Here is a 55,829-nt window from a genome sequence, read left to right on the forward strand (position 1 = left end):
CGCATCCGTACGCCCACCTGATCCACAACATTCCGGGCACCCCTCCGGGATGACCCCGGGATCAGGCACCCGATCTCCACCCAGGGGAGTACATCGACTACCCGGGGCTCATCCTCCGGGAGGCCCGGAACTCGGTACGCGGGCATGACGTCGTACGCCTTCCGCGTCCCTAATGTTGAAGTCAAGCGGCGGGCGCAGCACTCGTCCCCCGAGGTCACACGCCCGCCGCTCCAGATCCAGTCAGGAGAGGAACCATGGCGGACACGGCAGCGCGGACCATGATCCGCACGCGAGGACGCAGGGTTCATGCCGCGTTCGGCAGCCGCCCGTCGTCCGGTACGCGCCACCCGCTGGTGGCGACGGCGATGGTTCTTCCTCTGGCGGCCCTGCTCGTAGTCGTCTTCGGCGGCTGGGACGCAGTGGTCACACAGGCGTCGTCCGTGGGCGTGATGCTGGGGCGCTGAGCGGCGCCCCGGGTCCGGAAGAGCGGTCCGGACCGGGACATCCGGCCAACAACCCCGTGGGGACGGGGGTGCGGCGGACGGCAGCGTTTGTCCGGTCAGCTGGGGAGCTGACCGGACATCGCGCTGTCCGGGGTCTTTTCGCGACGCGCGTACGCTCATCGGCGGGCCCGGCGCGTATCGGGCCGCCCGCATCTGTCCGCCCGCATCTGTCCGCCACCGGGGGAGACCGTGACCACCGCAGTCGTACGCGCGCTGGGCGCCCTCGCCCACCGGGCCGCCCACGCCCAACCCGAGGACATCTGTGCCTGCCCGCCACCAGCAGTGCTCGCCGACCGTGCGGACGGCACGGTGGTCCGCAGCGGGCCCGTCGTCGCCAAGGCACACGCCCCCGGCACGGACACCCCCGACCTGCTGACCCGGCTGACCCTCGCGAACGACCCCCGCCTGGCCGGCGTCCTCCTAGCCCCCCTGCAGCCCCGGCCCCCCGTGCCGTCCACCACCATCCAGGGCCGCCCGGTCACCCTGTGGCCCCACGGCGAGCCCGTCGACCCCGGCGACCCCGACGCCGCCCCCTGGGAAGAGGCCGCCGTCCTGCTGGCCGGGCTGCACCTGACCCCGCCCCCGCCCTCCCTCGCGCTCCCGCCCATGCGGGGCCCCGCCAAGGCCTCGCTCGCCGTCGCCCGGATGCACGCCGCCCGGCCCGGCGACCCGGCCACCACCCCCGTACGCGAAGCGTGGCACCGCCTGCCCGCCTGGGCCCGCGACGAAGCCGCCGCGCCCCCGCACCGCTCCCGCTTCCTGTGCCACGGCGATCTGCACCTCGGGCAACTGGTCCGCCACCCCGCCCCGCACGGCCCCTGGCTGCTCATCGATGTCGACGACGCCGGCCTCGGCGACCCCGCATGGGACCTCGCCCGCCCCGCCGCCTGGTACGCGGCCGGGCTGCTGCCGCCCGAGGTCTGGCTCCGGTTCCTGGACGCCTACCGGGCAGCCGGCGGACCTGCCGTACGCGCCGAGGGCGACCCCTGGCCCGAACTGGACGTCCCGGCCCGGGCCCTGACCGTTCAGACCGCGGCCCTGGCATTCGCCAAGTCTGCGGCGGAGGGCCGAACTCCGGATGAGGTGGAACAGACGATGATCGACGCCTGTGCCCGAATTGCCTCCCTCCCGCCCGAGTTGGCCGCCGAGCCCTCGTCGTAGGCTGAACCGACCGTCGGCGGGCATGTATTCCGGCGACGGCGACCCGACGGCGAGGAGAGAGCCGAACCATGCAGTGTCCCAAGTGCCACGCACAGATGCAGACGTACAACCGCAATGGCATACAGATCGAGCAGTGCAGCGGCTGCCGGGGGATCTTCCTCGACTACGGCGAGCTGGAGTCCCTGACCCGCATCGAGGCGCAGTGGACGCAGCAGGCCCCGCCGGCGCCGCCCGCCCCGCAGGCCTACCCGGCCGCCCCGGCGCCCGCCTGGGGCGCCCCGCAGCACCACGGCGGCCACCACGGCGGTCACTACCGGCACAAGAGCTTCGGCCACATGCTCTTCTCGTCCTGAGCGGGCCGACACCGGTGAGCGCCTGACCGCGGGCCCGGACGCCATCCGTCCGGGCCCGCGGTGCGTTCCGGCGTCCAGCCGCACACCGGTACCCACCGCTGCTGATCGCGGAAACGACAAAGCCCCGGTCGCCGAGACGACCGGGGCTCTTGCTGGTGCGCGATACTGGGATTGAACCAGTGACCTCTTCCGTGTCAGGGAAGCGCTCTCCCGCTGAGCTAATCGCGCAGGGTGAACCTGCGTGTACTGCGTGCGCGATACTGGGATTGAACCAGTGACCTCTTCCGTGTCAGGGAAGCGCTCTCCCGCTGAGCTAATCGCGCGGGGATCCTTGCGGACCAGTGGACGATACTGGGATTGAACCAGTGACCTCTTCCGTGTCAGGGAAGCGCTCTCCCGCTGAGCTAATCGTCCTTGGAGGTGGAGACGGGATTTGAACCCGTGTAGACGGCTTTGCAGGCCGTTGCCTCGCCTCTCGGCCACTCCACCAGGAGTGAGGGTTCGGGAAGATCCCCCACTTTCTGCGAGCGGACGACCAGGTTCGAACTGGCGACCTCAACCTTGGCAAGGTTGCGCTCTACCAACTGAGCTACGTCCGCTTGTCTTTCCCGGTCCGCTTGCGCGTCCCGGCGACGTGTTGAACTCTAGCGGATTCCCCGGCCAGTACAAAAACGCGTTTGTGCAGCGTGCTGAGGTGCGTTCGCCCCGGCGCAGGTCATCGCGCGCCGTCCTAGACTCAACGGCGTGCACGACCTCGCCCCAATGGCCCGCTTCGGCGGCTTCGTCGCGTCCGATCTGCAGGACGTGACCAGTGATCCCGCAGCCCTCGACTCGTCCGGCTTCTGGGCCGTATCCGCCGATTTCGAGGGCCGCCTCGTCTGCGCGCGCTTTGCCGCCGTACGTACCGAGGCGGTGCCTGCCCCGGTACGCGGCGCCTGGCGTGGCCCCGCGGCCGGTGACTGGAACTCGTCCCTGGACCGTGCCGCGTACACCGCGGGTGTACGGCGGATCCGCGAGTACATCGCGGCGGGCGAGGTCTACCAGGCCAACCTCTGCCGGGTGATGACCGCGCCACTGCCCGACCCGGCCGCCGCGGACGTGGACGCGCTGACCGCGCTGCTGGCACGCGGCAACCCCGCCCCGTACGCAGGAACGATTCGGCTGCCCGAGCACGGCGTGGAGATCGCCACAGCCTCCCCCGAACTCTTCCTGAGGCGTGACGGCCGGATCGTCGAGTCGGGACCGATCAAGGGCACCGGACGGACCGAGGACGATCTGCTGGAGAAGGACCACGCCGAGAACGTGATGATCGTCGACCTGGTCCGCAACGACCTCGGCCGGGTCTGCGCCACCGGATCGGTCACGGTCCCCGACCTCTGCGTGGTGGAGAAGCACCCGGGCCTGGTCCACCTCGTCTCCACCGTGCGCGGAGAGCTCGCCGAGGGCACCGGCTGGCCCGAACTCCTCGGCGCGGCGTTTCCGCCCGGCTCCGTCACCGGGGCACCCAAGTCCAGCGCCCTCAGGATCATCGAGGAACTGGAGACCGCACCGCGCGGGCCCTACTGCGGCGGCATCGGTTGGGTCGACGCCGACCGCCGCACCGCCTCCCTGGCTGTCGGCATACGGACCTTCTGGATCGACCGGGCCCGGACCGCACCGGTACTGCGCTTCGGCACCGGGGCCGGCATCACCTGGGGCTCCGACCCGGAGCGCGAATGGGACGAGACCGAACTCAAGGCCTCCCGGCTGCTCGCTGTAGCGTCGGGCGCTTACGAAGCGACTGGAAGGACCGCGTAATGAGGATTTGGGTCAACGGCGAACTGCGGGACGCCGGCGACGCCCGGGTGTCCGTGCTCGATCACGGACTCACCGTGGGGGACGGCATCTTCGAGACGGTCAAGACCGTCGACGGCAGGCCCTTTGCCCTCACCCGCCACCTCGACCGGCTGACCCGCTCCGCCCGTGGCCTCGGCCTTCCCGACCCCGACCTCGACGAGGTGCGCCGCGCCTGCACCGCCGTCATCGACGCCAACCCGATGGCGCTCGGCCGGCTGCGCATCACCTACACCGGGGGACTCTCCCCGCTCGGCTCCGACCGTGGCAACGCCGGCCCCGGCCTCGTCGTCGCCCTGGGGGAGGCGGGGCGCCGCCCGGACACCACCGCCGTGATCACCGTCCCCTGGACGCGCAACGAACGCAGTGCGCTCGCCGGGCTCAAGACCACCTCGTACGCCGAAAACGTTGTCGCCCTCGCCCGCGCCCATGAGCACGGCGCGTCGGAGGCGCTCTTCGCCAATACGGTCGGACAGCTCTGCGAAGGCACCGGGTCCAATGTCTTCGTCGTCCTCGACGGGCGGGCGCACACCCCGCCGGTCGCCTCCGGCTGCCTCGCCGGGATCACTCGTGCACTGGCCGTGGAGTGGACGGGGGCCGAGGAGACCGACCTGCCGTTCGATGCCCTGGAACGGGCCGAGGAGATCTTCCTGACCTCCACGCTGCGTGATGTGCAGGCCGTCCACCGGGTGGACGGCCGGGAGCTGCCCGGCGGGCCCGGACCGGTGACCGCCAAGGCCATGCGGATCTTCGACGAGCGGGCCGGGAACGACCTCGACCCGTAGAACCCGTACCTCGAACCCGTAAAACAGGGTGACGGGCCGGGGTCCAGCGGATAGAACGTCTCCGATGACCACGACCCTCCGGCCGACCGGGCCGATCCAGCAAGGCGCCGACGGCGCGAAGAGCCGTGCTTACGCCGTGTGCGACAACGGGCGGCCCGTCGGCGCCGTCGAGATCGGCACGGATCCGGGGTTCGGTGCGTCGGCCGGTGTGCTGCGTTCCCTGAGCGTCGACGAGCCGAGCCGGCGGCGGGGCCGTGGCACCATTGCCGCGCTCGCCGCCGAGGAGGTGCTGCGAGGGTGGGGATGCAACCAGGTGTTCCTCACAGCACCCGCGGACAACGAGGGGGCCCAGCGGCTGGCGGCCGCACTCGGTTACACCGAACGCAGCCGGAACATGCTCAAGGACCTCGACCGGACGGCTCCGGCGCCCCTGGACGGTGCCGTCGCCCGGCCGATGAGTGCCGAGGAGTTCGCGCACTGGCAGCGCACCAGCGTCGACACGTATGCGCAGTCCTGGATCGACCAGGGCGTCCCGGTCGAGCAGGCCATGCAGAAGTCGCGGTCCGACCATGCCCGGAACCTGCCGAACGGCATCGACACCGCAGGCATGCATTTCCACGTCCTCGTTCACGAGGGCGCGGTCGTCGGCCATGTATGGGTGTCGGTGCGCGAAGACCGCCCGGGTGAAATAACCGGATTCGTCTTCGATGTCGAGGTGAGCGAGGAACACCGGGGCCGTGGCTACGGACGTGCCCTCATGCGGCAGGCCGAGCGCATCACCTTGGACGCGGGCGCCCACCGCCTCGGGCTGCACGTCTTCGCCGCCAACACGCCGGCGCTGCGGCTGTACGAGTCGCTCGGTTACCGAACGACTCAGTACAACCTGGCCAAGACGCTCTAGCGGCCGCGTCGGCTCAGCCCTGCTCGGCGAGCAGCCGGTCGGCGATCTCCTCGATCCGTTCGCGCAGCCCGTCCTGGCTCTTGCCGCCGTCCAGCCGCTCGTCGCCGATCACATACGTCGGCGTGCCGGTGATCCCGATCGCCTTGCCCTCGGCCTGGTCGGCGTCGACGATCAGCATGTGGCGTCCGTCGATCAGAGCGGTGTCCATCTCCTCGGCGTCCAGGCCGAGTTCCCGCGCCACCTCGATCAGCAGCGGCTCGCCGGTGCGGCCGAGGTCGTCGGTACGGGCGAGAACCGCCTCGATGTACGGCCAGTCCTTGCCCTGGGCCGCTGCCTCCTCGGCGGCCTGCGCGGCGGCGTGGGCGTACTTGTGCTTCTCCAGCGGGAAGTGCCGCAGCCGCACCTCGATGCGGTCGCCGTACTTGGCCCGCAGGGCGTGCACATCGGTGAGGGCCTGGTGACAGTCGGGGCACTGGAGCTCGCACCAGACGTCGAGGACGACGGGCGCTGCGGGGGTGGAATCGCTCATGCGCCCAGTCTCCCAGGGCCCGCGCGAGCGTCCCAATCGGCAACCGATCCGCTCCGCCTCCATAGGGCCGGATCGCTTCCGATCGGCACCTGGGGAGGATCCCGGCCCTGAAATGTCCCTGATGTGGTCCCGGATCGTGGCCGCTCGGGCGCTGACCGGTGCAGGATGGAAGGGACGTTTCCCCTTGCGCCTGGAGGCCCCGATGCTTGCCGAGACCATCTGCTCCGCGGCGTCCGCGGCGGGCCTGGGCATCGCCGCCGTCACCGCGTACCGGAAGCGCTTCCTCGCCGCCGCCCGGATCGCCGCCTACTCCCTGGTGCCGATCGGCCTGGTGCTGACCGGAGTCGTGGACTGGGTCGCCGGAATCGCCTTCAGGCCGAGCGTCTGGATCGGCTTCGGGCTGCTCGCCGTGGCCTGGCTGCTGTTCATGACCACTCGTGCGATCGAGCGCCGCGGCGTCGGTAGTCGTAAGGAGCGCAAGGCCGCCGCCCGGGCAGCGCAGAGCGAGGCCATCGCTCCTGCGGCTTCGGGGCCCTCCCTGGGATCCGGGCTCCCGGCGACGCAGACGCAGGCGCGTCCGAAGGCGAAGCCGAAGCAGCAGTCCGCCTCGTCGGGCGAGGACTTCAGCGACATCGAGGCCATCCTGAAGAAGCACGGAATCTGATCCGCGCCCCCGCCCTCTTCCGGCGGGGGTGTGTGCAACCCCGGATGAATGAATCGATTCATGACCCACCTTGACGGTGAACGGGGATGGAGCTAGCGTCCCGATCGGATTGAAACAATTCATTCCGCTGCGGGTGATCCCCGGGAAACCGGCCCGGGGCGACGGAGTGCCTCATGACGGCGTCCGTACGATGGGGTGACGCCGCGGACCGGTGCGGCCGAGGGCATCAGTGGGGCAGGGCAAGTGGCGCGTGTGGCAGGGATCAAGGATGTGGCCCGGCAGGCCGGGGTCTCCGTGGGCACCGTGTCCAACGTGATCAACCGGCCCGAGGCGGTGCTGCCGGAGACCCGTGCCAGGGTGCTGGCCGCCATCGAGCAGCTCGGGTACGTGCGCAGCGAATCGGCCCGCCAGCTCAGGGCGGGCCGCAGCCGGATCATGGCACTGCTCGTCCTCGACATGGGCAATCCGTTCTTCGTCGACGTGGCCCGGGGTGCCGAGCGCGCCGCCCGTGCGGCCGGCCTCGGTGTCATGGTCTGCAACAGCGGCCAGAGCCCGGCGGAGGAGGCCGAGTACCTCGGGCTCTTCGCCGAGCAGCGGGTGTGCGGAGTCCTGGTCACCCCGGCCGACGCGACCGGCCGCAACCTGGAGGCGTTCAGCCGTCACCGGATTCCCTTCGTACTGGTGGACCGGGTGGCGTCCGGCGCGGGGACCTGCGCGGTCTCCGTCGACGACGTCCGCGGTGGCGCTCTCGCCGTCGGTCATCTGGTCTCGGCCGGGCACCGGTCGGTGGCGTATGTCAGCGGCCCCGGCGACCTGCATCAGATCAGGGACAGGCGCGAAGGCGCCCTGTCGGCCCTCGCCGACGCCGGACTGCCGCCCGAGGCACTCGTCGAGATCCCCTCCGACCGCCTGGACGTGGCGGCGGGCCGCGATGCCGGGGCCCGGCTGCTCGGTCTTGTGCCGCGGCCGACCGCGGTGTTCTGCGCCAACGACCTGCTTGCCCTCGGTGTGCTTCAGGCGCTGTACGCGGCGGGCGTGCGGGTGCCGCACGACATCGCCATCGTCGGCTACGACGACATCGAATTCGCCGCCGCCGCTGCCGTACCGCTCACCTCGGTCCGCCAGCCCGCGGTCGTCATGGGCAGGATGGCCGCGGAGCTCTTGCTGGAGGAGGCGGACGACGGGGGTGGTGCGCACGAGCACCGCAGCGTGGTGCTCCAGCCGGAACTCGTGGTGCGCGCCTCCAGCGCGACGCCGCGCTGAGGTCGAGGCCCCCACCCGCCCGGCTTCTTTCACGCCGTTCCTGGCCCAACTCGGCAACTGCCGAACGGAGTCCGGTGAGGCGTAGGACTTCGATGTCTTCTGGCGGCGCGTCCGCGACCGGCCGGCCGTTTACCCGACGGGCCTCGAATTCAAAGTGCGCAATGCGGCGTTGAGCAACGCCGACGTCCACGATGTGTCGCGTGCGATGGAGGGGCTCGCCGGCCGGCGTACCGAAAATGTGACGGCCGATCGGACGCCGGAGCGAATCGTGCCCGGCCCCGGGGTGGGTGAACTCCCTGTACAAGAAAGCGTGTTGATCGCCAACGGGGCCCGGACTGAGTCATGATCGTCCCGAGATGGTGGACACCTCCCGGGGCGATGCCCCCGCAAGCCCTGCCGAAGAGCCGCGCGGCTGCCTCTTCGCGCTTTCCCAGCCCCCTCTGATGATCTTCCTCGCGGTGATCGGCAGCCTGCTGCTGATGGCCGCGCTGCATGATCTCTTCATGCTGTGAGTGGTCAGCCGGCCGCTTCCTTGCGGCGTGCCCGGTACGCGGCCACATGCAGACGGTTACCGCAGGTCCGGCTGGAACAGTAGCGGCGGGAGCGGTTGCGGGAGAGATCGACGAAGGCGTGCCGGCAGTCCGGAGCCTCGCAGCGCCGCAGCCGCTCCTGCTCGCCCGCGACCACGATGAAGGCCAGCGCCATGCCGCAGTCGGCCGCGAGGTGGTCGGCGATCGAGGCGTCCGGTGCGAAGTAGTGGACATGCCAGTCGTAGCCGTCGTGATTGCTGAGCTGCGGTGTGGTGCCGGCGGCGGCGATGAGGGCGTTGACGAGCGGGGCGGCGATCTGCGCGTCGTCCGTCGCGAAGATCGCGGCGAAGCGCGTCCGTACGTCCTGTACGGCGCGCAGGTCCTTCTCGTGGAGCTCATCCACGCCGCTGATGCGATGGCGCTGCGCGAAGTCGTACAGCGCTGCGATGTCGGCGAGACCGTCGATCGGCTCGCTCTCCGGCTGTCCGCTTCCCGGGGGTTCGCTCTCCGGTGCGGTGTTCAGCAGATCGACCACCGTGTCGAGGGCGATCCGGGTGTCGTGGGGGATCAGCACGCTTTCGCTCCCTGGCCTCCGGCGGGCGGGTGCCCGCCGATGCCGGCTGACTCTACTGGCTCGGCGTCGGCGCACAGAGGCCCGAGAGGGTCCATGAGGGGCGCGGGGAGCGCTTACCGGCCGCCTGTGGGTGTCCGTGGCCGGAGACTGTCCGTCCGGGCCGTGGGCGGGCACCTCGGGGCCCCGGGCGCCCGCCCATGTGTGTGGGGCGTGCGGGCGCGGCTGCGGCGGAACGCGCCGACGCCGTCACCACGGTGGATTCCGTGATGACGGCGCCGGTGTCAGCCCTATGAGGTTTTCCGCGCGGCGCCGCCTCCCCGAGTCGGACGGCGCCGTGCAGCTCTCGGCCTGGCTCAGCTCTCGGCCAGGATGTGTGAGAGCTCCGTATCGAGGTCGAAGTGACGATGCTCGGTGCCTGGCGGAACCGCGGCGTCGGTCCTTTTCAGGAACGACTCCAGGGCCCTCGCCGGGGCCTCGAGCAGGGCTTCGCCCTCTGGGGAGCTCAGCGCGATGCAGACGACGCCCTGGCCGTGGCTACGGGATGGCCAGACGCGGACGTCTCCGGTGCCGGTGGGCCGATGAAGCCCCTCGGCAAGGAGGTCGCGGGCGAAAACCCACTCGACCGTTTCCTCCGCTCCGGTGTGGAAGGTGGCGTGCACGGCATAAGGATCGGCCGTGTCATACCGCAGGCCCGCAGGTACAGGCAGTGAGGACTCGCTCGACACAACGAGGCGCAGGTGCAGCTCGCAGCTGACCGTGGTGTTCATAAGCGCCAGGGCCTTTCGCTCAGTGTGCGCTCGGGGATTCGCACGTCGGCGAAATCGACATGCCACCTACGGTGGCGTTGTAAACCCCTCTGACCTTTTTGTGTTCCTTCAAGTAGCTCGTACAGCGGTGTGTAACTTTGGGTTATGCGGCCATTCCGGTGATGAAGACCGTTCCGGTAGGTTGGCTCCCATGAATGCGGAGAGTGACGAGCGGGACGGGGACGCCGTACCGGCGAAACCGGTGTCCGCCGCGGGGGATGTGAGGGAAAGCGTGACGGGAGATGTCACGGAGGGTGTGACGAAGGAGGACCGAGAGCTCGGGTCCAGGGCGCCCGGGTTCATCAAGGCGTCCAGGGCGCTGCATCTGAGCTGGCAGGTCGGCGTCTTCGTGGTCGGCCTCGCGGTGGTCGTGGCGGGCATCATCATGCTGCCGCTGCCCGGCCCCGGCTGGCTGGTGATCTTCGGCGGCATGGCGGTCTGGGCGACCGAGTTCGTCTGGGCGCAGCTGGTGCTGCGCTGGACGCGGCGGAAGGTCACCGAGGCCGCTCAGCGGGCGCTCGACCCCAAGGTCCGGCGTCGCAACATCATCCTCACCGTGATCGGTCTGGTGATCATCGCGGTGCTGGTGGGGATCTACGTCTGGAAGTTCGGCATCACCATGCCGTGGAAGATCCACGAGTGACCCGGGGATGGTCATGGGGCGCCGCTGACATGGGGTAATGTTTGGCCTGCGCCCGGGCGATTAGCTCAGTGGGAGAGCGCTTCGTTCACACCGAAGAGGTCACTGGTTCGAACCCAGTATCGCCCACCCCGGACAGAGGGCCCGTGAGACCGCAGAGTCTCACGGGTCCTCTGCGTTTCCGCGCCCACTCGTTGTGACGCCTATGTGAACGATTCAATCGATCGTGGCAGTGGGTGACGCCGGGGTTCGTTCTTCGAGAAGAAGCATCCGGATATCAGGGTGGGGCGGGCTGCCGGGGTCGCCTTCCATGGCTACGAGAATTCCTGGAAAGAGTTCAACCCCCGAGCCTCCGTGGGCAAATGCATCTCCCGATGCCTTTCGGAACTCCGTCGTATTTCTGCGCAAGTACGGTGAGGAACGCGTACTGCGCGACTCCGAGGGGCAGTTCGGCTGCGACAACATCCTTGTCCGGTACGCCTCCGACGACGACGAAATGGCCACAGGCCGGCCCGAGGCCCATGGGGGCGGCCGGGTCGGCCATGCGGCCACGCCGTCAACGCATCCGGCCCAGAGCGTCCTTCAGCCGCCGGGCGTCGCGCAGCCGCTGTTCGTATGTCGCCCCGACCACCAGCAGCAGCACCCCGGCCAGCGCGGGCGGCAGCCAGCGCGGCAGGGCGCCGACGACCTGGACCACGTACGGCGCGAGTTCGTGCAGGGCGTCCAGAGCCAGCACCGCACCACCGAGCAGCAGCAGCGCCTGCAGCCGCAGCCGCGCGCCCGACAGGGTGATCACCAGTGCCGCCGCACCGAGCAGCAGAGGCCGCACCCAGTGCGGATCGGCCCATGCCGTGAAGAGGCTCGGCACCAGCGTCGCCGCGAGGCCCGCACCGTACGCCGTCCACGACGAGGCATCCGGATCACGGCGCCGGCGCAGCGCACCGACTGCCAGAGCGGGCACCGTCACCGGCAGGGTGTACGCCTCCGGGGTCGACACCCCCGAAGCCGACAGCCGTAGCCAGGCCGCCAGGATGAACAGCGTCATCGCCAGATACCCGGCCACCGGCCGCCGTTCGGCCCGTACGGCCGTACCTGCCGCCAGTACCCCGCACAGCGCCAGCACCAACGCCAGGAACGGCCGGTCCGTCACTGCCATGCCCACCGCCACCACGCCCGCCACGGCCCCGGTCAGCTCGACGGGCAGAGCCGACGGGAGACCCCGCAGCCGAGCTCCGAGCAACACCGTCACCGCAGGGACGGCCAGCATGACCGGCGCCGCCTGATGCGCGGCAAGCCCCAGCGACGCCCCGACCGCACGGGCGAGCACCATCCCGCACACCACCGCACCGCACGCCGTCACCGTCTGCACGGTCTGCAACGCCGTTACGGACCGTGCCGCTTGACCGGACGGCAGCGGCGGCAATGTCCGCGCCGCCGGCACCGCAGCGCCGCCGAGCATCATCGCGGCCCCGGCGAACACCACCAGCAGCACCGCGAACACCGCGTACGTGGCAGCCTCCGCCGCGAGCGACAGCATCCCCGTACTCACCGCGCCGGCCAGACCGCACACCAGCGCAGTCAGCCCCACACCATCCGTCCTGCGGCGCAGACCTCGTACCGCCACCCCCAACACCCCGGCGACCAGAGTCAATTGCACCGACACAGCAGCGGCGTACGGCATCCCCAGCATTGCGGGCAGCACGGTGAACCCCGCCCAGCCGAGCGCCACCGCACCCGCCCCCGCCGCACCCCGCCACGCCGCACCCGGCGACAGCACCGGCCCGGCCGTCCGCACCAGCCACGCCCACGACCGGTGCACCGCCCCCAGCAGACCGGCCACCACCAGCAGCACCACCGGCGCCGCAGCCATCTGGGACCACGCCGGACCCTCCACGCCCAGCGCGCCCCGGACACCACCGTCCGGCGTCCCCGACCACACGCGGGCCAGCTGCGACACCGCACCCATCAGCGACAGGCCGACCGGTGGCGCCGCGGCCAGCACCGCTCCGACGGTCACCGTCGACGAGGCCCATACCAGCCCCTGCCCGACCGGACGCGGCAGCGGAGCGCGCACCGCCACCAACAGCACCACACCGCACAGCAGATACACCGGCACCGACCAGCCCCAGGCCACCCCGGCACGCAGCACACCACCCACGGCGGCCACCCCGCACAACCCGGCCACCACACCACCGGCCACCGCAAGCCCCGCCGGTGCACGCCACGCCCCGGACACCGCGATCAGCGCACCCACGAGCAACAGCACACCCGGCGCCAGCGCGGCCGACGCCGCATCGGCGGACACCGATTGCGCCAGGGCCACCAGCAGCCCCAGCAGACCCGTCGCCCAGCAGCAGACGCAGGCCGTCACCCGTGCGGCAACCCCCTTGCCCCACACCGTGATCGCGCAGTCCAATGCCGCCGTCACCAGCAACGCCCAGCCGAACACCGTGGCTCCCGCACCCGCCGCCCACGCCCACAGCAGCAACGGCAGCTGTGCACTCACCACCGCCAGGTGCAGAGGCAGCCGCAGCCGGTCGAGCAGCAGCCCGTACGCGCCCCAGAGCACGGCCAGCACTGCCGCGGCGACCGCGGCGAAACCGCGTCCGTCGGCCTCCGGTACCGCCACCCGGTGCAGCGCATACGCGTCCAGCACCATCAGCACCGAAGCCAGGGCGGCGAGCGACTCGGCTGTCGCGGGCAGCCCACGGCGCAGCAGTACGGCAGGAGCGGCGAGCGCCGCGACCGTCACCATCCCGAGCACCGCCGAGCGGCCACCGATGCCCATATGCCCCCAGCTGACCAGAGTGAATGCGATCGCCGCGATCGTCAGCAGCAGACCGCCCAGGGTGAGCAGCACATTCTGCGCACCACGCGGCCCGACAGCCGCGGCAGGAGGCCCGAACGGAGCCGCGAACGGCGCCGACGGCCGGACCGGCGACGGCGGTCCGAACGGAGGGGCGAACGGTGGTGCGGGCGGCGTGAGCACGCTCAGCAGCCAGGCACGACGAACCAGCAACTGGGACCGGCGGGCATCCAGCCGGGCCAGCTCGCGATCGAGGAGCGCCAATTCCTCGGCGGGCGGCGGCACATGTTCCATGAACGGGAGTGTGGCGCGAGCCACAGGTTCGGACATGCGCTCGGGTACTCAGTTAACCGGCTGAGTACGCGCAGACTGGGACCATGGACTGGAGTCACTACCGATTTGTGAGTATCTGGGACCTGCCAGGCCCACCCGATGCCGTGTACGAGATCCTCGGACGCGCGGATGACTACCCGCGATGGTGGCCGCAGATCCGCGAGGTCACCTCGGTCGACGGCACCACCGGCACCACCCGCATCCGCTCCTTCCTCCCGTACGACCTCGTCATGACCGTCCGCGAACGCCGCCGTGACCCCCGGGCCAGGGTCCTCGAAGCGACCCTCAGCGGCGACCTCGACGGCTGGGCCCGGTGGACGGTCACCGCGCACGGCACCGGCAGCCGTGCCACCTACGAGCAGGAGGTCGAGGTGCACAGACGGCTGATGCGGTTCCTCGCGGTGCCCGGACGCGCCGTGTTCCGGGCCAACCACGCCTTGATGATGCGTGCCGGACGGCGGGGCCTCGCGGCCCGGCTGGAAGGAGTTTGAACCAGACCCGCCGGGCCCTGTATGGTTCAACCCGTTCCCGGGCGATTAGCTCAGTGGGAGAGCGCTTCGTTCACACCGAAGAGGTCACTGGTTCGAACCCAGTATCGCCCACCCGGAAGAGGCCGGTCCGTCAGCAGAATCGACGGACCGGCTTCTGCGTGTCCGGGAAGAGGTTCCGGGTCGTGACCGATCACGCCGCAGCAGGAAGCTCCGGGCGCAGCGGCCACGCAGGATCCACCGCCTCCGCCGTGCCGTTCTTCGCGAACCACGCCTGCAGGCCGCGTGCCTGTGCCGCATGCCACACGGCCTGCAAGGTGTGCAGCTCCGCCGGCGTCAGCCGCTCCAGACGGGACGAGAACCGCCGCCCCACCGCCCGTACCAGCTCCAGCGAGGCCGCCGCATCGGCCGCCGCGTCATGTGCACCGTCCAGCACCACCCCGTACAGCTCGCAGAGATCGGTGAGGGTCCGCCGGCCCTTGCGGTAACGGTCCAGATGCTTGTCGAGTACGCGCGGATCCAGCACACACAGCGGTGCGTTCTGCAGATAACCGGCGAGCGACGACGCGCGATGACGCCTCAGCTCCCGGTCCAGCAGCGTCAGATCGAACGGCGCGTTCATCACGACGAGCGGCCGGCCGGCCGCACACTGCTCGGCCAGCGCCCGGGCTATCTCCTCCACCACGGGCGCCGGCCAGCGGCCGTTGCGCTGAAGATGATCGTCGGTCAGACCATGGATCTCGGTCGCCCCGGCGGGCACCGGCACCCCTGGATTCACCAGCCAGCGAGTGACACGCACCCGCCCGCCTGTCGTGTCCTGGACGACCAGGGCGGCCGAAACGATCCGGTCCTCCTCGACGTCCACTCCCGTTGTCTCGGTGTCAAAAGCGGCCAGCGGCCCCTCGTACCAGTGAGTCATCCCCGAACTCCTCGTGCGCGAACGGCAGATGGCGTGATTCCCCTGCCCGGTTCGGTGATACCCGCACCCTTTGCCTGATACGCCGTTTGCGGGCCGCCCTTCGCGGTGACAACACAGGTGACGGGAAAGGAAGTTGTCCGTCACCCCTGCAACGAAGAACCGATCGGCACAGCCCGGAAGGCACACGCAGCCATGGCGCTCGCGCAGCCCGAACCGAGCGGGCTGCTGCCCCAGCGGATCGCACCGCTGCGCGGCACACTCGCCACCACCGCCTGCATGGAGACCCTCCAGGTGGGCTACTTGCACGCCGTCGCGGCCGCGGCGGGGTGCTCCCTGTCACAGCCCTTCCCCGACAACGGCATCGACTGGCACGTCAGCCACGGCGCCCCCGGCCACACCGTGGACGACGAAGTGACCATAAAGGTGCAGCTCAAATGCACCTACCAGATCCCGCCGCACCCGCCCGGACCGACGTTCTCCTTCACGCTCGACAACGCACACCTCGTGAAGCTCGCCCGGACCCCCGTGTCGGTGCACAAGATCCTGGTCGTGATGATCGTGCCGCGCAGCCAGGACGACTGGCTGCGCGCCGGACACGACCGGCTCGACCTGCGGCACTGCTGCTACTGGACCAATCTGGCCGGCCACGCGGTGACGGGCCGGCACAGGACCACTGTGCGGATCCCGACCTCACGCATATTCGACGACCGGGCGCTCTGCGAGATCATGACCCGCGTAGGGGCGGGAGGGAGACCCTGATGCACCGGCCGATGGACGAGTCCGTCAACGAAGCGATCCCGTCAGCGACACGCCCGCACCCCAGTGAATCCGCGGGACCGTGGCCCATCGCTGCCGAGCCGTTCGGAAATATCCCCGACCCCGCCCGTATCGACCCCGCGGTCCTCGGCGCCCTGCTCGACCGGCACGGCTGGCACCGCCGCGGCGGTGCGGCGGGACGCTACAGCCGCTGGACCCCGCCGGGACCACCGGCCCCGCCCGGCGGGGGTACGAGCCTCCTCGTCCCCGACACCACCGCCTTCCCCGACAGCGAGGACCTCCTCGGCGAGGCGCTGACCGCGCTCGCCCGCAGCGCCGCCCCCTCCGCCCGCGAAGTCCTGGTCTCGCTCGCCGTACCCAGTGACGAGATCCGCTGGTGGCGCGAGGTCCCCGAACCGGTCGCGGGAGCGGCCGGGGCCGCCAGCTGGACGGGGGCGGAGCAGTTGCACACCGCCGCCCGGCAGATCCTGCTGGCCGGGGCGCTCGCCGTACGGGGGCGCACCGGCTACCACGGCGCACGTCACCGCCGCAGGGCCCTGGCAGCCCTCGAAGGCATCCTTGTCGGGCCCGCGCCCGGAGGCCGCGATCTCACCGCCTTCGTCCCCGTCGAACCGGGCCGTGCCGTCGCCGTACGCCTCTACCACGCCCTGCACGCCACCCGCGAGGCAGTGGACTACCAGCGGGCCACAGGTGGCTTCCATGCCTTCGACACCGCTGTCGAGGCAGGTGTCAGCCGGGAACTCACCGAGGCCGTCATCGCACTGGTCCGGGGCTCGGAAGGGGCCGGGATCGCCCTGGAATGGGCGCCCGCCGCCGGGATCCCCGAGGGTTGCCCGGCCCGCCCCGAGCCGGTGGAATTCTCCCCGGGCGACCTGCCCGCCCTGCGCCGGGCGGGCGCCCGCTACCTCCAGGACGAACCCGCCGTGACGGTACGGATCACCGGCGCCGTCGTCCGGCTGCGCCGCTCGGGACCGCGTGGCGCGGGGATCGTACGGCTGCGCGTGCTGGCGGGTGCGGAGGTGCCGCACGTACGGCTGGAGCTGGACGAGGAGGCGTACCGGATCGCCGGCCATGCCCATCTGGTGGGGCTGCCGATCCGGGTGGAGGGCAGGCTGGAGAGCCGCGGCGGCTTCCGGCGGCTGACCCGGACCTCCCAGGTCGTGCCCGTGCAGGTGGACGAGGCGGAACGGGACCGGCTGATGAAGTCGCTCCAGGAGAACGTCGACTATTTCGAGGAGGCGTGCACCGGCGAATGAGGGGCGCAGAGGGCGGGCCGCGGGCGAGGGGCGGCCCTTCGCGCTCAACCGTTTCGCAGAGGGGGCCCACGGCTCGGTACGATTCGTATCGCACGTGCACCACGAATGCGTGCGTACCCCCTGAGTCAGGAGAGACCGGTGTCAGACGTCCGTGTGATCATCCAACGCGATTCCGAGCGGGAAGAGCGCGTGGTGACGACGGGCACTACGGCAGCCGAGCTCTTCCCCGGCGAGCGCACCGTTGTCGCCGCCCGGGTCGCCGGTGAGCTGAAGGACCTCGCGTATGTCGTCGCCGACGGCGAGGTCGTCGAGCCCGTGGAGATCTCCTCCGAGGACGGTCTCAACATCCTCCGGCACTCCACCGCGCACGTCATGGCGCAGGCCGTGCAGGAGCTCTTCCCCGAGGCCAAGCTCGGCATCGGTCCGCCGGTCAAGGACGGTTTCTACTACGACTTCGACGTCGAGAAGCCGTTCACTCCCGAGGACCTCAAGGCCATCGAGAAGAAGATGCAGGAGATCCAGAAGCGGGGGCAGAAGTTCTCCCGCCGGGTCGTGACGGACGAGGCAGCCCGCGAGGAGCTGGCCGGCGAGCCGTACAAGCTGGAGCTCATCGGCATCAAGGGTGCCGCCTCCACGGACGACGGCGCGGATGTCGAGGTGGGCGGCGGCGAGCTGACCATCTACGACAACCTCGACCCGAAGACCGGCGACCTGTGCTGGAAGGACCTCTGCCGTGGTCCGCACCTGCCCACCACCCGGAACATCCCGGCGTTCAAGCTGATGCGCAACGCCGCGGCGTACTGGCGGGGCAGCGAGAAGAACCCCATGCTGCAGCGCATCTACGGCACGGCGTGGCCCACCAAGGACGAGCTCAAGGCGCACCTGGAGTTCCTGGAGGAGGCCGCCAAGCGCGACCACCGCAAGCTCGGCAACGAGCTGGACCTCTTCTCCTTCCCGGACGAGATCGGCCCCGGTCTCGCGGTCTTCCACCCCAAGGGCGGCATCATCCGCCGCGCCATGGAGGACTACTCGCGCCGGCGTCACGAGGAGGAGGGCTACGAGTTCGTCTACTCGCCGCACGCCACCAAGGGCAAGCTCTTCGAGAAGTCCGGCCACCTGGACTGGTACGCCGACGGCATGTACCCGCCCATGCAGCTCGACGACGGGGTGGACTACTACCTCAAGCCGATGAACTGCCCGATGCACAACCTGATCTTCGATGCGCGTGGGCGTTCCTACCGTGAACTGCCGCTGCGCCTCTTCGAGTTCGGCACGGTGTACCGGTACGAGAAGTCCGGCGTCGTGCACGGCCTGACCCGCTCGCGCGGCTTCACGCAGGACGACGCGCACATCTACTGCACCAAGGAGCAGATGGCGGAGGAGCTCGACCGGACGCTCACCTTCGTCCTGAACCTGCTCCGCGACTACGGTCTGACCGACTTCTACCTGGAGCTCTCCACCAAGGACCCGGAGAAGTTCGTCGGCTCGGACGAGATCTGGGAAGAGGCCACCGAGACGCTGCGACAGGTCGCCGAGAAGCAGGGGCTGCCCCTGGTCCCGGACCCGGGCGGCGCCGCGTTCTACGGCCCGAAGATCTCGGTGCAGTGCAAGGACGCCATCGGCCGCACCTGGCAGATGTCGACCGTGCAGCTCGACTTCAACCTGCCGGAGCGCTTCGACCTGGAGTACACCGGCCCCGACGGCACCAAGCAGCGCCCGGTCATGATCCACCGTGCCCTGTTCGGTTCCATCGAGCGCTTCTTCGCGGTGCTCCTCGAGCACTACGCGGGTGCGTTCCCGGTGTGGCTGGCCCCTGTCCAGGCGGTCGGCATCCCGATCGGCGACGCGCACATCCCGTACCTCCAGGAGTTCGCGGCCAAGGCCAGGAAGAAGGGCCTGCGGGTCGAGGTGGATGCCTCGTCGGACCGGATGCAGAAGAAGATCCGGAACCAGCAGAAGGCCAAGGTGCCCTTCATGATCATCGCGGGCGATGAGGACATGGCCAACGGCGCCGTCTCCTTCCGCTACCGCGACGGATCGCAGGAGAACGGCATCCCCGTCGAGGACGCCATCGCCAAGATCCAGAAGGCCGTCGAGGACCGAGTCCAGGTCTGACAGGTACAAAGTGAGAGGCCCCCGGAGAGCTACCTGCCCTCCGGGGGCCTCCTCTCGTCCTCCCGTGTGAACACCTGCAACAGCCACGAGGAGAACGAACCCGTCACCGCCCCCAGCAGCGCCAGCCCGCAGGCCATCAGGCCCGACGCCACGACTCGGCCGCCTGTCGTGACCGGCACCGTATCCCCGTACCCCACCGTCGTGAGCGTCTCGCACGCCCACCACACCGCGTCGCCGAAGGTACGGATCGAAGCCCCCTTCGCCGTGTGCTCCTGGTGGTAGACGGCGAGCGCGGCGGAGAAACCGAGCAGCAGGGCGGTCGCACCGGCATACGTGATCACGCGGGCGTACAGGCTCAGACGTGGCTGCTCCCTGCGCTGCTGGACCGCGCTGTAGAGCCGGATCAGGCGCAGCGGCCGCAGCAGGGGAAGCAGCAGGACGACCGTGTCCAGCCAGTGCACACGGATGAAGCGACGGCCGAGGCCGCTGAGACGGAGCCGTACGACGTAGTCCGCGGCGAAGACCAGCCAGGTGGCGCCGACCAGGGCGAGGGCGAGGCCGCGCCAGGGATCGGCGTCATGGGGGGCGAGGACGCGGACCGCGTAACCGAGCAGGAAGAGCAGCGAGGCGCCGAAGAGCGGCACTTCTGTGCGCTGCTCCCAGCGCCTGAAGCGAAGAGGGGTGGAGTCGGCGGGCTGGTCGCTCATCGCCTCAGCATCGCCGTGCGCCGACGGGTGCGGCCCCGGCGACACGCTGCCCGGGAGCGAAGCAATATGCTGATCGGCATGACGAGTGAGCCGGAGCAGCAGATCGGAGTGGGGACGCCCGACGCGTTCCAGCGCCTGTGGACGCCCCACCGGATGGCGTATATCCAGGGCGAGAACAAGCCGACCGGTCCGGAGGCCGGCGACGGCTGTCCGTTCTGCGCGATCCCGGCGAAATCGGACGAGGACGGACTCGTCGTCGCGCGCGGCGAGAAGGTGTACGCCGTGCTGAATCTGTATCCGTACAACGGCGGGCATCTGATGGTGGTGCCGTACCGGCATGTCGCCGACTACACCGAGTTGGACGGTCCGGAGACCATGGAGCTGGCCGATTTCACCAAGCGGGCGATGGCGGCCCTGCGGGCGGCGTCGGGGGCCCACGGGTTCAATATCGGTATGAACCAGGGCTCGGTGGCGGGGGCCGGTATCGCGGCCCATCTGCATCAGCATCTGGTGCCGCGCTGGGGTGGTGACACCAACTTCATGCCGGTGGTCGGGCATACGAAGGTGCTGCCGCAGTTGCTCGCCGATACGCGCAAGATGCTCGCCGACGCCTGGCCGGCGGCCTGATCCGAGCTGTTGCCTCTGCGCGGGCGCCCCGGTTTCTGCTTTTTGCCGGGGCGCCCTGCGCATGTCTATGCGTCGTACAGGTCGGCCTTGCGCGGGGTCGGGTCCTGTACCAGTCCGCTCAGTATCATCGAGCGGTTGTCGAAGCGTTCGGTGTCGACGCCGTTCTCCTCCAGGACGCGCAGGGCGGCGTTGTGCACGGCGCGCAGGACGGGGGTGGCGGCGCGCATCGCGTCGTCGGCCATGAAGCGGTGGCGCCATGGCTTCTCGGCCCAGGCGTGGCGCAGGCCGAACGGCTCGGGCAGGGCGATCTTGCCGCCCAGGTAGTCGAGGAGCGGCGGGTACCAGGTGAAGGGGGCGCGCAGGGCGAGGCGGACGACTTCGCGGGGTTCGACCAGTGCGAGAGTGATGTCGCGGGTCTCCCAGAAGCGGACGGTCTTGTTGACCGTCTTGGTCTTGGCAGCCGGCTTGCTGGTGAAGAGCGAGTGGACCGGGCCGAGTGCGTGTCCGGTGACTTCGATGCGCAGGGTTTCGTAGAGCACCGTGACCGTAATCATCATCGTGATGACCAACTGGCCGTCCCAGAGGGTGAACTGGACGCCCAGATAGTGCCGGTCGCCTCCGCCGAACTGCTGGTGGTTGCAGATCCGCTGTATTTCGTGCGGCTTGACCTGGAAGGTGGCGACGTCCTCACCGTCGGGCCTGGAGACCGAGTCGGCGTTCTCGCCGACGGGTGACACGATCCAGTGGGTGACCGACGGGGTGGGGAATCCCCCGGTGTTCAGCGGGCCGCGCTCCAGCACCTTGAGCTGGTCGTGGATGACCCGTATCAGGTCCCAACTGCGGAACTGGTGGAATTCCTTGCCGGGTTCCTTGGAGACGAGCTGTTCGGCGAGCTGCCAGCTGCCCCAGCGGGTTCCCATGCCGAGGATTCCCTTGGGGCCCGCGTAGAAGACCGAGTTGGACTGCTGCTCGGCGGAGAGTTTCTCCAGGCCCTGGCGGAGCGCCTCGCGGGAGGTCTCGTTCGGGTTCTTGGGTACGGCCTCGGGGATCTTGGCGATGACTCCGCCGCCGGAGAGCAGCCCTTCCCAGCGGGCACGCATGTCCTTGGCGGAGGACTCGGCGATCCGTTTGGAGATGAGCCAGCCGATGACGGGAGCGACGATCATCGCCCGTACGTAGAGCGCGGGGAATCCGGTGAGCGGCAGCTTGATCAGGAAGAACAGGGCCACGATGCCGATGACCGGGAGCAGGGCGTTGCCCAGGGCGGCGAGGGCCTTGTCCTTGGTGTTGCCGAGCGAGTCGCGCAGTCGGAAGGCGATGACCCACAGGAGCATTCCGGGCAGGAAGAGAAAGCCGAACAGGGCGGTGACGGCGGTCAGCTTGGTGTCGCGTGCCTTGCGCAGGCGGGTCGCGGACAGGCAGTGCTCGACGACGGTCTGCGGGTCGGTTCCGAAGGACTGGATGAGGGCCTTCCGGGCGCCGCCCAGCATGCGTTCCTGGACGGCGCGGGAGAATGCCTCGCCGAGGTTGGGCTTGAAGTAGTCGGACTTGAAGAGCTTGGAACGGCCCGCCTTCACTTCGGACTTGTGCCACTCGCTGTTGGCTTCAAGGATCTTCTCCACCGGGCTGTCGCGGTACGCGGCGGAGGCGAGGGCGTTCGTCGCCACCGCCTGTGCGCCTGCGCCCTGGAGCGGGATCTGCGCTCCGGGAGAGAAATCGAATCCGTCGTTGGCCACTGTCGCCCCCACTCGCCGCCAAGAATCTGCTCCTGCGGCTGTTTCCCAACTGCCTTGCCCGGCACACCTTCTGAGCTGGGACCACAGCGTATCGTCCGGATCAATACGCCGCCCGCCTCTGTGGACAAGGGCGGGCGGCACAGTCGATTACGCGTCATTCGGGTTGTTCTCCTGCTGCTCGCGGATGCGTTCCGCGAGCTGTGGAGGCATCGCTTCGTGCCGGGCGTACGCCCGGTCGAAGCGACCGGCGCCATGGGACAGGGAGCGCAGGTCGATCGCGTACCGGCCGATCTCCAGCTCCGGGACCTCGGCCCGCACGAGGGTGCGTCCGGGGCCGGACTGCTCGGTACCGATCACCCTGCCGCGCCGCCCGGACAGATCGCTCATCACCGGGCCGACGTAGTCGTCGGGGACCAGGACCTGGACCTCGGCGACGGGTTCGAGGAGCTGGATACGGGTGTCCGCGGCGGCTTCGCGCAGGGCCAGTGCGCCCGCGGTCTGGAACGCGGCGTCGGAGGAGTCCACCGAGTGGGACTTCCCGTCCCGCAGGGTGATGCGTACGTCGACGAGCGGATGTCCGGCCGCGACTCCCCGGGCGGCCTGGGCGCGCACGCCCTTCTCGACGGACGGGATGAACTGGCGCGGTACCGCTCCGCCGACCACCTTGTCGACGAATTCGATGCCAGACCCCGGTGGCAGCGGCTCCACGTCGATCTCGCAGATGGCGTACTGGCCGTGGCCGCCGGATTGTTTCACATGCCTGCCGCGCCCGGTCGACGGGCCGGCGAAGGTCTCGCGCAGCGACACCTTGTGCGGTACGGCGTCGACCTGGACGCCGTAGCGGCTGCGCAGGCGGTCCAGCGCCACATCCTGATGGGCCTCGCCGAGGCACCACAGGACCACCTGGTGGGTGTCCTGGTTCTGTTCGAGGCGCATGGTCGGGTCCTCGGCGACCAGCCGGGAGAGCCCCTGGGAGAGCTTGTCCTCGTCCGCCTTGCTGTGTGCCTCGATGGCGAGCGGCAGCAGTGGGTCCGGTGTGGTCCAGGGGTCCATCAGCAGCGGCTGGTCCTTGGCGGAGAGAGTGTCCCCGGTCTCGGCGCTGCCCAGTTTGGCGACGCAGGCCAGGTCCCCGGCGATGCAGGAGGTGAGGGGGCGCTGTTGTTTGCCGAAGGGGGAGGAGAGTGCGCCGACGCGTACCTCCGCCTCGTGGAAGGGACGTGTCTCGTGGCAGGGGTCGTTGAGGCCGTGGCCGAAGACGTGGACGGTTTCGTCGGGGCGAAGCGTGCCGGAGAAGACGCGTACGAGCGAGACCCGGCCGACGTACGGGTCGGAGGCCGTCTTGACGACCTCGGCGACGAGTGGGCCGTGCGGGTCGCAGGTCAGGACCGGTCGCGGGGCCCCGTGGAGGGGGGTGACTTCGGGGAGCGGGCGCTCCAGCGGGGTGGGGAAGCCGCCGGTGATCAGGTCCAGGAGCTCGACGGTGCCGATGCCCTGGCGGGCGCCTTCGGCGGCGGGGGCCGCGGTGAGGACGGGGTGGAAGGCGCCCCGGGCCACGGCGCGCTCCAGGTCGTCGACGAGTGTCTTGATGTCGATCTCGCCGCCGCCGAGGTAGCGGTCCATCAGGGTCTCGTCCTCGCTCTCGGCGATGATCCCCTCGATGAGCCGGTTCCGGGCCTCCTGGAGCGTGGTCTGCTGGGCGTCGGCGGGCGGGTTCTCCTGCCGCTCGCCCGATGAGTAGTCGAAGATCCGCTGGGTGAGGAGTCCGGTGAGCCCGGTGAGCGGAGCGTGCCCGTCCGGTCCCTCGGGTCCGTGCACGGGCAGGTAGAGCGGGAGTACGGCGTCGGGGTCGTCGCCGCCGAAGATCTCTCCGCAGATCCGGGTCATCTCGTCGAACGAGGTGCGCGCCGTGTCGAGGTGTGTGACGACGATGGCGCGCGGCATGCCGACGGCGGCGCACTCCTCCCACACGGCGCGGGTGGCGCCCGCCACGGCGTCGGCCTCCTGTGCCGCGGACACGATGAACAGGGCCGCGTCCGCTGCCCGCAGACCGGCCCTGAGTTCCCCGACGAAATCGGCGTATCCGGGAGTGTCCAGCAGATTGATCTTGTATCCGCCCCATTCGACGGGGACGAGCGAGAGCTGTACGGAGCGTTGCTGGCGGTGTTCGATCTCGTCGTAGTCGGAGACCGTGGCACCGTCCTCGACCCGGCCGGCCCGGTTGACCGCGCCCGCCGTCAATGCGAGGGCCTCGACGAGGGTGGTCTTGCCGGAGCCGCTGTGGCCGACCAGCACCACATTCCGAACGGATGAGGGCTGGTCGGCCGTCGCTGCCCTGCCGGCGGCCCCGGTGTGTGCGTGTGCCTTGTCGCCCATGATGCGTGCCTCCCAGATAGTGGCGCGGAGCGGGAAGAAAAGCCGGCGCGGTGTGGGGAGAAGGGGTGCACGGGCACGGGGAGCCGCCGCGGCGGCTTCGGCGACGCCCGCGGTAATTCGAGCTTTCCACTCAGGTCAGGCTGCGTCCATACGTCGTGCACCGCGGTGCGATGCCGGGTGCCCGGACGGTGGAGTCCGGCGGGCGTGACTACGATGGGCCAGCCGGTGGCCGTAGGGGCCGCTCGGCCCACCGACCCTCGGGAAGGCCATGCTGAACAAGTACGCGCGTGCATTTTTTACGCGTGTCCTCACACCGTTCGCCGCACTGTTGCTCCGTCTCGGCGTGAGCCCTGACGCGGTCACTCTGATCGGTACGGCCGGGGTGATGGCAGGTGCGCTGGTCTTCTTCCCGATGGGGGAGTTCTTCTGGGGCACGATCGTCATCACGATCTTCGTCTTCTCCGACCTCGTCGACGGCAATATGGCCCGGCAGGCAGGCATCTCCAGCCGCTGGGGCGCGTTCCTGGACTCGACCCTGGACCGGGTCGCCGACGGGGCGATCTTCGGAGGGTTCGCGCTCTGGTACGCGGGCAACGGCGACGACAACGTGATGTGCGCGGTCGCGATCTTCTGCCTGGCGAGCGGCCAGGTGGTCTCGTACACGAAGGCGCGCGGTGAGTCGATCGGGCTGCCGGTCGCGGTCAACGGTCTCGTGGAGCGCGCCGAGCGGCTGGTCATCTCGCTGGTCGCGGCCGGACTCGCGGGTCTCCACAAGTTCGGTGTCCCCGGGATCCAGATCCTGCTGCCGATCGCGCTGTGGATCGTCGCCGTGGGCAGCCTGGTGACGCTCGTGCAGCGGGTCGTGACGGTGCGCCGCGAGTCTGCGGAGGCCGACGCGGCCGAGGCCGCTGCTGCGGACCGGGGGAGCGGGGCCGCACAGTGAGCGGTGCACCGGGTGACACGCAGTCCGGCCTGCGGGACCGGCTGACCGACGGGTTGTACGGGCTCGGCTGGACCGCCGTCAAGAAGCTCCCCGAACCGGTCGCCGGGGCCCTCTTCCGCACCATCGCCGACCAGGTGTGGAAGCGGCGGGGCAAGAGCGTGCTGCGGCTGGAGTCGAATCTGGCACGGGTCGTGCCCGGGGCTTCCCCGGCCCGGCTCGCTGCGCTCTCCAAGGCGGGGATGCGCTCGTACATGCGCTACTGGATGGAGTCGTTCCGGCTGCCCACCTGGAGTCCGGCGCGGATCAAGGCGTCCATAGACGTGACGGACGCGCACCGGCTGACCGACGGGCTGGACACCGGCCGCGGTGTCATCCTCGCCCTGCCGCACCTGGGGAACTGGGACCTGGCCGGAGCCTGGGTCACCACCGATCTCAAGGTGCCCTTCACCACGGTCGCCGAGCGGCTCAAGCCCGAATCGCTGTACGACCGGTTCGTGGCCTACCGCGAGGGGCTCGGCATGGAGGTCCTGCCGCACAGCGGCGGTGCCGCCTTCGGCACCCTGGCGCGACGGCTGCGCGCGGGCGGCCTGGTCTGTCTGGTCGCCGACCGTGATCTGTCGGCGTCCGGCGTCGAGGTGAAATTCTTCGGTGACACCGCACGCATGCCCGCCGGGCCGGCGCTGCTGGCTCAGCAGACCGGGGCGCTGCTGCTGCCGGTGACGCTCTCGTACGACGACACGCCCGTGATGAAGGCGCGTATCCATCCGTCGGTCGAGGAGCCCGAGTCAGGCAGCCGTGCGGAGAAGACGTCCTCGATGACACAGGCGCTGGCCGATGCCTTCGCCGTCGGAATCGCCGAGCATCCGGAGGACTGGCACATGCTGCAAAGGCTCTGGCTGGCAGACCTGGAGAACCGGGAGGACCGGCCGTGAAGATCGGCATCGTCTGCCCGTACTCCTGGGACGTACCGGGCGGTGTGCAGTTCCACATCCGGGACCTGGCCGAACACTTGATCCGTCTGGGACATCAGGTGTCGGTGCTGGCACCCGCCGACGACGAGACACCGCTGCCGCCGTACGTCGTCTCTGCGGGCCGGGCCGTGCCCGTCCCGTACAACGGCTCCGTGGCCCGGCTGAACTTCGGCTTCCTCTCGGCCGCCCGGGTTCGCCGCTGGCTGCACGACGGCACCTTCGACGTGATTCACATCCACGAGCCGACCTCGCCGTCGCTGGGGCTGCTCGCCTGCTGGGCGGCGCAGGGGCCGATCGTCGCCACGTTCCACACCTCCAACCCGCGCTCCCGGGCCATGATCGCCGCGTACCCGATCCTGCAGCCCGCGCTGGAGAAGATCAGCGCGCGCATCGCGGTGAGCGAGTACGCACGCCGGACCCTGGTCGAGCACCTGGGCGGCGACGCGGTCGTCATCCCCAACGGGGTCGACGTCGGCTTCTTCGCCGCGGCCGAGCCCAAGGCCGAGTGGCAATCGGAGGGGGCGCGAAGCCCGGTTGAGGGCGGTCGTGGGAGACGCGAGGGCGGCACGATCGGCTTCATCGGGCGTATCGACGAGCCACGCAAGGGCCTGCCCGTCCTGATGAGGGCGCTGCCGGCGATCCTTGCCGCGCGTCCGGACACCAGGCTGCTGGTGGCGGGCCGCGGCGACGAGGAGGAGGCCGTCGCCTCGCTGCCCGCGGAGATGCGCGAGCGCGTCGAATTCCTCGGCATGGTGAGCGACGAGGACAAGGCGCGGCTGCTGCGCAGCGTCGATGTGTACGTCGCGCCCAATACGGGCGGCGAGAGCTTCGGGATCATCCTGGTCGAGGCGATGTCGGCCGGTGCGCCGGTCCTGGCCAGCGATCTGGACGCGTTCGCGCAGGTCCTGGACCTGGGCGCGGCGGGCGAACTCTTCGCCAACGAGGACGCGGACGCGCTGGCGGCGGCGGCGATCCGGCTGCTCGGCGACCCGGAGCGGCGTGCGGAGCTGCGCGAACGGGGAACCGCGCACGTGCGGCGCTTCGACTGGTCGACGGTCGGGGCGGACATCCTCGCGGTGTACGAGACGGTGACGGACGGCGCGGCGTCGGTGGCGGCCGACGAACGCACGGGCCTGCGCGCACGCTTCGGACTGGCACGGGACTAGACGGGGCACCGGTTCAAGCCCGCCGGGCGATCCGCGTTGCGTGTCGAGCCCGCGGCACCAGCCCGTCCGGCGGGTGAGGACCCGGGTCCGGGGCAGTGCCCCGGACCCGATCGAGCCCGCCCGCACCCGCCCCGCCCCGCTTCCGTACCCAGGGCCGGACGGCCACACTGCCTGCGCCCCGACGGTAGCCTTGCCGCCCGTGATCGAAACCCTCATCTGGATCGCCGTCGCGATCGTCGCGATCGGTATGTACCTCAGCTGGACCGCCGGGCGGCTGGACCGGCTGCACACGCGCATCGACGCCGCTCGCGCCGCCCTCGACGCGCAGCTCCTGCGCCGCGCCTCGGTCACCCAGGAACTGGCGACATCGGGTGTCCTCGACCCGGCCGCGTCCATCGTGCTGTACGAGGCCGCGCACGCCGCCCGCCAGGCGGAGGAGGAGAACCGTGAGGTCGCGGAGAGCGAGCTGAGCACCGCGCTGCGGGCGGTGTTCGGTGAGACGGCGCAGGTGGAGTCCGTGAAGGAGATCCCCGGCGGCGAGGAGGCGGCGTTCGAACTCGCCGCGGCCGTGCGTCGTGTCCCGATGGCCCGGCGGTTCCACAACGACGCGGTGCGCGCGGCGCGTGCGCTGCGCCGGCACCGCACTGTGCGGTGGTTCCGGCTGGCCGGGCACGCTCCGTTCCCGCTCGCCTTCGAGATGGACGACGAACCGCCTGTCGCCCTGGCGGACCGCCCCGTCAGCTGACCCGGCGGCCGAGCTCATACATGACCGGGATCACAACCCGTTCCGTACGCGTGCAAAACGATCCACCGGCCTTCCATTGGCCCTTGCTGTGGACTGGTCCCGGAGAGTTTGCTCAGCACTGCACCAACCAGCGCTTTCAGTAACCTTTTCTCCGAGTGAGGTCGATCCGTGTCCACGCTTCCCACCACCCCGCAGTCCACCGACTCCCCGGCCACCGGTACCGCCCGCGTCAAGCGCGGCATGGCCGAGCAGCTCAAGGGCGGCGTGATCATGGACGTCGTCAATGCCGAGCAGGCGAAGATCGCCGAGGATGCGGGCGCCGTGGCCGTCATGGCCCTGGAGCGGGTGCCGGCCGACATCCGCAAGGACGGCGGCGTGGCCCGGATGTCGGACCCGAACATGATCGAGGAGATCATCGAGGCCGTCTCCATCCCGGTGATGGCGAAGTCCCGCATCGGACACTTCGTCGAGGCCCAGGTCCTGCAGTCCCTCGGTGTCGACTACATCGACGAGTCCGAGGTCCTCACCCCGGCCGACGAGGTCAACCACAGCGACAAGTTCGCCTTCACCACCCCGTTCGTCTGTGGCGCCACCAACCTCGGTGAGGCCCTGCGCCGCATCGCCGAGGGTGCGGCCATGATCCGTTCGAAGGGCGAGGCCGGCACCGGAAACGTCGTCGAGGCGGTCCGTCACCTGCGCCAGATCAAGAACGAGATCGCCCGGCTGCGCGGCTACGACAACAACGAGCTGTACGCCGCCGCGAAGGACCTCCGCGCCCCGTACGAGCTGGTCAAGGAGGTCGCCGAGCTCGGCAAGCTGCCCGTCGTGCTGTTCTCCGCGGGCGGCGTCGCCACCCCCGCCGACGCCGCGCTGATGCGCCAGCTCGGTGCCGAGGGCGTCTTCGTGGGCTCCGGCATCTTCAAGTCCGGCGACCCGGCCAAGCGCGCCGCCGCCATCGTGAAGGCCACCACCTTCTACGACGACCCGAAGATCATCGCGGATGCCTCCCGGAACCTGGGCGAGGCCATGGTCGGCATCAACTGCGACACCCTGCCCGAGGCCGAGCGCTACGCCAACCGTGGCTGGTAATCACTGATGAGCGACACCCCTGTGATCGGAGTCCTGGCTCTCCAGGGAGACGTACGGGAACACCTGATCGCCCTGGCCTCGGCGGATGCCCTGGCCAGGCCGGTCCGGCGTCCCGAGGAACTCGCCGAGGTCGACGGCCTGGTCATTCCCGGTGGCGAGTCCACCACGATGTCCAAGCTGGCTTCCCTGTTCGGCATGCTGGAACCGCTGCGCGAGCGGGTACGGGACGGGATGCCGGTCTACGGCACCTGCGCCGGAATGATCCTGCTCGCCGACAAGATCCTCGACCCGCGCTCGGGTCAGGAGACGGTCGGCGGGATCGACATGATCGTGCGCCGTAACGCCTTCGGGCGGCAGAACGAGTCCTTCGAGGCGGCCGTCGCGGTCGCCGGTATCGAGGACGGCCCGGTCGAGGGCGTGTTCATCCGCGCCCCGTGGGTGGAATCGGTCGGCGCGCAGGCCAAGGTGGTGGCGGAGCACGGTGGTCACATCGTCGCTGTACGTCAGGGAAACGCCCTGGCGACGTCATTTCACCCGGAACTGACCGGGGACCACAGGGTTCACGCGTTGTTCGTGGACATGGTGCGCGCAGTCGGCTGACTCGATCCCGGTAGGATCTCTCGGGTTCGGATCGATTTTGGTGACGCGAAGGAGAAGGCAGATGTCCGGCCACTCTAAATGGGCTACGACGAAGCACAAGAAGGCCGTGATTGATGCCAAGCGCGGCAAGCTCTTCGCGAAACTGATCAAGAACATCGAGGTCGCGGCCCGCACCGGCGGTGTGGACCCCGAGGGAAACCCGACCCTCGTGGACGCGATCCAGAAGGCGAAGAAGAGCTCCGTACCGAACAAGAACATCGACTCCGCGGTCAAGCGCGGTGGCGGTCTCGAAGCGGGCGGCGTCGACTATCAGACGATCATGTACGAGGGTTACGGCCCGAACGGTGTCGCGGTGCTCATCGAGTGCCTCACCGACAACCGCAACCGTGCCGCATCCGACGTGCGTGTCGCGATGACCCGCAACGGCGGTTCGATGGCCGACCCCGGTTCGGTCTCGTACCTCTTCAACCGCAAGGGTGTCGTCATCGTCCCCAAGGGCGGGCTCACCGAGGACGACGTCCTGGGTGCCGTGCTCGACGCGGGCGCCGAGGAGGTCAACGACCTCGGTGACACCTACGAGGTCGTCAGCGAGGCCACCGACATGGTCGCGGTCCGTACCGCGCTCCAGCAGGCCGGCATCGACTACGACTCCGCCGAGGCCAACTTCCTGCCCACCATGCAGGTCGAGCTGGACGAGGAGGGCGCGCGCAAGATCTTCAAGCTGATCGACGCGCTGGAGGACAGCGACGACGTGCAGAACGTCTTCGCCAACTTCGATGTCTCGGACGAGGTCATGGAAAAGGTCGACGCCTGAGCCACGCTCAGCACAGCCTTCACGGACGGGCCGACGGGGACACACCCCGTCGGCCCGTCGCATTGTCAGTGCGAGCCGATAGCCTGCGGGAACAGTTGACCGATCGGTACGGAGGGGCCTCCCATGCGGGTACTCGGCGTCGACCCGGGACTCACCCGGTGCGGTGTCGGCGTCGTAGAAGGCGTCGCCGGCCGGCCCCTGACGATGCTCGGCGTCGGAGTCGTCCGCACCGCGGCCGATGCGGAGCTCGGCCACCGGCTGGTGGCCATCGAGCGCGGCATCGAGGAATGGCTCGACGAGCACCGGCCCGAATTCGTCGCCGTGGAGCGGGTGTTCAGCCAGCACAACGTCCGTACGGTGATGGGCACCGCGCAGGCCAGTGCGGTCGCCATGCTCTGCGCATCCCGGCGCGGCATACCGGTCGCCCTGCACACCCCCAGCGAGGTCAAGGCGGCCGTCACCGGCAGCGGCCGCGCCGACAAGGCACAGGTCGGAGCCATGGTCACCCGGCTGCTGCGGCTCGACGCCCCGCCGAAACCCGCCGACGCGGCCGACGCCCTCGCGCTCGCCATCTGCCACATCTGGCGCGCCCCCGCCGTCAACCGCCTCCAGCAGGCACACGCGGCTGCCGCCGCCGCAGCCCGTACCGCGCGCGTTCCCCGTACACCTACAGTTCCCGTCCGGAAGGTCCCCCGATGATCGCCTTCGTCAGCGGCCCCGTGGCCGCACTTGCCCCGACCACGGCCGTGATCGAGGTCGGCGGCATCGGCATGGCCGTCCAGTGCACGCCGAACACCCTCGCCGGCCTCCGGATCGGCAAGGAGGCCAGGCTGGCCACGTCCCTCGTCGTACGGGAGGACTCGCTCACCCTCTACGGCTTCGCCGACGACGACGAGCGGCAGGTCTTCGAGCTGCTCCAGACCGCCAGCGGAGTCGGACCGCGGCTCGCCCAGGCCATGCTCGCCACCCACAGTCCGGACGCCCTGCGGATCGCGGTCGCCACCGACGACGAGAAGGCGCTCACCGCCGTCTCCGGCATCGGCAAGAAGGGCGCACAGAAACTCCTCCTCGAACTGAAGGACAGGCTCGGCGAGCCCGTCGGCGCCCACATCGGCCGACAGGGCATCGGCACCGCCGTCACCTCCTCCTGGCGCGATCAGCTGCAGGCCGCCCTGATCGGCCTCGGCTACGCCACCCGCGAGGCCGACGAAGCGGTCACCGCTGTCGCCCCGCAGGCCGAGGCGGCCCTGGCCGAGGGCGGGCAGGCCCCCGTACCGCAGCTGCTGCGCGCCGCGCTGCAGACCCTCAACCGCGCGCGCTGACCGGAGCGCGTCACCCCGGGGGAGACCCCGACCGGGCCGGGCACCGCACGGCACCGAAACACCCGAGGCGGGACAGACTGAATGAACTGGGACGAGACCGGACCCGATACCGACGAGCGGCTCGTCGACGCCGACGCGGACGGCGAGGACACCGCGGTCGAAGCGGCGCTGCGGCCGAAGGACCTCGACGAATTCGTCGGCCAGGAAAAGGTGCGCGAACAGCTCGACCTGGTTCTCAAGGCGGCCAGGGCCCGCGGCGCCACCGCCGACCATGTCCTGCTCTCCGGCGCCCCCGGTCTCGGCAAGACCACCCTCTCCATGATCATCGCGGCCGAGATGGGCGCCCCGATCCGGATCACCTCGGGCCCCGCCATCCAGCATGCGGGTGATCTTGCCGCGATTCTCTCCTCACTCCAGGAGGGCGAAGTTCTCTTTCTGGACGAGATCCACCGCATGTCGCGGCCGGCCGAGGAGATGCTCTACATGGCGATGGAGGACTTCCGCGTCGATGTCATCGTCGGCAAGGGCCCCGGAGCCACCGCCATCCCGCTGGAACTGCCGCCCTTCACCCTGGTCGGCGCCACCACCAGGGCCGGACTGCTGCCGCCCCCGCTGCGTGACCGTTTCGGCTTCACCGGCCATATGGAGTTCTACGCCCCGACCGAGCTGGAACGCGTCATCCACCGTTCCGCCCGCCTCCTCGACGTGGCGATAGACACGGAGGGTGCCGCCGAGATCGCCGGACGTTCCCGCGGCACCCCCCGTATCGCCAACCGGCTGCTGCGCCGTGTCCGGGACTACGCCCAGGTCAAGGCCGACGGACGGATCGACCGTGCCGTCGCCTCCGTCGCCCTCGGGGTGTACGAGGTCGACGCGCGCGGCCTCGACCGGCTGGACCGGGCGGTGCTCGGTGCCCTGCTGAAGCTCTTCGGCGGCGGCCCCGTCGGGCTGTCCACCCTCGCGGTAGCCGTGGGCGAGGAGCGCGAGACGGTCGAGGAGGTCGCGGAGCCCTTCCTGGTACGGGAAGGGCTGCTGGCCAGGACGCCGAGGGGGCGTGTCGCGACACCCGCGGCCTGGGCCCACCTCGGCCTCGTACCTCCCCAGCACGGCGGAAAGGGACAACAGGGTCTGTTCGGGGCGTGATGCGTCACAGGTTCACCCGTACAGGAACCACCGAGCGACGCCGGGCGTTGTTCCATCGATGCGGACTCGCTTAGACTCCGCCGATGCCGCCCGTACAGGTCGGTGTACCCACCCCCGTAGATCAGGCCGCCTTCCAGCGCGGTCGTGCGAAGGAAACTCGTCCCGTGAATCCCGTGACTCTCCTCCCCTTCATCGTGCTCATCGGGGCCATGTTCCTGATGACGCGGTCCGCCAAGAAGAAGCAGGCGGCCGCTGCCCAGATGCGCAATGAGATGCAGCCCGGCACCGGCGTCCGGACGATCGGGGGCATGTACGCCACCGTCAAGGAGCTTCACGACGACACCGTTCTCCTTGAGATCGCGCCCGGCGTCCACGCCATCTACGCCAAGAACGCCATCGGCGCCGTCCTGGACGACGCGGAGTACAACCGCATCGTCCACGGCGACGGCGATGACGCCCTCGACATCGACGGCGCGGTCGTGCCGGACGACGCCTCCTCGCTGACCGAGGCCGACGAGGACGCCGACGAGGACACCTCGGACGACGCCAAGATCGACCTGGGCAAGAAGGCCGACGACGCCGAGCCGAAGGACGCCGAGTCCGACAAGAAGTCCGAGGGCAAGACCGACGGCGAGGCCGACGCGAAGTAAGCCACGACCCGGGGATGCCGTGAGCCCACCGGCATCCGGCACTCCCCGGACCGTGCGATCTTCTGCGGGGGCGGGTCCCCACTACACTTCGTGGCCGCTCGGGCGCGTACCCGGCGCGGGGCGGTTGGACAGGGAGAAACGAGAAGGTGGCAGCACCGAAGAAGAGCCGAGGGCCGGCCGGCGGTCAGGGCAGGCCGGGGCGTTCCCTGGCTCTGATCCTGATCGCCATGGTCGCGCTCACCGGCGGGATGTTCCTGGCCGATCAGCCGACCCCACGACTGGGCATCGACCTGGCGGGCGGCACGTCCATCACGCTTGAGGCGAAGAGCGAGCCGGGCCAGGAATCGGCGATCAACAAGACCAACATGGACACCGCGGTCGAGATCATGAACCGCCGTGTCAATGGTCTGGGCGTCAGCGAGGCCGAGGTCCAGACACAGGGCGATCGCAACATCATCGTCAACATCCCCAAGGGCACGAACTCCGCTCAGGCCCGTGAGCAGGTCGGCACCACCGCCAAGCTCTACTTCCGGCCGGTGCTGACCGTCGCGCAGGGCACACCCACCCCGACGCCCAGCGCCTCGTCGTCCGGCAAGCCCAGCCCGTCCGCGAGCCCGAGCGCTTCGGCGTCGGACAACGGGAAGGCGTCGGCGAAGCCGAGCGCGAGCGCCACCACCCAGGGCCGCGCGGTCACCGGCGCCCTCAAGGCCGATTCCTCGCCCACCCCCAAGGCGAGCACCACGCCGAAGGCCGATGCCACGCCGTCGGCATCCGCCGCGGACGAGGCGGCCGCCGCCAAGCTGCAGAAGCAGTTCGCGGAGCTCGACTGCTCCAGCAAGGCTTCCCGGGCCAAGGCCGCACAGGGCGCCAAGCCCACCGACACAGTCGTCGCATGCAGCTCCGAGGGCGACGCCAAGTACGTCCTCGGCCCGGCCGAGGTGTCCGGCACCGAGGTCGACAACGCCAAGGCCGGCTTCGACCAGCAGCGCGGCATGTGGATCGTCAACATGGAGTTCACCAAGAAGGGCTCCAAGCAGTTCCAGACGATCACCAAGAAGCTCTCCGCGCTGCAGTCCCCGCAGAACCAGTTCGCCATCGCTCTGGACGGCGAGGTCGTCTCCGCGCCCCAGGTGAACACGACGCTCAGCGGCAGCGCCGAGATCTCCGGCAGCTTCACCCAGCAGTCCGCCGAGGACCTGGCCAACGTGCTCTCCTACGGTGCGCTCCCGCTCTCGTTCAAGGAGCAGAGCGTCACCACCGTCACCGCCGCGCTCGGCGGCGAGCAGCTCCAGGCGGGTCTGATCGCCGGCGCCATCGGTCTGTTCCTGGTGGTCGTCTACCTGGTGGCCTACTACCGCGGACTGGCTTTCATCGCGCTGCTGAGCCTGATGGCCTCCGGCATCCTGACCTACACGATCATGTCGCTGCTCGGCCCGGCCATCGGCTTCGCGCTGAACCTCCCGGCGGTCTGCGGCGCCATCGTGGCCATCGGTATCACCGCGGACTCCTTCATCGTGTACTTCGAGAGAATCCGCGACGAGATCCGCGAGGGCCGTACGCTCCGCCCGGCCGTCGAGCGTGCCTGGCCGCGCGCCCGGCGTACCATCCTGGTCTCCGACTTCGTGTCGTTCCTCGCCGCCGCGGTGCTCTTCATCGTCACCGTCGGCAAGGTCCAGGGCTTCGCCTTCACGCTGGGACTCACCACCCTGCTCGACGTGGTCGTGGTGTTCCTCTTCACCAAGCCCGTCATGACGCTGATGGCCCGCACGAAGTTCTTCTCCAGCGGTCACCCGTGGTCCGGTCTGGACCCGAAGCGGCTCGGCGCCAAGCCGCCGCTGCGCCGCTCGCGCCGTGTCAACGCCCCCACTGACCCGAAGGAGGCGTGAGATGTCGCGACTCGGCAGTCTCGGCGCCCGTCTCTACCGTGGCGAGGTCGGTTACGACTTCATCGGCAAGCGCAAGATCTGGTACGGGATCTCGATCCTGATCACCATCACGGCCATTGTCGGCCTGGCGGTCAGCGGCCTGAACATGGGCATCGAGTTCAAGGGCGGCGCCGTCTTCACCACCCCGAAGACGAGCGTCAGCGTCACCCAGGCGGAGGACTTCGCAACGAAGGCCTCCGGCCACCAGGCGATCGTCCAGAAGCTCGGCAAGGGTGGTCTGCGTATCCAGATCACCGAGGTCGACACCGCGAAGTCGGACCAGATCAAGGACCAGCTCTCCAAGGACCTCGGCGTCCCGACGGAGAAGATCGCCGCGGACCTGGTCGGCCCCAGCTGGGGTGAGCAGATCGCCAACAAGGCCTGGATGGGCCTCGGCATCTTCATGGTCCTCGTGGTGATCTACTTGGCCATCGCCTTCGAGTGGCGCATGGCGATCGCGGCCCTGGTCGCGCTGATCCACGACATCACCATCACGGTCGGCATCTACGCCCTGGTCGGCTTCGAGGTCACTCCGGGCACCGTGATCGGTCTGCTGACCATCCTCGGTTACTCCCTCTACGACACGGTCGTCGTCTTCGACAGCCTCAAGGAGGGCACGAAGGGGATCACCAAGCAGACCCGGTGGACGTACAGCGAGATCGCCAACCGTTCCATCAACGGCACGCTGGTCCGTTCCATCAACACCACCGTCGTGGCCCTGCTGCCGGTCGCCGGTCTGCTGTTCATCGGTGGCGGTGTCCTCGGCGCCGGCATGCTGAACGACATCTCCCTGGCACTCTTCGTCGGCCTCGCCGCCGGTGCGTACTCCTCGATCTTCATCGCCACCCCGCTCGTCGCCGACCTCAAGGAACGCGAGCCGCAGATGAAGGCCCTGAAGAAGCGGATCCTCGCCAAGCGCGCGGCTGCCGCGGCCAAGGGCGAGTCCGCCGAGGACGAGCCGTCGAACGACGACATCCCGGAGGACGCCGCACCCACCGCCGCGGTCGTCGGCCAGCGCCAGCAGCCCCCCAGGGGCCATGGCCGGACCTCGGGGAAGCGTCGATGACCAGTACCACCGAGAGCACGAGGGAACTCCTGCTCAGCCGGATCCGCGACGTGCCGGACTATCCGAAGCCGGGCGTGATGTTCAAGGACATCACCCCGCTGCTCGCGGACCCGCTCGCGTTCGCGGCCCTCACCGAAACCCTCGCGGAGCTGTGCGTCCGGCACGGTGCCACGAAGGTCGCAGGTCTGGAGGCTCGCGGCTTCATCCTGGCCGCGCCGGTCGCGGTCCGGGCGGGGATGGGATTCATTCCCGTACGCAAGGCGGGGAAGCTTCCCAGGGCCACGCTGCGGCAGGCGTACGACCTGGAGTACGGCACCGCGGAGATCGAGCTCCACGCAGAGGACCTGTGCGCCGACGACCGGATCATGGTCATCGACGACGTCCTCGCCACGGGTGGCACCGCTGAGGCGTCGCTGGAACTCATCCGGCGGGCCGGTGCCCAGGTCGCGGGCGTAGCGGTCCTCATGGAGCTCGCGTTCCTCGCCGGCCGGGCCCGCCTGGAGCCCGCCCTGGCGGGCGCGCCGCTCGAGGCTCTCAGCCAGGTCTGAGAGCCCACAGCCGTGAAACGGGTGCCCCAAGGATTTTCCTGGGGCACCCGTTGCGCGACAGGATTTCACGCAAGATCGGCCCCAGGGGCGGTTCCTCTTCTCTCCTTCGCGGCCGTCGCCGTGGGCGGGGCGCGCTCCTGCGGTGGAACCGAACTGCGGCGCGATGCTCCCCGGTTTCGGGTACGCACGTCCGGAGCAGGGCCTGCGGTCCCCGCGCCGCTGGAGGTTCCGATCACTGTCTGAGCAGCAGCGGACCGTACGTGGCAACGGCTCATGCGCGAAGGACGGGCACCCGGGAACAACCGGGTGCCCGTCCCGCGTTGTGAGGGCTCTCACGGTCCCCGGGGGAGGACCGGCCACAGGGTCGATACGATGGCCTTTCCGGGTATCCGGATCCGCATGAGGAGCGCTCTTGCCAGACGAGGCCCAGCCAGTCGCCGCCCCGCAGCCCGACAAGCCGGTGGCGGCCCCAGTCGCGCCCGGGAAGAAGCAGGCCGCGGAGAAGCCGAAGCCTCCGGCCCCAGAGCCCGGCACGGGCCCGGAGCAGGCAGGTGCCCCGGCGCTGCGGCCCGCGCCCGCCTCGCCCGCTCAGCCGGCCGCCCCCGCCTCCCCGGCCGCCTCCGCGCCGAAGCCCCCGGCGAAGCCGGTCACCCCGCCCGCTCCCACGACCCGCTCCGGCGGCTCCTCCAACCGGGTTCGGGCCAGGCTCGCCCGCCTCGGTGTGCAGCGCTCCAGTCCGTACAACCCGGTCCTCGAACCGCTGCTGCGCGCCGTCCGCAGCAACGACCCCAAGATCGAGACGTCCACGCTGCGTCAGATCGAGCGCGCCTACCAGGTCGCCGAGCGCTGGCACCGCGGCCAGAAGCGCAAGAGCGGCGACCCGTACATCACGCACCCGCTCGCCGTCACGACGATCCTCGCCGAGCTGGGCATGGACCCGGCGACGCTGATGGCCGGACTGCTGCACGACACGGTCGAGGACACCGAGTACGGCCTCGACACGCTGCGCCGCGACTTCGGCGACCAGGTCGCCCTGCTCGTCGACGGTGTCACCAAGCTGGACAAGGTCAAGTTCGGCGAGGCCGCACAGGCCGAGACCGTACGCAAGATGGTCGTCGCCATGGCCAAGGACCCCAGGGTCCTCGTCATCAAGCTCGCCGACCGGCTGCACAACATGCGCACCATGCGCTACCTCAAGCGGGAGAAGCAGGAGAAGAAGGCCCGCGAGACGCTTGAGATCTATGCCCCACTGGCACACCGCCTGGGCATGAACACCATCAAGTGGGAGCTGGAGGACCTCGCCTTCGCGATCCTCTACCCCAAGATGTACGACGAGATCGTCCGCCTCGTCGCCGAGCGGGCCCCCAAGCGCGACGAGTACCTCGCCATAGTGACCGACGAGGTCCAGGCCGACCTGCGCGCCGCCCGGATCAAGGCCACCGTCACCGGGCGCCCGAAGCACTACTACAGCGTCTACCAGAAGATGATCGTGCGGGGCCGGGACTTCGCCGAGATCTACGACCTGGTGGGCATTCGGGTCCTCGTCGACACCGTCCGCGATTGTTACGCGGCGCTCGGCACCGTGCACGCGCGATGGAATCCGGTCCCCGGCCGGTTCAAGGACTACATCGCGATGCCCAAGTTCAACATGTACCAGTCGCTGCACACCACGGTGATCGGTCCCAGCGGCAAGCCCGTCGAGCTGCAGATCCGCACGTTCGACATGCACCGCCGCGCCGAGTACGGCATCGCCGCGCACTGGAAGTACAAGCAGGAGGCCGTCGCGGGCGCCTCCAAGGTGCGTACCGACGTACCGAAGAACACCGGCCGCGGTCAGGACACCGTCAACGACATGGCGTGGCTGCGCCAGCTTCTGGACTGGCAGAAGGAGACCGAGGACCCCAGCGAATTCCTGGAGTCGCTGCGCTTCGACCTCTCCCGCAACGAGGTCTTCGTCTTCACGCCCAAGGGCGACGTCATAGCGCTCCCCGCGGGTGCGACGCCGGTGGACTTCGCGTACGCCGTGCACACGGAGGTCGGCCACCGGACCATAGGAGCACGGGTCAACGGGCGGCTCGTACCGCTCGAATCGACCCTCGACAACGGCGATCTGGTGGAGGTCTTCACCTCCAAGGCGGCCGGCGCCGGACCCTCCCGGGACTGGCTGGGCTTCGTCAAGTCGCCCCGAGCCCGCAACAAGATCCGCGCCTGGTTCTCCAAGGAGCGCCGCGACGAGGCGATCGAGCAGGGCAAGGACGCCATTGCGCGCGCCATGCGCAAGCAGAATCTGCCGATCCAGCGGATCCTGACCGGCGACTCGCTGGTCACGCTCGCCCATGAGATGCGCTACCCCGACATCTCGTCGCTGTATGCGGCGATCGGCGAGGGCCATGTCGCGGCCGCGGGCGTCGTGCACAAGCTGGTGCAGGCGCTCGGCGGGGAGGACGCCGCCAACGAGGATCTCGCGGAGAGCTCGCCGCCCTCGCGCAGCCGCCACAAGCGCCGCTCCAACGCCGATCCGGGTGTGGTCGTCAAGGGCGTCGAGGACGTCTGGGTCAAACTGGCCCGTTGCTGTACGCCGGTCCCCGGCGACCCGATCATCGGCTTCGTCACCCGCGGCAGCGGCGTCTCCGTGCACCGAGCCGACTGCGTCAACGTCGACTCGCTGTCGCAGCAGCCGGAGCGGATCCTGGAGGTCGAGTGGGCGCCCACCCAGTCCTCGGTCTTCCTGGTCGCCATCCAGGTCGAGGCCCTGGACCGGTCCCGGCTGCTCTCGGACGTCACCCGCGTCCTGTCCGATCAGCACGTCAATATCCTGTCGGCGGCCGTTCAGACCTCCCGGGACCGGGTGGCCACCTCGCGCTTCACCTTCGAGATGGGCGACCCGAAGCACCTCGGACACGTGCTGAAGGCGGTACGGGGCGTGGAGGGCGTCTACGACGTCTACCGCGTCACTTCGGCCCGCAGGCCCTGACCGACGACCCTGCGCATACGAGAGGCCCCCTGTGCCGTCCCGAGGGACGCGCACAGGGGGACTTGTCACGAGCCGGTCAGCAGCAGGTGCTGCTTCAGCCGCCGAACTCCTCCAGGCCCTTCAGCGCCTGGTCCAGCAGCGCCTGCCGGCCTTCGAGCTCCTTGGCCAGCTTGTCGGCCCGGGCGTTGTTGCCCGAGGTGCGGGCCGTGTCGATCTGCGTACGCAGCTTGTCCACGGCCGCCTGCAGCTGACCGGTCAGACCCGCGGCGCGCGCACGCGCCTCCGGGTTCGTCCGGCGCCACTCCGACTCCTCCGCCTCCTGGAGCGCCCGCTCCACCGCGTGCATCCGCCCCTCGACCTTCGGGCGGGCGTCACGCGGCACATGGCCGATGGCCTCCCAGCGCTCGTTGATGGCCCGGAACGCGGCCCTGGCCGCCTTCAGGTCCTGCACCGGCACCAGCTTCTCGGCCTCGACCGCGAGCTCCTCCTTGAGCTTGAGGTTCTCGCCCTGCTCCGCGTCCCGCTCGGCGAAGACCTCACCGCGGGCGGCGAAGAAGACGTCCTGGGCACCGCGGAAGCGGTTCCACAGATCGTCCTCGGCCTCGCGCTGGGCGCGGCCCGCCGCCTTCCACTCCGTCATCAGGTCGCGATAGCGGGCGGCCGTCGTTCCCCAGTCCGTGGAGCCGGAGAGCGACTCGGCCTCGACGACCAGCTTCTCCTTGGCCTTGCGGGCCTCCTCGCGCTGGGCGTCCAGCGAGGCGAAGTGGGCCTTGCGGCGCTTGGAGAACGCCGAGCGGGCGTGCGAGAAGCGGTGCCACAGCTCGTCGTCGGACTTGCGGTCGAGTCGCGGCAGGCCCTTCCACGTGTCGACGAGCGCACGGAGGCGCTCGCCCGCGGAGCGCCACTGCTCGCTCTGCGCCAGCTCCTCGGCCTCGGTGACCAGCGCCTCCTTGGCGTGCTTCGCCTCGTCGGTCTGCTTCGCCTTCTGGGCCTTGCGCTCCTCACGCCGCGAGTCGACCGTCGCGACCAGCGCGTCGAGTCGCTTGCGCAGCGCGTCGAGGTCACCGACGGCGTGATGCTCGTCCACCTGCAGACGCAGATGCTCAATGGCGGTCGTGGCGTCCTTGGCCGACAGGTCGGTGGTCTTCACCCGCCGTTCGAGGAGGCCGATCTCGACCACAATGCCCTCGTACTTGCGCTCGAAGTAGGCCAGAGCCTCCTCGGGGGAACCCGCCTGCCACGATCCGACGACCTGCTCGCCATCGGCTGTACGCACGTACACGGTGCCCGTCTCATCGACGCGGCCCCACGGGTCGCTGCTCACAGCGCCTCCTCCACCTGATGCCTGCGAGAGGGTTCGCCCCCCTGGCATCGTCCACAGTTTCCTGGGGCGGGCAGCGCCCGCCCTGCACAACGCCAATCTAGGCGACCGGCCGCCCGGCTGTCCGCACTCAGCGCGGCCGAAAATAATCCGGCCCGCGCTTCGCCGTCGCCACCGGCCGGCCGGTCCGGCCGCGTCACGACTTGTCGACAGCGGCCTTCGAGATGTTCACGGCCTTCTTCGGCGCACCGTCGGCCGCACCGCCGGCCACACCCGCCGCACCGATGTCCTTGACCGCCTTCAGCGAGGCATCGTCCATCGTGCCGAACGGGGTGTAGGTGGGCGGCAGTTTGCTGTCCTTGTACACGAGGAAGAACTGGCTGCCACCGGTGTGCGCCTGGCCGGTGTTCGCCATCGCCACCGTGCCCGCCGGATACGTCACCCTGCCGTCCTTGCCCGCCTTGCCCAGCGCGGTCAGGTTCTCGTCCGGGATCGTGTAGCCGGGGCCGCCCGTGCCGTCGCCCTTGGGGTCACCGCACTGCAGGACGAAAATGCCCTGCGTGGTCAGGCGGTGACACTTCGTACCGTCGAAGAAGCCCTTGTCGGCCAGCGACTTGAAGGAGTTCGTGGTGTGCGGCGTCTTCGCCGCGTCCATCGTGAACGCGAGGTCGCCCTGGCCCGTCTTGAGCGACATCGTGTACTTCGCCTTTTTGTCGATCTTCAGCGCGGGTTCGGGCGCGCTGCTCTCGCTCGCCGACGGCGAGGCCGACGGGCTCGCGCTCGCGGCCGCGTCGCTCTTGTCCTTCTTGCCGTCGCCGTCGAGGGCGAGATACGAGCCCACCCCGACGACCGCCGCCACGGCCACCACGGACGCGATGACGACCGTCAGACGCCTCGTCCTGCGGCGGGCCTCCTCCCGGCGCTGCTGCTGCCGCTCGAACTTCTCCCTGGCGAGCTGCCGCCGCCGCTGATCGCTGCTGACCACCGGGTGATCTCCTTGTGGGTCGTGTGATGAGGCCTGGGCTGCCCCGTACCGTATATGGGTTAGCTGTGGAATGAGGAGCGCCGGTAGGCTCTGAACTGCCGCGACCTTCTCAGTCGCAATCCACCGTAGGACGACCATTAAGGACGACCGTGCTCATTGCCGGGTTCCCCGCCGGGGCCTGGGGGACCAACTGTTACCTGGTCGCCCCGGCCGCAGGTGAGGAGTGCGTGATCATCGACCCGGGCCATCAGGCCGCATCCGGAGTCGAGGAAGCGCTGAAGAAGCATCGGCTGAAGCCCGTCGCCGTCGTACTGACCCATGGCCACATCGACCATGTGGCCTCGGTCGTCCCGGTGTGCGGTGCGCACGACGTCCCTGCCTGGATCCACCCGGAGGACCGTTACATGATGAGCGACCCGGAGAAGGCCCTCGGCCGCTCCATCGGGATGCCGCTCATGGGCGAGCTGACGGTGGGGGAGCCGGACGACGTCAAGGAGCTGAGTGACGGCGCCCGGCTGAAGCTGGCCGGTCTGGAGTTCGGTGTCGCGCATGCGCCCGGCCATACCAAGGGGTCGGTGACGTTCGGATTGCCCGAGGCCGCGGATGTTCCGCAGATCCTCTTCTCGGGCGACCTGCTCTTCGCCGGCTCCGTCGGACGCACCGACCTGCCCGGCGGCGACCACGCCGAGCTGCTCGAGTCGCTGGCCCGTGTGTGCCTGCCGCTCGACGACTCGACCGTGGTGCTGTCCGGCCACGGCCCCCAGACGACCATCGGCCGCGAGCGCGCCTCGAATCCGTATCTGCACGGTATGGACGCGCCCCGACGAGGAATGTGACGAGAGAAACTCCGTGAGCACCTTCAAGGCCCCCAAGGGCACGTACGACCTGACCCCGCCCGACTCCGCGAAGTACCTCGCGGTGCGCGAGGCGATCGCCGCACCCCTGAAGAACTCCGGCTACGGCTACATCGAGACGCCCGGCTTCGAGGACGTCGCCCTCTTCTCGCGCGGTGTCGGTGAGTCCACCGACATCGTGAGCAAGGAGATGTACACCCTCACCACCAAGGGCGGCTCCCAGCTGGCGCTGCGCCCCGAGGGCACCGCGTCCGTGCTGCGCGCCGCGCTGGAGGCCAACCTCCACAAGCTCGGCAACCTGCCCGTGAAGCTCTGGTACTCCGGCTCGTACTACCGCTACGAGCGCCCGCAGAAGGGCCGCTACCGGCACTTCTCGCAGGTCGGTGCCGAGGCGATCGGCGCCGAGGACCCGGCGCTGGACGCCGAGCTGATCATCCTGGCCGACCAGGCGTACCGCACGCTGGGTCTGCAGAACTTCCGCATCCTGCTCAACTCGCTGGGCGACAAGGAGTGCCGCCCTGTCTACCGGGACGCGCTCCAGGGCTTCCTGCGCGAGCTCGACCTGGACGAGGAGACCCGTCGCCGCATCGAGATCAACCCCCTCCGGGTCCTCGACGACAAGCGGCCCGAGGTGCAGAAGCAGCTGACCGGCGCCCCGGTACTGCGCGACTATCTGTGCGACGCCTGCAAGGCGTACCACGAGGAGGTGCGCGACCTGCTCTCCGCGGCAGGTGTGGTGTACGAGGACGACGAGAAGCTGGTACGCGGCCTCGACTACTACACCCGCACCACGTTCGAGTTCGTCCACGACGGACTCGGCTCGCAGTCCGCGGTGGGCGGCGGCGGCCGCTACGACGGCCTCTCCGAGATGATCGGCGGCCCGGCGCTCCCGTCGGTCGGCTGGGCGCTCGGCGTGGACCGTACGGTGCTCGCGCTGGAGGCGGAGGGCATCGAGCTCGAACTGCCCGCGGCCACCAGCGTCTTCGCGGTACCGCTCGGCGAGGAGGCCCGGCGGGTGCTCTTCGGGATCGTCACGCAGCTGCGCCGCGAGGGTGTGGCGGCGGACTTCGCGTACGGAAACCGCGGCCTCAAGGGTGCGATGAAGAGTGCGAACCGGTCGGGGGCCCGGTTCACGATCGTCGCGGGTGAGCGGGACCTGGCCGAGGGCGTCGTCCAGCTCAAGGACATGGAGTCCGGCGAGCAGACGGCGGTACCCCTGACGGACGTGGCCGAGGCGATCCGCGGGCGCCTGGCCTAGAGTCTCCCGTTCGACGGACGGGCCGGAACACCGGCGCGTCCGGCGAACGGGAGCGCAGGGCTCACCGGGGTAGTGGCGGGCGAAGTGCGTCACCGTCTCGCGCACCGTCAATTCGGCGGGCGCGGATTCATCCTGCCGGACGACGCCGACGCGGGAACGCCAACGGCGGTCGGCGGCAGCCGGGGCCACGCCGAGCACCGACACGGTTTCTTCGTCGCGGCTGCGATGGCCCCGCAGGATTTCCACGGTCGTGCTCCTCCCGGCCCCGTTCGGTGCGAGGATTCCGAGCACCTCGCCCTGCCGGATGCCCAGGTCCAGGCCGTCGACCGCGGTCACTTCGCCGTAGCGCTTGCGCAGGCCGCGCACCTCCACCGCGAGTTCGGCCATGGTCCGGAGCGCCTCGCGGACCCGAGTGTTCCGTACCGTCCGTGCGCAGAGCTTGCGTACACCTTTATGCCCGTCGAACGGAAGGCCGGCGGTGCGGTGCGGCACAATGACCGTGCCCAGCAGGCCACTCACTGATGGAACGGCGATATGACGACTGCAGCGGTTGACCATCCCTCCTCCGACCAGGACGAGGACGGCGGGAAGAGGACCATCGGCGGGAGTCGGGCGTTCGCACTGCTGCTGGTGATCACGGGCGCCGCCGGACTCCTCGCCGCCTGGGTCATCACCATCGACAAGTTCAAGTTGCTGGAGGACCCCAACTTCACACCGGGCTGCAGTCTCAACCCGGTCGTCGCATGCGGCAACATCATGAAGAGCGAGCAGGCGGCGGCCTTCGGCTTCCCGAACCCGATGCTCGGTCTGGTCACCTACTCCGTGATCATCGGCATCGGTCTGGCGCTGCTCGCGGGGGCCCGCTTCCGCAGCTGGTACTGGCTCGGGATGAACGCCGGCACGCTGTTCGGCGTCGGTTTCTGCACCTGGCTCCAGTACCAGTCGCTCTACAACATCAACTCCCTCTGCCTGTGGTGCTGCCTGGCCTGGGTCGCCACGATCTTCATGTTCTGCTACGTCACCACGCACAACATCAAGCACCGGATCCTGCCCGCGCCGAACTGGCTGCGCAACGGACTGACGGAGTTCCACTGGGTGCCGCCGGTCCTGTGGGTCGGCATCATCGGCATGCTGATCCTGACTCGCTGGTGGGACTTCTGGACCAGCTGACCGGCCCGCCGCTCCTGCCGGGCGACCGGCCCGGCAGGGATGTCAGTGCCGTGACATAGGCTTCAAAACGTGGAGCCCGACCTCTTTACCGCAGCCGCCGAAGACCGCCAGGAGAAGGACCCGTCCAGCAGCCCACTGGCTGTCCGGATGCGTCCCCGCACCCTTGACGAGGTCGTCGGCCAGCAGCATCTGCTCAAGCCGGGCTCGCCGCTGCGCCGCCTCGTCGGCGAGGGGAACGGCGGGCCCGCAGGCCCGTCGTCGGTGATCCTCTGGGGCCCGCCCGGCATCGGGAAGACGACTCTGGCGTACGTGGTCAGCAAGGCCACCAACAAGCGCTTCGTCGAGCTCTCCGCGATCACCGCGGGCGTCAAGGAAGTGCGGGCCGTCATCGAGGGTGCCCGCCGCGCCACCGGAGGCTACGGCAAGGAGACCGTCCTCTTCCTCGACGAGATCCACCGCTTCTCCAAGGCGCAGCAGGACTCGCTGCTCCCGGCGGTGGAAAACCGCTGGGTGACGCTGATCGCGGCGACCACCGAGAATCCGTACTTCTCGATCATCTCGCCCCTGCTGTCGCGCTCGCTGCTGCTCACCCTGGAATCACTCACCGACGACGATCTGCGCGGCCTGCTGCAGCGTGCCCTGACCGACGAGCGCGGACTCGGCGGCGCGGTGGCGCTGCCGAGCGACGCCGAGGCGCATCTGCTGCGCATCGCGGGCGGCGACGCCCGCCGGGCGCTCACGGCGCTGGAGGCCGCGGCCGGTGCGGCGCTGGCCAAGCAGGAGAAGGAGATCACCCTCCTGACCCTGGAGGAGACCGTCGACCGTGCCGCCGTCAAGTACGACCGGGACGGCGACCAGCACTACGACGTGGCGAGTGCGCTCATCAAATCGATCCGCGGCTCCGACGTGGATGCCGCGCTGCACTATCTGGCCCGGATGATCGAGGCGGGGGAGGACCCGCGGTTCATCGCCCGGCGGCTGATGATCTCGGCCAGCGAGGACATCGGTCTCGCCGACCCCACGGCACTGCCCACCGCTGTCGCGGCCGCCCAGGCGGTCGCCATGATCGGTTTCCCCGAGGCGGCGCTCACCCTGAGCCATGCCACGATCGCCCTGGCCCTCGCCCCCAAGTCCAATGCGGCGACGCTGGCGATCTTCGCCGCCCAGGAGGACGTACGGAAGGGGCTCGCGGGCCCGGTCCCGGCCCATCTGCGCGACGGCCACTACAAGGGCGCCGCCAAGCTGGGCCACGCCCAGGGCTATGTGTATCCGCACGATGTCCCCGGCGGTATCGCCGCTCAGCAGTACGCCCCGGACGCCGTACGCGACAAGCACTACTACCAGCCCACGCGCTACGGCGCGGAAGCGCGCTACGCGGATGTGGTGGAGCGGGTCCGCGAGCGGCTCTCCGGCCCGTCCGCCGACTGAGGAGGGCGCGCAGGGGCCGTTCCCCCGTTCAGCGCGGCGCCGCCTCGAAGAGCGTGTGCATGGCGTGGCGCAGCTCGCCGACGTCCCGCACCGGCTCGGGGAATTCGAAGCGTGCGTCGAAGCACCCCCCGTCCTCGCAGAAGCGCACACGCAGCCCGTACCGGTCCAGCGCGAGCGGTACGACGGAGGGCCGGTGAGCCGCGCAGCGACGGGCCGCACGTTCGCCGAGCAGCCCGCACAGCGTGTCCAGCTGTTCGCCGTGCGCCGCGTGCAGATGCTGCAGCAGCTCCGCCTCGTGTCCGACGAGCGGATCGGGGGACGCGTCCCGGAATTCGTCGGGTTCGACCTCCTCGGCGCCCCACAGATCGTCGACGTACGCCTCGCCCGTCTCCAGCCGGAGCGTCATCCGGCCGGGCCCCGACATGCCGGGTACGGTGGTGAGCCAGCCCGAGACCCGGGCGCGGCCGCGGATGCGGTGCGGTACGGAGACCGGGGCGACGTCCGTGATCTCCAGCACAGCGGTCAGCTCGTCGTCCTCGGCGTGCGTCGCGGCCCGCACGGCCGGGGAATCAGCGGGGAGTTCGAGGAACAGATCCCCGTCGGGACCCACATTCCTGGTCAGCGGCATCAGCTGATCGGGGCCGGGTGCGTTCAGCCCGGGGACGAGCAGTACTGCCGAACAGGTACTCTGTACGAGAGTTCGTGTGCGCTCGGCTGCTGACGGCATCCGAGTGTTTTCTAGCCCGCCGGGACGCGGCTGACCACGATCTGATCGGTCCTCCGTCGTATCGGCACCCTGAGGGGTGTCGACGCTGTCAGTGCTGTCCGTGACGTGTGTGGTGTTCCCCGGGCGAGACATGCGATCTCCTCAAGTAAGGTGAGCCTAACCTAACCTACAACGGAGGTCTGGAGAACGTGCCTAACCAGTCGCGTCCCAAGGTCAAGAAGAGCCGCGCGCTCGGCATTGCGCTGACGCCGAAGGCTGTCAAGTACTTCGAGGCCCGCCCCTACCCGCCGGGCGAGCACGGCCGTGGCCGCAAGCAGAACTCGGACTACAAGGTCCGTCTGCTGGAGAAGCAGCGTCTGCGCGCCCAGTACGACATCAGCGAGCGCCAGATGGCGCGTGCCTACGACCGCGCCAAGAAGGCCGAGGGCAAGACGGGCGAGGCGCTCGTCGTCGAGCTCGAGCGTCGCCTCGACGCCCTGGTCCTGCGTTCGGGCATCGCCCGCACCATCTACCAGGCCCGCCAGATGGTCGTGCACGGTCACATCGAGGTCGACGGCCGCAAGGTCGACAAGCCGTCCTTCCGTGTCCGTCCCGACAACATCGTGATGGTCCGCGAGCGCAGCCGCGACAAGCACCCCTTCCAGGTTGCCCGCGAGGGTGGTTACGCCCCCGACGGCGAGACCCCGCGCTACCTGCAGGTGAACCTGAAAGCCCTGGCCTTCCGCCTTGACCGGGACCCGAACCGCAAGGAAATCCCCGTGATCTGCGACGAGCAGCTCGTCGTCGAGTACTACGCCCGCTGATCCAGGCGTAGCCGCTCTCACCAGCGCTCGGGCCCGCCCCTTCCCGATGTACGGGAGGCGGCGGGCCTCCGCATTTTCCCGGGGCCCGGGAGGGGCCCGGACCATCGCCCCGGCGCCTCCGGCCGCTCTGCGGGCCCGCTCGCCAGGGCCCTGGCCACCGCCGCGTCCAGATCCAGCCGGCCACCCGCACGCAGCCCCGATTCGTAGGGGCCGTCGCCCAGCTCCCGGCGGGCCAGCTCCTCGCACCGGGCACGCGGCTGCCCGTAGTACGCCGAACCGAACAGCGGCAGCCCCACCGACGGCCAGATCCGGTCGGCCGCCCCCTGCAGCACCGCGGCCTCCGCCGCATCCCCCTCGACCGCCGTGACCAGTGCCAGCAGCTCCAGAGCGAGCACCGAGCCGAGCAGGTCGTGGAAGGCGTGGCCGATCGTCAGGGACTCCCCGAGCAGCTCCCGGGCCCGGTCCGGCCGGTCCCGTTGCAGCTCCGTGAAGGCCAGTACGTACAGCGCGTACGAGAGGGCCCACCGCTCCCCGTGGTCCTCGCAGATCTCCCTGGCCTCTTCGCAGATCGCGGCCGCGCCGTCCAGATCCCCGTGGAACCCGACCGCCATCGCCAGCTCGATCTGGGCCATCAGCACATTGCTGTTCAGCTCGCCGAGCTCCCGGTAGCGGCCGAGCGCGTCGTCCAGCAGTTCCTGTGCCCTGGCCATGTCGTCCGTGACGAGCGCCAGGCACCCCATCCGGTGCACCGCGTACGCGAGTGCCGTGGAGTCGTCGGCCCGGTCGGCCTCGTCCCGGCACTCCTGCAGCGCGGAGACCGCACCGACCGGGTCGCCCTGCAGCACGGCCACATGTCCGAGCACCCACAGCGCCTTCAGCCGCGAGGAGTCGTACGGTGTCTCCTCCTCGAGCACATGGTCCAGCCAGTGCCGGCCCTCCGAGAGGCGTCCGCAGCCCACCCAGAGGAACCAGAGGGTGCCCGCCAGATACTGCGCGAGGTGGGCCTCGCCGGGGCTCTCCAGCGAACACTCCATCGCCCGCCGCAGATTCGGCAGCTCGCTCTCGACCCGGACGGCCACCTCACCCTGCCGCGGGCTGAACCAGTCGAGCTCGCACCAGGTGGCAAGACCCAGGAACCAGTCCCGGTGGCGGCGTCGCAGCCGGTCCGTGTCACCGGTGGCCGCCAGCCACTCGGCCCCGTACTCCCGGACCGTGTCCAGCATCCGGTAGCGGGTGCCTGCCGCCGAGTCCTCACGCACGACGACGGACTGCGTCAGCAGCCCGGAGAGCACATCGAGCACCGACTCGGCCGGCAGATCGGCGCCGCTGCAGATGTATTCGACGGCCTCCAGATCGAACTGCCCGGCGAACACCGAGAGCCGCGCCCACAGCAGCCGCTGCTCCGGAACGCAGAGTTCATGACTCCAGCCGATGGCCGTACGGAGCGTCTGGTGGCGCGCCAGCGCGCTCCGGCGGGCGCCGGTCAGCAGCCGGAAGCGGTCGTCCAGGCGCTGCAGCACCTGCTCGGTGGACAGGGCGCGCAGCCGTCCGGCGGCCAGTTCCAGCGCGAGCGGGATCCCGTCGAGCCGACGGCAAAGCTCCCGTGCGGTGGCGCGATTGTGGTCGGTCAGCCGGAACTCCGGCCGCACCGCGGCGGCCCGCTCCGCAAAGAGCAGCATCGCGTCCTCGTCCGTCATCGGCACGAGCGGGAACGTGAGCTCGCCGTCCAGCTCCAGGGGCAGCCGCCCGGCGGCCAGCACCCGCAGCAGCGGGGACCGGCGCAGCAGTTCCCGTACCAGCTGGGCGCAGGCGTCCACGAGCTGCTCGAAGCCGTCGATCACCAGGAGGAGTTGGCGCCCGGCAAGATGTTCGAGGAGTGTCGTGCGGGGCGGTCTGCTGGTGTGGTCGGTGAGTCCCAGGGCGTCCATCAGCGCATGTTCCAGCAGACCTGGATCGTGGATTGCGGACAGCTCCACCATCCAGACCCCGTCGCAGTACCGTTTCTCCATGAGCGTTGCGATCTTCGTGGCGCAACGGGTCTTGCCCACCCCGCCCACTCCGACCACGGTGACGAGCCTCGATTCGTCCAGCAGCTGACCGAGATCGGCCAGTTCGTCCTCCCGTCCCACGAATCTGTTGAGTTCCGCCGGGAGATTGCCGAGGGGGGTGGCGGGGGCATCCGGATCGCGGGGGGACGGAAAGGGGCGCTGGGGGCGTTGCATGAAACACGCAGAGTACTGGTACGGAAGCTCTCCGTACAATCTCCTTGTGGCGACTGCGGTTCTTGCCGCCGGTAATGCGGTACTGGGCGCGACCACCGGCGCGATAGGCTCGGGAGACGACGATCGGCTGTTGCGACAGCGGTCGCCGGACCTGGCAGAGACAGTACAGAGACAGCGACAAGCTAGAGAGCGGTGCACTGTGTCCGGTGGAGAGGTGGCCGGGATTCTGGTGGCCGTCTTCTGGGCGATCCTGGTTTCGTTCCTCGCCGTCGTACTGGTGAGGCTGGCCCAGACGCTCAGGGCGACCACCAAGCTCGTGGCGGACGTGACCGAGCAGGCGGTCCCACTGCTTGCCGACGCCTCCGCCACCGTGCGCTCCGCGCAGACCCAGCTCGACAAGGTCGACGCGATCGCCACGGACGTCCAGGAAGTCACCTCGAACGCCTCGGCGCTCTCCACCACTGTCGCCTCGGCCTTCGGCGGCCCGCTCGTCAAGGTCGCCGCGTTCGGCTACGGGGTACGGCAGGCCATCGGCCGCAAGACCAATCCGGAACCGGAACCTGCCCGTCGTGCGGTGATCGTCGGCCGCACCGTGCCTGCCGCGCGCGGCAGGAAGCACAACGGCAGAAACTCCCGCGGACCGAAGGACTGACGCAGCGATGTTCCGCCGTACGTTCTGGTTCACCGCCGGCGCCGCCGCCGGTGTCTGGGCCACCGCCAAGGTCAACCGGAAGCTCAAGCAGCTGACCCCCGAGAGTCTCGCGGCGCAGGCCGCGGACAAGGCGATCGAGACCGGCCACAAGCTCAAGGACTTCGCTCTGGACGTCCGTGAGTCCATGGCTCGGCGCGAGGCCGAACTGGGCGAGGCGCTGGGCCTGGAGGCACCGGTCGACCCCGACCTCCCCGTACGGCGTCATTTTGCCGTCGAGGCGGCCGAGCCCGTCGGACCGGACAGGTCCCTCGAAGCCACCAACTACCGCAAGCTCCCCTACAACTCGTACAACCGGAATGAGGACCACTGATGGAGTCGGCTGAAATTCGTCGCCGCTGGCTGAGCTTCTTCGAGGAGCGCGGTCACACCGTCGTCCCTTCGGCGTCGCTCATCGCGGACGACCCGACTCTGCTCCTGGTCCCCGCGGGCATGGTCCCCTTCAAGCCGTACTTCCTCGGCGAGGTCAAGCCGCCCGCCCCGCGCGTCACCAGCGTGCAGAAGTGTGTCCGTACGCCGGACATCGAGGAGGTCGGCAAGACCACTCGGCACGGCACGTTCTTCCAGATGTGCGGCAACTTCTCCTTCGGTGACTACTTCAAGGAAGGCGCCATCAGCTACGCCTGGGAGGCTCTGACGAGCTCCGTGGCGGACGGCGGTTTCGGTCTCGATCCCGAGCGGCTGTGGATCACGGTCTATCTGGACGATGACGAGGCCGAGGCCATCTGGCGCGACAAGATCGGCGTACCGGCCGAGCGCATCCAGCGCCTGGGCAAGAAGGACAACTTCTGGTCCATGGGTGTCCCCGGGCCCTGCGGCCCGTGCTCCGAGATCAATTACGACCGCGGTCCCGAGTTCGGCGTCGAGGGCGGCCCGGCCGTCAACGACGAGCGGTACGTGGAGATCTGGAACCTGGTCTTCATGCAGTACGAGCGGGGTGCCGGTGACGGCAAGGAGGACTTCCCGATCCTCGGTGACCTGCCGTCGAAGAACATCGACACGGGTCTGGGCCTGGAACGCCTCGCCATGATCCTGCAGGGCGTACAGAACATGTACGAGACGGACACCCTGCGCGTCGTCATGGACAAGGCCACCGAGCTGACCGGCGTCCAGTACGGTGCCGACCACGGTTCGGACGTCTCGCTCCGCGTGGTCGCCGACCACATCCGTACCTCCGTGATGCTCATCGGCGACGGCGTCACCCCCGGCAACGAGGGCCGCGGCTATGTGCTGCGCCGCATCATGCGCCGCGCCATCCGCAACATGCGGCTGCTCGGTGCCACCGGTCCGGTGGTCAAGGACCTGGTCGACGTCGTGATCGACACGATGGGGCAGCAGTACCCGGAGCTGGTCACCGACCGCAAGCGCATCGAGACCGTCTCCCTCGCCGAAGAGGTCGCCTTCCTCAAGGCCCTCAAGGGCGGCACCAACATCCTCGACACCGCCGTCACCGAGACCAAGGCCGCCGGCGGCAAGGTCCTCGCCGGCGACAAGGCGTTCCTGCTCCACGACACCTGGGGCTTCCCGATCGACCTCACCCTGGAGATGGCCGCCGAACAGGGCCTCTCGGTGGACGAGGACGGCTTCCGCCGCCTGATGAGGGAGCAGCGGGAGCGCGCCAAGGCCGACGCCAAGGCCAAGAAGACCGGCCACGCCGACCTGTCCGCCTATCGCGAGGTCGCCGACAACTCCGGCATCACCGAGTTCACCGGCTACACCGCCACCGAGGGCGAGTCGACCATCGTCGGCCTGCTCGTCGACGGTGTGCCCTCACCCGCCGCCTCCGAGGGCGACGAGGTCGAAGTCGTCCTGGACCGCACCCCGTTCTACGCCGAGGGCGGCGGCCAGCTCGCCGACCAGGGCCGGATCCGGCTCGACAGCGGCGCCGTGATCCAGGTGCGGGACGTCCAGCAGCCCGTCCCCGGCGTCTCCGTCCACAAGGGCTCGGTGCAGGTCGGCGAGGTGACCGTCGGCGCCTCCGCCTACGCCGCCATCGACAACACCCGCCGCCGCGCCATCGCCCGCGCCCACAGCGCCACGCACCTCACGCACCAGGCGCTGCGCGACGCACTGGGCCCGACGGCCGCCCAGGCCGGTTCGGAGAACTCGCCGGGCCGCTTCCGCTTCGACTTCGGCTCGCCCGCCGCCGTACCCGGCACGGTCCTCACCGACGTCGAGCAGAAGATCAACGAGGTCCTTTCCCGCGAACTCGACGTCCAGGCCGAGGTCATGTCGATCGACGAGGCCAAGAAGCAGGGCGCCATCGCCGAGTTCGGCGAGAAGTACGGCGAGCGGGTCCGGGTCGTCACCATCGGCGACTTCTCCAAGGAGCTCTGCGGCGGTACGCACGTCCACAACACCGCCCAGCTGGGTCTGGTGAAGCTGCTCGGTGAATCGTCCATCGGTTCCGGTGTGCGCCGTATCGAGGCCCTCGTCGGCGTCGACGCGTACAACTTCCTCGCCAGGGAGCACACGGTCGTCGCCCAGCTCCAGGAGCTGGTCAAGGGCCGTCCCGAGGAGCTCCCGGAGAAGATCGCCGGAATGCTCGGCAAGCTGAAGGACGCCGAGAAGGAGATCGAGAAGTTCCGCGCGGAGAAGGTCCTCCAGGCTGCCGCCGGACTGACCGATTCCGCCAAGGACGTACGGGGCGTCGCCCTGGTCACCGGTCAGGTCCCCGACGGCACCTCCGCCGACGATCTGCGTAAGCTCGTCCTCGACGTCCGCGGACGCATCCAGGGCGGCCGCCCGGCCGTCGTGGCCCTGTTCACCACGGCGGGCGGCCGCCCGCTGACCGTGATCGCCACCAACGAGGCCGCCCGTGAGCGTGGACTCAAGGCCGGTGACCTGGTCCGTACGGCCGCCAAGACTCTCGGCGGCGGTGGCGGCGGCAAGCCGGACGTCGCCCAGGGCGGCGGCCAGAACCCCGAGGCCATCGGCGCCGCCGTGGCCGCTGTCGAACGCCTCGTCACCGAGACGGCGTGACGGCGGGGATGACACAGATGCGCCGCGGTCGTCGTCTCGCGATCGATGTCGGGGACGCCCGGATCGGGGTCGCCTCGTGCGACCCCGACGGGATCCTCGCCACGCCGGTGGAGACCGTTCCGGGACGCGATGTCCCGGCGGCTCACCGGCGGCTCGGGCAGATCGTCGAGGAGTACGAGCCGATCGAGATCATCATCGGCCTGCCGCGGTCCCTCGGCGGCGGTGAAGGCCCCGCCGCCGCCAAGATCCGGGTCTTCGCCCAGGAGGTCGCCCGCTCGGTCGCGCCCATTCCGGTGCGACTGGTGGACGAGAGGATGACCACAGTGACGGCCAGTCAAGGACTGCGCGCCTCGGGCGTGAAGTCCAAAAAGGGCCGTTCCGTCATCGATCAGGCTGCCGCTGTGGTGATCCTTCAGAACGCTCTGGAGTCCGAACGGGCGTCGGGTAAAGCTCCCGGCGAAGGCGTCGAAGTGGTTGTCTGATCGCGATACGGTAACGTTCCGCGCGATGCGGCGGTGTTCGAACAAACACCGCACAGCAAGAGACGGAATGTCGTCTCGCGGCTCTAGGGGATCGATGACTGAGTATGGCCGGGGCCCCGGCTCCGAACCGTGGCATCCCGAGGACCCCTTGTACGGGGACCAGGGATGGGGAGGACAGCAGTCTGCCCACGGCCAGAACCAGTACGGCGGCCAGCAGCAGTCCTACCCCCAGGACCCGTACGCGCAGCCGCAG

Annotated in this window: 52 protein-coding genes, 7 tRNA genes and 1 pseudogene (1 of these 60 running past the window's edge); 42 read left to right on the plus strand and 18 right to left on the minus strand. The window is 69.7% G+C overall.

All coding sequences use genetic code 11. From position 1 onward, the window contains the following. Positions 1 to 254 precede the first annotated feature (254 nt). From ACFVYE_RS06545 to ACFVYE_RS06555, 3 genes are all read left to right on the plus strand, one after another. Positions 255 to 464, plus strand: a complete 210-nt coding sequence (locus ACFVYE_RS06545) for a hypothetical protein (RefSeq protein WP_383968085.1) — start codon at positions 255 to 257, stop codon at positions 462 to 464. 228 nt (positions 465 to 692) lie between these two features. Next, complete coding sequence (locus tag ACFVYE_RS06550; protein WP_383968088.1) at positions 693 to 1,664, plus strand: phosphotransferase family protein; 972 nt, start codon at positions 693 to 695, stop codon at positions 1,662 to 1,664. Between the two features lie 68 nt (positions 1,665 to 1,732). Continuing rightward, a complete protein-coding gene (locus tag ACFVYE_RS06555) occupies positions 1,733 to 2,017 on the plus strand; it encodes a zf-TFIIB domain-containing protein (RefSeq protein WP_093898382.1) in 285 nt (94 codons plus the stop codon). Between the two features lie 153 nt (positions 2,018 to 2,170). On the opposite strand, the gene ACFVYE_RS06560 is transcribed toward ACFVYE_RS06555, so the two are convergent. From ACFVYE_RS06560 to ACFVYE_RS06580, 5 genes are all read right to left on the minus strand, one after another. After that, a tRNA-Val gene (locus ACFVYE_RS06560) sits at positions 2,171 to 2,245 on the minus strand. A 23-nt stretch (positions 2,246 to 2,268) separates the two neighbouring features. After that, a tRNA-Val gene (locus ACFVYE_RS06565) sits at positions 2,269 to 2,340 on the minus strand. Positions 2,341 to 2,359: 19 nt separating this feature from the next. Further along, a tRNA-Val gene (locus tag ACFVYE_RS06570) sits at positions 2,360 to 2,431 on the minus strand. A gap of 1 nt (position 2,432) precedes the next feature. Further along, positions 2,433 to 2,506, minus strand: a tRNA-Cys gene (locus ACFVYE_RS06575). A 37-nt stretch (positions 2,507 to 2,543) separates the two neighbouring features. After that, a tRNA-Gly gene (locus tag ACFVYE_RS06580) sits at positions 2,544 to 2,616 on the minus strand. A gap of 163 nt (positions 2,617 to 2,779) precedes the next feature. Here ACFVYE_RS06580 and ACFVYE_RS06585 point away from each other — a divergent pair. The 3 genes from ACFVYE_RS06585 to ACFVYE_RS06595 all read left to right on the plus strand — a co-directional run bounded on the left by ACFVYE_RS06585 (position 2,780) and on the right by ACFVYE_RS06595 (position 5,536). Continuing rightward, positions 2,780 to 3,814: a chorismate-binding protein gene (locus ACFVYE_RS06585; RefSeq protein ID WP_389604462.1), complete on the plus strand. Its 1,035-nt coding sequence runs from the start codon at positions 2,780 to 2,782 to the stop codon at positions 3,812 to 3,814. Next, positions 3,814 to 4,635 (plus strand): aminotransferase class IV, encoded by an 822-nt coding sequence (locus tag ACFVYE_RS06590; RefSeq protein WP_389604376.1) that lies wholly within the window; start codon positions 3,814 to 3,816, stop codon positions 4,633 to 4,635. The genes ACFVYE_RS06585 and ACFVYE_RS06590 overlap by 1 nt, the downstream gene beginning before the upstream one ends. A 64-nt stretch (positions 4,636 to 4,699) precedes the next feature. Beyond that, positions 4,700 to 5,536, plus strand: coding sequence for a GNAT family N-acetyltransferase (locus tag ACFVYE_RS06595; RefSeq protein ID WP_389604378.1), 837 nt, complete (start codon positions 4,700 to 4,702; stop codon positions 5,534 to 5,536). A 13-nt stretch (positions 5,537 to 5,549) separates the two neighbouring features. Here ACFVYE_RS06595 and ACFVYE_RS06600 read toward each other — a convergent pair whose 3' ends face one another. Further along, entirely contained in the window at positions 5,550 to 6,065 is a 516-nt protein-coding gene (locus tag ACFVYE_RS06600; protein ID WP_383969007.1) for a DsbA family protein, read from the minus strand. A 202-nt stretch (positions 6,066 to 6,267) separates the two neighbouring features. Between ACFVYE_RS06600 and ACFVYE_RS06605 the strand changes: the two genes are divergently transcribed. The 3 genes from ACFVYE_RS06605 (at position 6,268) to ACFVYE_RS06615 (ending at position 8,504) form a co-directional block, all read left to right on the plus strand. Then, positions 6,268 to 6,729 carry a hypothetical protein gene (locus ACFVYE_RS06605; protein WP_389604380.1) on the plus strand — a complete coding sequence of 154 codons (462 nt, stop codon included), beginning with the start codon at positions 6,268 to 6,270 and terminating at the stop codon, positions 6,727 to 6,729. Positions 6,730 to 6,972: 243 nt separating this feature from the next. Continuing rightward, positions 6,973 to 7,992, plus strand: coding sequence for a LacI family DNA-binding transcriptional regulator (locus ACFVYE_RS06610; protein WP_383969013.1), 1,020 nt, complete (start codon positions 6,973 to 6,975; stop codon positions 7,990 to 7,992). A 356-nt stretch (positions 7,993 to 8,348) separates the two neighbouring features. Then, positions 8,349 to 8,504 (plus strand): hypothetical protein, encoded by a 156-nt coding sequence (locus ACFVYE_RS06615; protein ID WP_327366311.1) that lies wholly within the window; start codon positions 8,349 to 8,351, stop codon positions 8,502 to 8,504. A gap of 4 nt (positions 8,505 to 8,508) precedes the next feature. Here ACFVYE_RS06615 and ACFVYE_RS06620 read toward each other — a convergent pair whose 3' ends face one another. Together ACFVYE_RS06620 and ACFVYE_RS06625 are read right to left on the minus strand one after the other, a co-directional pair. Continuing rightward, complete coding sequence (locus tag ACFVYE_RS06620) at positions 8,509 to 9,096, minus strand: CGNR zinc finger domain-containing protein (protein ID WP_383969017.1); 588 nt, start codon at positions 9,094 to 9,096, stop codon at positions 8,509 to 8,511. 353 nt (positions 9,097 to 9,449) lie between these two features. Beyond that, positions 9,450 to 9,863, minus strand: a complete 414-nt coding sequence (locus ACFVYE_RS06625; RefSeq protein ID WP_003959770.1) for an SsgA family sporulation/cell division regulator — start codon at positions 9,861 to 9,863, stop codon at positions 9,450 to 9,452. A 190-nt stretch (positions 9,864 to 10,053) separates the two neighbouring features. On the opposite strand from ACFVYE_RS06625, the gene ACFVYE_RS06630 reads away from it, so the two are divergent. Both ACFVYE_RS06630 and ACFVYE_RS06635 read left to right on the plus strand, forming a co-directional pair. Beyond that, on the plus strand, positions 10,054 to 10,545 hold the full coding sequence (locus ACFVYE_RS06630; protein WP_383969020.1) for a TIGR02611 family protein: 492 nt from the start codon (positions 10,054 to 10,056) through the stop codon (positions 10,543 to 10,545). A gap of 54 nt (positions 10,546 to 10,599) precedes the next feature. Then, positions 10,600 to 10,671 (plus strand) — tRNA-Val (locus ACFVYE_RS06635). 427 nt (positions 10,672 to 11,098) lie between these two features. Here the strand turns inward: ACFVYE_RS06635 and ACFVYE_RS06640 are convergent. Then, positions 11,099 to 13,642 carry an SCO7613 C-terminal domain-containing membrane protein gene (locus ACFVYE_RS06640; protein ID WP_383969023.1) on the minus strand — a complete coding sequence of 848 codons (2,544 nt, stop codon included), beginning with the start codon at positions 13,640 to 13,642 and terminating at the stop codon, positions 11,099 to 11,101. Positions 13,643 to 13,725: 83 nt separating this feature from the next. Here ACFVYE_RS06640 and ACFVYE_RS06645 point away from each other — a divergent pair, with 83 nt between their 5' ends. After that, a complete protein-coding gene (locus ACFVYE_RS06645) occupies positions 13,726 to 14,172 on the plus strand; it encodes an SRPBCC family protein (protein ID WP_383969026.1) in 447 nt (148 codons plus the stop codon). Between the two features lie 39 nt (positions 14,173 to 14,211). Next, positions 14,212 to 14,283 (plus strand) — tRNA-Val (locus tag ACFVYE_RS06650). 79 nt (positions 14,284 to 14,362) lie between these two features. Here the strand turns inward: ACFVYE_RS06650 and ACFVYE_RS06655 are convergent. Continuing rightward, complete coding sequence (locus ACFVYE_RS06655; RefSeq protein WP_389604384.1) at positions 14,363 to 15,088, minus strand: 3'-5' exonuclease; 726 nt, start codon at positions 15,086 to 15,088, stop codon at positions 14,363 to 14,365. A 192-nt stretch (positions 15,089 to 15,280) separates the two neighbouring features. On the opposite strand from ACFVYE_RS06655, the gene ACFVYE_RS06660 reads away from it, so the two are divergent. The 3 genes from ACFVYE_RS06660 to thrS all read left to right on the plus strand — a co-directional run bounded on the left by ACFVYE_RS06660 (position 15,281) and on the right by thrS (position 19,236). After that, on the plus strand, positions 15,281 to 15,847 hold the full coding sequence (locus ACFVYE_RS06660) for a DUF4365 domain-containing protein (RefSeq protein ID WP_327276249.1): 567 nt from the start codon (positions 15,281 to 15,283) through the stop codon (positions 15,845 to 15,847). Continuing rightward, positions 15,847 to 17,121, plus strand: a complete 1,275-nt coding sequence (locus ACFVYE_RS06665) for a hypothetical protein (RefSeq protein WP_383969031.1) — start codon at positions 15,847 to 15,849, stop codon at positions 17,119 to 17,121. The genes ACFVYE_RS06660 and ACFVYE_RS06665 overlap by 1 nt, the downstream gene beginning before the upstream one ends. A 138-nt stretch (positions 17,122 to 17,259) precedes the next feature. Continuing rightward, positions 17,260 to 19,236: a threonine--tRNA ligase gene (thrS, locus tag ACFVYE_RS06670; RefSeq protein ID WP_389604386.1), complete on the plus strand. Its 1,977-nt coding sequence runs from the start codon at positions 17,260 to 17,262 to the stop codon at positions 19,234 to 19,236. Positions 19,237 to 19,265: 29 nt separating this feature from the next. On the opposite strand, the gene ACFVYE_RS06675 is transcribed toward thrS, so the two are convergent. Beyond that, positions 19,266 to 19,943, minus strand: coding sequence for a potassium channel family protein (locus ACFVYE_RS06675; protein ID WP_389604388.1), 678 nt, complete (start codon positions 19,941 to 19,943; stop codon positions 19,266 to 19,268). Between the two features lie 66 nt (positions 19,944 to 20,009). On the opposite strand from ACFVYE_RS06675, the gene ACFVYE_RS06680 reads away from it, so the two are divergent. Then, complete coding sequence (locus ACFVYE_RS06680; protein ID WP_093898396.1) at positions 20,010 to 20,570, plus strand: HIT domain-containing protein; 561 nt, start codon at positions 20,010 to 20,012, stop codon at positions 20,568 to 20,570. 65 nt (positions 20,571 to 20,635) lie between these two features. On the opposite strand, the gene ACFVYE_RS06685 is transcribed toward ACFVYE_RS06680, so the two are convergent. Together ACFVYE_RS06685 and ACFVYE_RS06690 are read right to left on the minus strand one after the other, a co-directional pair. Next, the gene (locus ACFVYE_RS06685) at positions 20,636 to 22,306 is read right to left on the minus strand and encodes a hypothetical protein (RefSeq protein WP_383969040.1); all 1,671 of its coding nucleotides are present in this window, start codon (positions 22,304 to 22,306) and stop codon (positions 20,636 to 20,638) included. Between the two features lie 147 nt (positions 22,307 to 22,453). Then, positions 22,454 to 24,679, minus strand: coding sequence for an elongation factor G-like protein EF-G2 (locus ACFVYE_RS06690; protein ID WP_383969043.1), 2,226 nt, complete (start codon positions 24,677 to 24,679; stop codon positions 22,454 to 22,456). A 268-nt stretch (positions 24,680 to 24,947) separates the two neighbouring features. Between ACFVYE_RS06690 and pgsA the strand changes: the two genes are divergently transcribed. The 15 genes from pgsA to ACFVYE_RS06765 all read left to right on the plus strand — a co-directional run bounded on the left by pgsA (position 24,948) and on the right by ACFVYE_RS06765 (position 40,635). After that, the gene (pgsA, locus tag ACFVYE_RS06695; RefSeq protein ID WP_327276256.1) at positions 24,948 to 25,622 is read left to right on the plus strand and encodes a phosphatidylinositol phosphate synthase; all 675 of its coding nucleotides are present in this window, start codon (positions 24,948 to 24,950) and stop codon (positions 25,620 to 25,622) included. Next, positions 25,619 to 26,554, plus strand: a complete 936-nt coding sequence (locus ACFVYE_RS06700; protein ID WP_383969046.1) for a phosphatidylinositol mannoside acyltransferase — start codon at positions 25,619 to 25,621, stop codon at positions 26,552 to 26,554. The genes pgsA and ACFVYE_RS06700 overlap by 4 nt, the downstream gene beginning before the upstream one ends. Continuing rightward, positions 26,551 to 27,759, plus strand: coding sequence for a glycosyltransferase family 4 protein (locus tag ACFVYE_RS06705; RefSeq protein WP_389604391.1), 1,209 nt, complete (start codon positions 26,551 to 26,553; stop codon positions 27,757 to 27,759). The genes ACFVYE_RS06700 and ACFVYE_RS06705 overlap by 4 nt, the downstream gene beginning before the upstream one ends. A gap of 247 nt (positions 27,760 to 28,006) precedes the next feature. Next, positions 28,007 to 28,504: a hypothetical protein gene (locus tag ACFVYE_RS06710; protein WP_176740353.1), complete on the plus strand. Its 498-nt coding sequence runs from the start codon at positions 28,007 to 28,009 to the stop codon at positions 28,502 to 28,504. A 168-nt stretch (positions 28,505 to 28,672) separates the two neighbouring features. Further along, the gene (pdxS, locus tag ACFVYE_RS06715) at positions 28,673 to 29,593 is read left to right on the plus strand and encodes a pyridoxal 5'-phosphate synthase lyase subunit PdxS (RefSeq protein WP_383969053.1); all 921 of its coding nucleotides are present in this window, start codon (positions 28,673 to 28,675) and stop codon (positions 29,591 to 29,593) included. Between the two features lie 6 nt (positions 29,594 to 29,599). Further along, the gene (gene pdxT, locus ACFVYE_RS06720) at positions 29,600 to 30,193 is read left to right on the plus strand and encodes a pyridoxal 5'-phosphate synthase glutaminase subunit PdxT (RefSeq protein WP_389604393.1); all 594 of its coding nucleotides are present in this window, start codon (positions 29,600 to 29,602) and stop codon (positions 30,191 to 30,193) included. A 61-nt stretch (positions 30,194 to 30,254) separates the two neighbouring features. After that, entirely contained in the window at positions 30,255 to 31,007 is a 753-nt protein-coding gene (locus tag ACFVYE_RS06725) for a YebC/PmpR family DNA-binding transcriptional regulator (RefSeq protein ID WP_266363104.1), read from the plus strand. A 123-nt stretch (positions 31,008 to 31,130) separates the two neighbouring features. Next, positions 31,131 to 31,706, plus strand: a complete 576-nt coding sequence (gene ruvC / locus ACFVYE_RS06730) for a crossover junction endodeoxyribonuclease RuvC (RefSeq protein WP_266363105.1) — start codon at positions 31,131 to 31,133, stop codon at positions 31,704 to 31,706. Beyond that, positions 31,703 to 32,329 carry a Holliday junction branch migration protein RuvA gene (gene ruvA / locus ACFVYE_RS06735; protein WP_114243523.1) on the plus strand — a complete coding sequence of 209 codons (627 nt, stop codon included), beginning with the start codon at positions 31,703 to 31,705 and terminating at the stop codon, positions 32,327 to 32,329. Before ruvC ends, ruvA begins: the two co-directional genes overlap by 4 nt. An 81-nt stretch (positions 32,330 to 32,410) precedes the next feature. Continuing rightward, positions 32,411 to 33,472, plus strand: coding sequence for a Holliday junction branch migration DNA helicase RuvB (gene ruvB, locus ACFVYE_RS06740; protein WP_383969058.1), 1,062 nt, complete (start codon positions 32,411 to 32,413; stop codon positions 33,470 to 33,472). Positions 33,473 to 33,636: 164 nt separating this feature from the next. Then, positions 33,637 to 34,122: a preprotein translocase subunit YajC gene (gene yajC, locus ACFVYE_RS06745; RefSeq protein ID WP_383969061.1), complete on the plus strand. Its 486-nt coding sequence runs from the start codon at positions 33,637 to 33,639 to the stop codon at positions 34,120 to 34,122. Between the two features lie 146 nt (positions 34,123 to 34,268). Further along, the gene (secD, locus tag ACFVYE_RS06750) at positions 34,269 to 36,008 is read left to right on the plus strand and encodes a protein translocase subunit SecD (protein ID WP_383969064.1); all 1,740 of its coding nucleotides are present in this window, start codon (positions 34,269 to 34,271) and stop codon (positions 36,006 to 36,008) included. A 1-nt stretch (position 36,009) separates the two neighbouring features. After that, complete coding sequence (secF, locus tag ACFVYE_RS06755) at positions 36,010 to 37,113, plus strand: protein translocase subunit SecF (RefSeq protein ID WP_383969065.1); 1,104 nt, start codon at positions 36,010 to 36,012, stop codon at positions 37,111 to 37,113. Beyond that, entirely contained in the window at positions 37,110 to 37,661 is a 552-nt protein-coding gene (locus tag ACFVYE_RS06760; RefSeq protein WP_351260827.1) for an adenine phosphoribosyltransferase, read from the plus strand. The genes secF and ACFVYE_RS06760 overlap by 4 nt, the downstream gene beginning before the upstream one ends. A gap of 412 nt (positions 37,662 to 38,073) precedes the next feature. Further along, positions 38,074 to 40,635, plus strand: coding sequence for a RelA/SpoT family protein (locus ACFVYE_RS06765; protein WP_389604398.1), 2,562 nt, complete (start codon positions 38,074 to 38,076; stop codon positions 40,633 to 40,635). Between the two features lie 94 nt (positions 40,636 to 40,729). Here ACFVYE_RS06765 and ACFVYE_RS06770 read toward each other — a convergent pair whose 3' ends face one another. Together ACFVYE_RS06770 and ACFVYE_RS06775 are read right to left on the minus strand one after the other, a co-directional pair. Continuing rightward, entirely contained in the window at positions 40,730 to 41,959 is a 1,230-nt protein-coding gene (locus tag ACFVYE_RS06770; RefSeq protein ID WP_383975840.1) for a DUF349 domain-containing protein, read from the minus strand. Positions 41,960 to 42,152: 193 nt separating this feature from the next. Beyond that, positions 42,153 to 42,941 carry a peptidylprolyl isomerase gene (locus tag ACFVYE_RS06775; RefSeq protein WP_389604400.1) on the minus strand — a complete coding sequence of 263 codons (789 nt, stop codon included), beginning with the start codon at positions 42,939 to 42,941 and terminating at the stop codon, positions 42,153 to 42,155. A 149-nt stretch (positions 42,942 to 43,090) separates the two neighbouring features. On the opposite strand from ACFVYE_RS06775, the gene ACFVYE_RS06780 reads away from it, so the two are divergent. Continuing rightward, positions 43,091 to 43,777, plus strand: a complete 687-nt coding sequence (locus ACFVYE_RS06780) for an MBL fold metallo-hydrolase (protein WP_383975836.1) — start codon at positions 43,091 to 43,093, stop codon at positions 43,775 to 43,777. 13 nt (positions 43,778 to 43,790) lie between these two features. Further along, positions 43,791 to 45,053, plus strand: a complete 1,263-nt coding sequence (gene hisS, locus ACFVYE_RS06785) for a histidine--tRNA ligase (RefSeq protein ID WP_383975834.1) — start codon at positions 43,791 to 43,793, stop codon at positions 45,051 to 45,053. A gap of 66 nt (positions 45,054 to 45,119) precedes the next feature. Here hisS and ACFVYE_RS06790 read toward each other — a convergent pair. Next, positions 45,120 to 45,440: pseudogene (locus tag ACFVYE_RS06790) on the minus strand (ATP-binding cassette domain-containing protein); the annotation flags it as partial. A 147-nt stretch (positions 45,441 to 45,587) separates the two neighbouring features. Between ACFVYE_RS06790 and ACFVYE_RS06795 the strand changes: the two are divergent. Together ACFVYE_RS06795 and ACFVYE_RS06800 are read left to right on the plus strand one after the other, a co-directional pair. Next, positions 45,588 to 46,223 (plus strand): vitamin K epoxide reductase family protein, encoded by a 636-nt coding sequence (locus tag ACFVYE_RS06795; protein ID WP_383975832.1) that lies wholly within the window; start codon positions 45,588 to 45,590, stop codon positions 46,221 to 46,223. A gap of 69 nt (positions 46,224 to 46,292) precedes the next feature. Further along, entirely contained in the window at positions 46,293 to 47,651 is a 1,359-nt protein-coding gene (locus ACFVYE_RS06800) for a replication-associated recombination protein A (RefSeq protein ID WP_329837500.1), read from the plus strand. A gap of 28 nt (positions 47,652 to 47,679) precedes the next feature. Here the strand turns inward: ACFVYE_RS06800 and ACFVYE_RS06805 are convergent, their stop codons facing one another. Further along, entirely contained in the window at positions 47,680 to 48,378 is a 699-nt protein-coding gene (locus ACFVYE_RS06805) for a DUF2470 domain-containing protein (protein WP_389604403.1), read from the minus strand. A 188-nt stretch (positions 48,379 to 48,566) separates the two neighbouring features. On the opposite strand from ACFVYE_RS06805, the gene rpsD reads away from it, so the two are divergent. Further along, complete coding sequence (rpsD, locus tag ACFVYE_RS06810) at positions 48,567 to 49,181, plus strand: 30S ribosomal protein S4 (protein WP_030918857.1); 615 nt, start codon at positions 48,567 to 48,569, stop codon at positions 49,179 to 49,181. A 17-nt stretch (positions 49,182 to 49,198) separates the two neighbouring features. Here the strand turns inward: rpsD and ACFVYE_RS06815 are convergent, their stop codons facing one another. Further along, positions 49,199 to 51,403, minus strand: coding sequence for an ATP-binding protein (locus ACFVYE_RS06815; protein ID WP_389604405.1), 2,205 nt, complete (start codon positions 51,401 to 51,403; stop codon positions 49,199 to 49,201). A gap of 214 nt (positions 51,404 to 51,617) precedes the next feature. On the opposite strand from ACFVYE_RS06815, the gene ACFVYE_RS06820 reads away from it, so the two are divergent. The 5 genes from ACFVYE_RS06820 to mltG all read left to right on the plus strand — a co-directional run. Beyond that, entirely contained in the window at positions 51,618 to 52,055 is a 438-nt protein-coding gene (locus ACFVYE_RS06820) for a DUF948 domain-containing protein (protein WP_389604406.1), read from the plus strand. A gap of 7 nt (positions 52,056 to 52,062) precedes the next feature. After that, the gene (locus ACFVYE_RS06825) at positions 52,063 to 52,425 is read left to right on the plus strand and encodes a DUF6167 family protein (protein WP_266363141.1); all 363 of its coding nucleotides are present in this window, start codon (positions 52,063 to 52,065) and stop codon (positions 52,423 to 52,425) included. Further along, on the plus strand, positions 52,425 to 55,094 hold the full coding sequence (gene alaS, locus ACFVYE_RS06830; protein ID WP_383975823.1) for an alanine--tRNA ligase: 2,670 nt from the start codon (positions 52,425 to 52,427) through the stop codon (positions 55,092 to 55,094). The genes ACFVYE_RS06825 and alaS overlap by 1 nt, the downstream gene beginning before the upstream one ends. 8 nt (positions 55,095 to 55,102) lie before the next feature. Next, complete coding sequence (ruvX, locus tag ACFVYE_RS06835) at positions 55,103 to 55,576, plus strand: Holliday junction resolvase RuvX (protein WP_326769964.1); 474 nt, start codon at positions 55,103 to 55,105, stop codon at positions 55,574 to 55,576. Between the two features lie 94 nt (positions 55,577 to 55,670). Beyond that, on the plus strand, positions 55,671 to 55,829 hold the start of the coding sequence (gene mltG, locus ACFVYE_RS06840) for an endolytic transglycosylase MltG (protein ID WP_389604409.1). Its footprint extends 1,581 nt past the window's final position; the window shows 159 of its 1,740 coding nt (coding positions 1-159); its start codon is at positions 55,671 to 55,673; the stop codon falls past the right edge of the window.

The organism is Streptomyces sp. NPDC058239 (genome assembly GCF_042882185.1).
Taxonomy (GTDB): domain Bacteria; phylum Actinomycetota; class Actinomycetes; order Streptomycetales; family Streptomycetaceae; genus Streptomyces.

What these genes read in the sequence shown, in the direction of transcription:
- ACFVYE_RS06545 (WP_383968085.1), top strand. Translation starts at nt 255, where the DNA reads ATGGCGGACACGGCAGCGCGGACCATGATCCGCACGCGAGGACGCAGG.
- ACFVYE_RS06555 (WP_093898382.1), top strand. Translation starts at nt 1,733, where the DNA reads ATGCAGTGTCCCAAGTGCCACGCACAGATGCAGACGTACAACCGCAAT.
- ACFVYE_RS06585 (WP_389604462.1), top strand. Translation starts at nt 2,780, where the DNA reads ATGGCCCGCTTCGGCGGCTTCGTCGCGTCCGATCTGCAGGACGTGACC.
- ACFVYE_RS06590 (WP_389604376.1), top strand. Translation starts at nt 3,814, where the DNA reads ATGAGGATTTGGGTCAACGGCGAACTGCGGGACGCCGGCGACGCCCGG.
- ACFVYE_RS06595 (WP_389604378.1), top strand. Translation starts at nt 4,700, where the DNA reads ATGACCACGACCCTCCGGCCGACCGGGCCGATCCAGCAAGGCGCCGAC.
- ACFVYE_RS06600 (WP_383969007.1), bottom strand. Translation starts at nt 6,065, where the DNA reads ATGAGCGATTCCACCCCCGCAGCGCCCGTCGTCCTCGACGTCTGGTGC.
- ACFVYE_RS06605 (WP_389604380.1), top strand. Translation starts at nt 6,268, where the DNA reads ATGCTTGCCGAGACCATCTGCTCCGCGGCGTCCGCGGCGGGCCTGGGC.
- ACFVYE_RS06615 (WP_327366311.1), top strand. Translation starts at nt 8,349, where the DNA reads ATGGTGGACACCTCCCGGGGCGATGCCCCCGCAAGCCCTGCCGAAGAG.
- ACFVYE_RS06625 (WP_003959770.1), bottom strand. Translation starts at nt 9,863, where the DNA reads ATGAACACCACGGTCAGCTGCGAGCTGCACCTGCGCCTCGTTGTGTCG.
- ACFVYE_RS06630 (WP_383969020.1), top strand. Translation starts at nt 10,054, where the DNA reads ATGAATGCGGAGAGTGACGAGCGGGACGGGGACGCCGTACCGGCGAAA.
- ACFVYE_RS06640 (WP_383969023.1), bottom strand. Translation starts at nt 13,642, where the DNA reads ATGGAACATGTGCCGCCGCCCGCCGAGGAATTGGCGCTCCTCGATCGC.
- ACFVYE_RS06645 (WP_383969026.1), top strand. Translation starts at nt 13,726, where the DNA reads ATGGACTGGAGTCACTACCGATTTGTGAGTATCTGGGACCTGCCAGGC.
- ACFVYE_RS06655 (WP_389604384.1), bottom strand. Translation starts at nt 15,088, where the DNA reads ATGACTCACTGGTACGAGGGGCCGCTGGCCGCTTTTGACACCGAGACA.
- ACFVYE_RS06660 (WP_327276249.1), top strand. Translation starts at nt 15,281, where the DNA reads ATGGCGCTCGCGCAGCCCGAACCGAGCGGGCTGCTGCCCCAGCGGATC.
- ACFVYE_RS06665 (WP_383969031.1), top strand. Translation starts at nt 15,847, where the DNA reads ATGCACCGGCCGATGGACGAGTCCGTCAACGAAGCGATCCCGTCAGCG.
- ACFVYE_RS06675 (WP_389604388.1), bottom strand. Translation starts at nt 19,943, where the DNA reads ATGAGCGACCAGCCCGCCGACTCCACCCCTCTTCGCTTCAGGCGCTGG.
- ACFVYE_RS06680 (WP_093898396.1), top strand. Translation starts at nt 20,010, where the DNA reads ATGCTGATCGGCATGACGAGTGAGCCGGAGCAGCAGATCGGAGTGGGG.
- ACFVYE_RS06690 (WP_383969043.1), bottom strand. Translation starts at nt 24,679, where the DNA reads ATGGGCGACAAGGCACACGCACACACCGGGGCCGCCGGCAGGGCAGCG.
- pgsA (WP_327276256.1), top strand. Translation starts at nt 24,948, where the DNA reads ATGCTGAACAAGTACGCGCGTGCATTTTTTACGCGTGTCCTCACACCG.
- ACFVYE_RS06710 (WP_176740353.1), top strand. Translation starts at nt 28,007, where the DNA reads ATGTACCTCAGCTGGACCGCCGGGCGGCTGGACCGGCTGCACACGCGC.
- pdxT (WP_389604393.1), top strand. Translation starts at nt 29,600, where the DNA reads ATGAGCGACACCCCTGTGATCGGAGTCCTGGCTCTCCAGGGAGACGTA.
- ACFVYE_RS06725 (WP_266363104.1), top strand. Translation starts at nt 30,255, where the DNA reads ATGTCCGGCCACTCTAAATGGGCTACGACGAAGCACAAGAAGGCCGTG.
- ruvC (WP_266363105.1), top strand. Translation starts at nt 31,131, where the DNA reads ATGCGGGTACTCGGCGTCGACCCGGGACTCACCCGGTGCGGTGTCGGC.
- ruvA (WP_114243523.1), top strand. Translation starts at nt 31,703, where the DNA reads ATGATCGCCTTCGTCAGCGGCCCCGTGGCCGCACTTGCCCCGACCACG.
- ruvB (WP_383969058.1), top strand. Translation starts at nt 32,411, where the DNA reads ATGAACTGGGACGAGACCGGACCCGATACCGACGAGCGGCTCGTCGAC.
- secF (WP_383969065.1), top strand. Translation starts at nt 36,010, where the DNA reads ATGTCGCGACTCGGCAGTCTCGGCGCCCGTCTCTACCGTGGCGAGGTC.
- ACFVYE_RS06760 (WP_351260827.1), top strand. Translation starts at nt 37,110, where the DNA reads ATGACCAGTACCACCGAGAGCACGAGGGAACTCCTGCTCAGCCGGATC.
- ACFVYE_RS06795 (WP_383975832.1), top strand. Translation starts at nt 45,588, where the DNA reads ATGACGACTGCAGCGGTTGACCATCCCTCCTCCGACCAGGACGAGGAC.
- ACFVYE_RS06805 (WP_389604403.1), bottom strand. Translation starts at nt 48,378, where the DNA reads ATGCCGTCAGCAGCCGAGCGCACACGAACTCTCGTACAGAGTACCTGT.
- ACFVYE_RS06815 (WP_389604405.1), bottom strand. Translation starts at nt 51,403, where the DNA reads ATGCAACGCCCCCAGCGCCCCTTTCCGTCCCCCCGCGATCCGGATGCC.
- ACFVYE_RS06825 (WP_266363141.1), top strand. Translation starts at nt 52,063, where the DNA reads ATGTTCCGCCGTACGTTCTGGTTCACCGCCGGCGCCGCCGCCGGTGTC.
- alaS (WP_383975823.1), top strand. Translation starts at nt 52,425, where the DNA reads ATGGAGTCGGCTGAAATTCGTCGCCGCTGGCTGAGCTTCTTCGAGGAG.
- ruvX (WP_326769964.1), top strand. Translation starts at nt 55,103, where the DNA reads ATGACACAGATGCGCCGCGGTCGTCGTCTCGCGATCGATGTCGGGGAC.